The following is a 57,671-nucleotide window of genomic DNA, read 5'->3' as shown; positions in this document are numbered from 1 at the left end:
AGGACGCGCATTTAGCATTGGATGATTAATTCCTTTACTTCCTTGCGCAACGCTCGCTACTACTTCTTGAATCTTTTCCATATACGGAACGAAAGATTTAGCATTTTGCTCTGCACGGTTTAACTTAGATGCAGATACCATCTCCATCGCCTTCGTAATTTGACTCGTTTTCTTTGTCGAGGTAATCTTCGCTTTTATATCGCGTAAAGATGCCACAGGTTTTCACCACCTTTTTTCCGGAAGTTGGCACGATTAGTAAGAATCCTCTTCCTAATCTACGTTGCAAGATATTCTTGCTCATGATTGAAGGAAAAGAATAGGTGCACCTACTCTTTTCCTTTACATAACCGTCAGCAATCTCAGAGTCTGAGATGCCTTATATATTATCTAGCGTCGGCGGCTTGTACGAGCCGCTTCCGCTTTTATTAATCTAGTTCCGCCTCTTAGCCGATGAGGCTGAACAGTCGGCTTCACTTTTATTATTATTCAGAAGCTACGAATACTTTTTTAAATCCGTTAATTGCTGCTGCAAATTTGTCGTCATCCGCAAGTTTCTTAGTTGTGCGGATTTCTTCTAATAAGTCAGTCGCATTAGAATCTAACCAAGCATGGAATTCTTCTTCGAAACGAGTGATATCTACTACTGGGATATCATCTAGGAATCCACGTGTTAAAGCGTAAAGAATGATAACTTGTTTCTCTACACGTAACGGTTTGTGTAATCCTTGTTTTAATACCTCAACAGTACGAGCACCACGGTTTAATTTCGCTTGAGTTGCTTTATCAAGGTCAGAACCGAACTGAGCGAACGCTTCTAACTCACGGTAAGATGCAAGGTCAAGACGAAGTGTACCTGATACTTTACTCATTGCTTTAATCTGAGCAGATCCACCTACACGAGATACAGAAGTACCCGCATCGATCGCTGGACGTACGCCAGAGAAGAATAGGTCAGATTGTAAGAAGATTTGTCCATCCGTAATAGAAATTACGTTTGTTGGGATGTATGCTGATACGTCCCCTGCTTGTGTTTCGATGAAAGGTAGTGCAGTTAAAGAACCGCCGCCTCTTGCATCACTTAATTTTGCTGCACGCTCTAATAAGCGAGAATGTAAGTAGAATACATCCCCTGGATAAGCTTCACGACCTGGAGGACGACGTAATAGTAATGACAGCTCACGGTAAGCCGCTGCTTGTTTTGATAAGTCATCATATACTACTAATACGTGTTTACCATTGTACATGAACTCTTCACCCATTGTTACACCAGCATAAGGAGCTAAGTATAATAATGGAGCTGGTTGAGAAGCAGATGCAGTTACAACGATTGTGTACTCTAATGCACCGTGCTTACGTAGTGTTTCTACTACGTTACGTACAGTTGATTCTTTTTGTCCGATAGCTACATAGATACAAATCATATCTTCATCTTTTTGGTTAATGATTGTATCAAGTGCAACTGCTGTTTTACCAGTTTGACGGTCACCGATGATTAACTCACGTTGACCACGGCCAATTGGTACAAGAGCGTCGATCGCTTTAATACCTGTTTGAAGTGGCTCATGAACAGATTTACGATCCATTACACCTGGTGCTGGACTTTCGATTGGACGAGTGTTTGTTGTATTGATTGGGCCTAAACCATCAACTGGTTGACCTAATGGGTTTACAACACGACCAATTAGTTCTTTTCCTACTGGTACTTGCATGATGCGACCAGTACGACGAACTTCGTCACCTTCACGGATTTCTGTGTAAGGTCCTAAAATGATAATACCTACGTTGTTTTCCTCTAAGTTTTGTGCTAGTCCCATAACGCCGTTAGAGAACTCTACAAGTTCACCAGCCATAACGTTATCAAGACCATGAGCACGCGCGATACCGTCACCAACTTGGATAACTGTACCAACATCACTAACTTCGATTTCAGACTGATAGTTCTCGATTTGTTGCTTTATCAGTGCGCTAATTTCTTCAGCTCTGATGCTCATGTGCTTCACCCCTATCTATTCTTCATTAATTCACGCTGAATACGTGCTAATTTTCCTTGTAAACTTCCGTCATAAATGCGGTTTCCAATGCGTACTTTAATTCCGCCTAGTAAATCTTCATCTACAACATTTTTCACGCGAATTGCATCTTTTCCCGTTCTCTTTGCAAATGCTTCTGCAATGTTAAGCTTCTCTTCTTCAGATAGAAGACGAATAGAATATACAGTTGCATCCGCTACGTTACGTTCTTCATTAGCAAGAACAACATATTCATCTGCAATTTCAGGTAAGATATCAATGCGTTTGCTATCAATTAAAATATATAACGTATTTAAAATAGATTCAGAAACAGATCCGAATACGTTTGCAAGAAACGTTTTCTTTTGTTCCTTTGAAATGTTCGGTTGCGTTAAAAAGCTATGTAGTTCTCCGTTCTTTACATAAACGTTTTGTACAAGGCGTAATTCCTCTTCAAACATTTCTAATACGTGTTTTTCTTTAGCAATTTTAAAAAGAGCGACAGCATAACGTTTTGCTACAATCCCATTGCTCATCGCGCTTCTCCTACTTCTTTAATATAATCGCGAATTAACTTCACTTGATCTTCTTCTTTTAATTCTTTTTCAATTACTTTAGAAGCAATTTGAACAGATAAAGAAGCAACTTGTTCTTGTAAAGCAGCAATTGCTTGCTCTTTTTCGCGTTGAATTTCTTGTACAGCAGATGCTTTAATTGATTCTGCTTCTTCTTTCGCAGCAGCAACAATAACATCTTTTTGATCTACAGCTTGCTTTTTCGCTCTTTCGATTAACTCTTGTGCTTCAACACGTGATTGTTTTAACATTTCACGTTGTTCTTCTACTAACTTCTTCGCCTCAGCATTACTTCTTTCTGCAGCGTCGATTTCATTAGTAACATGCTCTTCACGTTCTTTCATAATTCCCATTAAAGGACCCCACGCAAATTTGCGTAGCATTACTAATAGAAGTAAGAAAATGAACAATGTATAAGCAATCGTTCCAAATGGAATGGCAGCACCTAATAATAAAGTTGGCACAAGGATTCACTCCCTTCAAAATATCTAAATTGATCATATGAAAAAAAAAGACATACGTTTCATTCATAAAGCAATGGCGAAGAAAGTTCGGAAAAACACTCTTCGCCATCTATGTAAGGGGAGTCTCCCTTATTTGTTCATTACGATGAATGCAATAACTACACCGATGATTGGAAGTGCCTCAACTAAAGCAACCCCGATGAACATAATTGTTTGAAGTGCGCCTTTTAATTCTGGTTGACGAGCAACACCTTCGATTGTACGTGATACGATAAGACCGTTACCAATACCTGCACCTAATGCTGATAAACCAATTGCAATTGCAGCTGCGATTACACCTAAACTCATTTAATTTGTCCTCCTTTGTATTATAAAAAAATAAATTTTTTCTTACTTAAATTATATTAATGGTCATGGCTTACTTTATGAGCCATATAAACCATCGTTAACATAACGAAAATAAATGCTTGGATTGATCCAACGAATACACTGAATCCCATCCATGCTAACATTGGTACAAGCGCACCTAATGCCCCAAGGACTGATGCTCCGCCCAACTTAGCAAGTAATCCTAATAAGATCTCACCTGCATAAATGTTACCAAATAAACGAAGACCTAACGTTAATGTGTTAGCAAACTCCTCAATAACCTTTAATGGGAATAAGAATTTCATAGGTTGGAAATAACCTTTTACGTACTCTTTCGTACCCTTCATCTTAATTCCATAATAATGGGTGAGGGTAACTACCATCACGGCTAATGTTAATGTAACTGCTGGATCAGACGTTGGTGATCTCCACCATGCAATATGTTCGCCAGCTTCAGTTGCTGAATACATGAATGGTAAACCAAGGAAGTTCGATACGATGATAAACATGATAAGCGTAACGCCAAGCGTTAAGAAACGTCCACCTGTTTTCCAGTCCATCGTACTATTGATAATCCCTTTCACGAAGTCAAACACCCATTCCATGAAGTTTTGCATCCCGGTTGGGCGAAGAGCTAAGCTGCGAGTTCCGATAACAGCGATTAAGAAAACAATAACTGCTGCTACAGTAACCATCATAACTGATGACAAATCGAACGTTAAACCTAGAAATTCAACTAATTTACCGTGTTCCACTAGTAATTCACCTCTCTTCCCTGCTCTTATACTCTAAATAAAGAAAATCTATGATCATGACAAGGTATCCTGTCAGCAATCCTACACCTAGGCCCCACATCGCGATTAACTCTTGATATTTGGCTGCAAATAAAATTAATAACCCAATCGTGGCGAATCTTGAATATGTACTTACCGCTGTTGCCTTGAACTTCACGTTTTCTCCATTTGTTACGCGATCTAGCAGCTTGTCTGTTCTACGTGCAATGATGCGCAAACTAAGAAAACTGAAAATCGTCCCGATAATCAGTCCAAGAAATACATCCTTGTAAGAGGTAAATCCCCATCCTAGCACTAGAAGCGCAAGCAAGTAGTACATATATTTCTTTTGTCTTTGGACAAGTCCATGTACGTCTATCATCATTGCTCTCCCGAATAGTAATGTCGAATGAGTCGAATCATTGCGTATACCCCTGTTCCTAGTCCGAGTAATAACCCTATAATAAGAAACAACGGAAACGTTCCAACCTTATTATCAATCCACTGCCCACCAAAGATTCCAACAAGAATAGAACCGACTAATTGAGCAAGAATACCTGACATTAAAGCATAAGCTTTTATATGGCTGCGATCGTTTTTTTGCAAGGATTCATCCCTCCAATATGTAACCCTCATTCACGATGTGTTAATAATAACTCATTTTTTTGCATAAATCCTATACAAAACAAAAAGTTTACATTTTCGTCACGGAATAGATGTAATTTTGTCACTGAAAGCCCTACCATCTATCCCCGTTGTTAGCATACAATAGGGTATTAACAGTGTCAACGAGAAATCGTAAAAAATCTAAAAATTTGAGTATTAGGCATTTCCTCCCAAAAATGAAAACGTTCCCCTTCTAAATACTGGTTACATATATGCAATTTCTAACAGTTTTCTCTTTATAATAGAAGGAAATGTTCACAAGTTTGTCACTATTATATTTTCGAGATATAACGCTTTCCTTCCATAATATAGTGTTCCTCAGACGTAAGACTTCTATATTATATGTGAGGTGTATGCAACTTATGTTGTATATACGATGTATATTTATCCTCTCCCCCTCCCCTACTTGCTTACAACAAAAAAGACGAGCTGGGGAATCTCCCCTGCTCGTCAGTTGTCTTACTTCGTTCCGAATAAACGGTCACCAGCATCACCAAGACCTGGCACTACATATCCGTGGTCATTTAATTTCTCATCTAATGCTGCTACATAAATATCAACATCAGGATGTTCTTCTTGTACTACTTTTACCCCTTCTGGAGCTGCAACGATACACATTAATTTAATTTGTTTCGCACCGCGCTTTTTCAGAGAGTTAATTGCTTCAGCCGCAGAACCACCTGTTGCTAGCATCGGATCTAGTACGATAAAGTCGCGCTCTTCTACATCCGTTGGAAGTTTCACATAGTATTCTACCGGTTGCAATGTTTTAGGGTCACGGTATAAACCAACGTGTCCCACTTTTGCTGCTGGAATTAATTTCAGAATTCCATCAACCATTCCTAAACCTGCACGTAAAATCGGAATTAAACCAAGTTTTTTACCAGCGATCACTTTTGTTGTCGCTTTGCTTACAGGCGTTTCAATTTCGATGTCCTTAAGCGGAAGGTCGCGAGTAATTTCGAAAGCCATTAAGCTTGCTACTTCGTCCACTAATTCACGAAAATCTTTCGTACCTGTATTCTTATCGCGAATATATGTAATCTTATGTTGAATTAACGGGTGATCAAATACATACAGTTTTCCCATGTGAATCTCTCCTTTAGATGATATTCATGCGTTTGCACGCTTTTTTACACTATTTACGATTGTAAAGAAAACGCTACTAATATTCAAGGGCAAATTTGGAAAAATCATGATTTTACGATGAATCTATCTAGTATCTTTACCAATTATGGGAGCTGTATCCTTCATTATATCGCCAAAATTTATTCATCATTTGTATACATACTTTAAAAATAATATATGTCCACAAAAAAGACCGCCAAAACAATTAAGTCTCGGCAGTCTTCTTCAATCTATTATAGATTTGGATACATTGGGAATTTGCTAGTTAACGCTTCTACACGCTTACGTACTTCTTCTAATGCAGCTTCATTTTCATGATTTTTTAATGTATAAGCAATAAGTGACGCAATTTCATCCATTTCTTCTAAACCGAAACCACGAGATGTTACAGCTGCTGTACCGATACGTACACCACTTGTTACAAATGGGCTTGCTGTTTCAAATGGAATTGTGTTTTTGTTCACTGTAATACCAACTTCATCTAATACGTGCTCTGCTACTTTACCTGTGATTTCTAAGTTACGAACATCAATCAAGATTAAGTGATTGTCTGTTCCGCCAGAAACAAGTGTAAGTCCTTCTTTTTGAAGACCTTCAGCTAAGCGGTTCGCATTGTTAATGATATTTTGTGCATATGTTTTGAAATCATCTTGAAGTGCTTCACCAAACGCAACAGCTTTTGCAGCGATTACGTGCATAAGTGGACCACCTTGAATACCAGGGAAGATTGATTTATCAATTTGTTTTGCAAATTGCTCTTCACATAAAATCATACCACCACGCGGGCCACGTAACGTTTTATGTGTTGTCGTTGTAACGAAATGTGCATGTGGTACTGGATTTGGATGTAAACCAGCAGCTACTAAACCAGCGATATGTGCCATATCAACCATTAAATAAGCGCCCACTTCATCTGCAATCTCACGGAATCGCTTGAAATCGATAACACGAGGGTATGCACTTGCACCTGCAACGATTAATTTTGGTTTATGTTCTTTCGCTTTTGCTAATACATCATCGTAATTAATACGGTGAGAGTCAGCATCCACGCCATATTCTACGAAATTATATTGTACTCCACTGAAGTTAACAGGGCTTCCGTGTGTTAAGTGACCACCATGAGATAAATTCATACCAAGTACTGTATCGCCTTGCTCTAAAATCGTGAAGTATACTGCCATGTTCGCTTGTGCACCAGAGTGTGGTTGAACATTTACGTGCTCTGCGCCGAAAATTTCTTTCACGCGATCACGTGCGATATCTTCTACTACGTCTACGTGTTCACAGCCACCATAATAACGTTTTCCAGGATATCCTTCAGCATACTTATTCGTTAAAACAGAACCTTGCGCCTCCATTACTGCTTCACTTACGAAGTTTTCCGAAGCAATTAACTCAATCTTCGAACGCTGTCTTCCTAGTTCTGCCTCAATTGCAGCAAATACCTTTTCATCTTGACGTTTTAAATGATCCACCAAAATCCCCCTTTTCTGAACGAATTACATCAATTCCCAACAGTTTTTTCTTATTTATTCAGAAAAAACGAAAATTCAGGTTGTAATTCTTTCGAACCTTCATGTTTTCAACTACATTCTAACATGACTTTCTATATCATAAAAGAAAAAAAAGACCGAAAATCGGTCTTTTCTTTCTTCTACTATAAAGTCAGACAACATACCTTTTATCTTATGATAAACAGCTACTATATGACTTCCTAATTTCTCATATTTAACTGCAAGTGGTAGTCTCTTCCGCCACCGCGTAAACAGCACGTGCTCCACCTATTAGTTTTCCACGTGTTTTGGCCATCGTTACATGTGCACTTCCAATTGCCTTCACACTTGTACGAACCGGAACAGCTACATGTTTTAAATGCATACCAATAAACGTATCACCAATATCCATTCCTGCATCTGCTTTAATAAACTCAACTACTACCGGATCTTTCAAATTGTGATACGCATATGTCCCCAATGCACCACCTGCTGATCTAACAGGCGTAACTGTTACAATTTCAAATTGATATTTTATCGCTACTTCTCTCTCAACCACTAAAGCACGGTTTAAATGCTCACAACATTGAAACGCTAATTCAATACCTGTTTGCTCTTGAAATTGTTTTAACTCAGAAAAAATCGCCTCTGCTACTTCCATCGTTCCTGATGTTCCAATTCTTTCGCCTAGCACTTCACTCGTGCTACAACCCACTACAAAAATTTGACCGCTTTGTAATGAAGCTTGTTCTTGGAAATCAGAAAGCGACATTTGTAGCTGTTCTCTTACCTTTACGATTTCTGTCATTACGCCTCTTCCTTTCACAGGTTGGTTCACCAAATTATATTTCACACTACTGATAGTTAGAATGTATTACTTTGTTTCGTATGTTTTAATTTTTCCTACGCGGTTTTCGTGACGACCACCTTCATAGTCAGTTGTTAACCAGATTTTCGCGATATCACGCGCTAGACCAGCACCAATTACACGCTCGCCCATTGCTAGCATGTTAGTGTCATTATGCTCTCTCGTTGCTTTCGCGCTGAAAGTATCATGAACTAACGCACAACGGATACCATTTACTTTGTTTGCTGCGATTGACATACCAATGCCTGTCCCACAAACTAAAATACCACGATCCACTTCACCATTCGCTACCATTTCAGCTGCTGGAAACGCAAAGTCAGGGTAATCAACAGAACCAGCTTCACATTCACAACCTAAATCAACATATTCAATATTTAACTCTTCTAATAAATTTACAAGTTCTTTGCGGATATTCATACCGCCGTGATCAGATGCTATTACTACTTTCATTTTTACCCCTCCAAAGTTTCAATCAATTATCTTCATTTCACACTCGCTACCTCAATAGGACGAAGTGATCTTCAATATCGTATTATACACGAAACATCAACCTACCGAATGTTTTTTCAGTAAAGTTTGTACAAGTTTTTCCATCTCATCTAACGTTTCTTTATAAATAGAAAGCGAGCCTCCAAATGGATCTGAAATGTCCTTGCCTATACCTTCAGTTAATCCATATAACGTATTCAATTTCTTTTCAACACTCGGATAATGCCCAAGTACAATTTGTTTATGATTTTCTGTCATCGTTACGACAATATCAGCCCAATCAAGCAAAGTTTCGTTTACTTGCTGCGCGGTATGGTCAATTGAAATCCCTTTTTCAGCTAAAGCTTCCTTCGCATGTACCGATGCATCGCTCCCAGGATAGGCGAAAACACCGGCAGATTGTACTTCAAACCTATCTCCTCCGTGATGACGAAGCAACGCCTCAGCCATTGGACTACGACATGTATTGCCAGTACAAACAAATAATACTCGTTTCATCCAAACCCACCCCTATATTCGATTTCTTACCACTCATCATAACTTACATTAGAATAGAACAAAAGAAATGTGAATATACAAAAGGCGCATTTCTCTTATATTTTTTCTAAGAAAAATGCGCCTTATCCACATATATGTGAAACCCTATTTCCAAGTGCCCAGAGTATTTTAACATACCTACTGAATATGCAACAAAAATAAGGAATCCATTTCATACGAAACGGATTCCTCTTATACAGCAATTATTTCATTGTAACTTTCATTACTTCTGTTGAACCTTTTGTAGCTGTTACGCCTACAGTTGTCTTAATAGACTCAGCTGCATCTGTGTTTGTAATAACGATTGGAGTAATTGTGCTTTTCGCTTTTTCACGGATTAATTCTAAGTCGAATGAGATTAATTTATCTCCAGCTTTTACAGCTTGGCCTTCAGAAACGTGAGCTTCGAAACCTTCGCCTTCCATTTTTACAGTTTCTAATCCAACGTGGATTAAAATTTCTGTGCCATTTTTCGCTTTAATTCCGATAGCATGTTTTGTGTGGAATAATTGTACGATTTCACCATCAACTGGAGATACAACTACACCTTCAGTAGGATCGATTGCAACACCGTCACCCATCATACGACCAGCGAATACTGGATCTGGTACTTCTTCAATATTTTTCACTGCTCCAGTTAATGGAGCTACGATTGTTTCTTCATTTGTTTTTGAACCAAGACCGAATAATTTTTTAAACATAGGATAGTCCTCCTTATAATTTACCTAAAAGTTTATAGGGCAATCCCTAGTAAAGCTCGGGATACATGTAAGACTTCATACTTCGAATATTATACTGTAAAAACGCTTTCGAAATAAATTACGTCATTACTAATAGACTCTTATTGTAGCGCTTCACAAAATTCCAGTCAATTCTGATTGTCTGAATAACAATAAGAAGTTAACTTCTATTTATATTTTCTCTTTTTTTGCCCAACTTGTCTAGAGGTCTTTACTACATTTTATTTTTTGTTGTTAATTTGTAAAATTTAATTCAAACTTTTTTCAAAATCCACTTGACTAAAGTAAGTAACTATTTTATTATTACTTACGTAAGGTAAGTTAATAACTTTTAGGAGGTTTTTAAAAATGATGGATTTCGGTCTACTTATTATTCGTCTTATTATAGGAATTACATTCATGGGTCATGGCGCTCAAAAATTATTTGGTTGGTTCGGCGGTTACGGTTTAAAAGGAACAGGTGGCTGGATGGAGTCAATCGGTTTACGCCCTGGTGTATTTATGGCATTTATGGCTGGCGCAACTGAATTACTAGGTGGTTTCTTATTCGCATCAGGTATTTTCATTGTAGTTGGTTCATTATTTATCGTTGGAACAATGTTAATGGCTATCTTCACTGTTCACGGAAAAAATGGTTACTGGGTAACACAAAATGGATATGAATATAACTTAATGTTAATCGCTGTTGCTGTTGGTGTAGCTTTAATCGGACCTGGCGCATACGTTTTACTTTAATTTTTATCTCAGATTTGAGATTCTTGAAAAAGAACTTACTTCATTACAATTGAAGTAAGTTCTTTTTATGAAACAAAATATTATTTCCAGCAGGATTTTCTCATCGTTATCTTGTAAACAAACAATAAGTATTCATATTTAGAAAGGGGATTACAAGCATGTTATCCATTAATCCAAATGAACAAACTGAAAAAGATAATTACAAATTACTTACTGGAAGTATCATCCCTCGCCCTGTCGCATTCGTTACTTCTTTAACAAAAGACGGTGTATTAAACGGCGCACCATATAGTTATTTTAATATTGTCGCTGCTAATCCACCACTTATCTCAGTATCTGTACAACGAAAAGCCGGAGAAAGAAAGGACACTTCCCGAAACGCAATTGAAAAAGGTGAATTTGTCGTACATATTTCTGACGAATCATATGTAGCAGCAATTAATGAAACAGCAGCTAATCTCCCGCCAAATGAAAGTGAAATTGAACTAGCAAAACTAACACCAATTGAAAGTGAAGTCATCTCCGTTCCAGGTGTAAAAGAAGCAAATATTCGAATGGAATGCGTATTAGAACGTGCAATTCCACTTGGTGGAACAGAAGACTCACCAGCTTGTGATCTACTAATTGGACGCGTCGTTCGTTTCCACGTTGCCGAACATCTATATGAAAAAGGGCGCATTCACGCAGAAGGACTCAAACCAATAAGCCGCCTAGCAGGACACAACTATGCAAAATTAGGAGAACAATTTGAATTAGTTAGGCCAATCTAAAAGTGGAAGCGGCTCGCTCAGAATCGATTCCTGCCATCACTCAAACATAAAAATCCCCTGCTTTTTAGCAGGGGATTTTTATCATTGTAATTCTTCCTTCTTTTCCTCTAAAGTAGGCAGTTTTTCTTTTTTCGGTTTCCCTAGCTTCATTACGAAGAAGTATAGGGAAAGCAGTGTAATAAGAAAAACAATTAAAAACGGGTACGGAGAGTAAAAGGTACGCGCCGCCTCAGTCTTTCCTGCAACAAATTTCAATGACTCAATATCTAAAAACTCAGCAAACATTTGTACACCGAGCATACTAAACCAAAAAACAAAAAAACTAATAATAATACCGAAAACTTGCTTCAATCTCGTCATTCATCTCATCCTTTCTATATCTGTAATTTTTAGTGCAATAAATATAGTACCAACAAAATATTCACAGAAAGGAACCATCTCACCATTCACGAATTAACTTAATCCAACCTAACATCGAAATTTGCAAAATAATACCCCAAATTATAAGTATTCTTAGCCATCGAGGAAAGAAGGTTAAAAACTTAACATACCATTCCAATAGCTTGTTCATAATTCCCTCCTACATAAAATTATATAGGAAAAAGGATATATAATCCAAATCCAACCAAAATGATGCCACCTACTATCTCGCCATATGTACCGAGCATATCTTTCGCATGTCTACCAATTAATAGACCAATCCATGCTAATAACATGCTAACAAATCCAAAAAGTAATATCGTAATGATTGTTTGTGCCCCATAAATGCCAAGACTAAGCCCTACTGAGAAACTATCTATACTAACGCCAAATGCAAATACGAATAAGCTAATTCCAATAGGGGCAGTTCTAGTCTCTTCATTTTGTAAAATGGTCGAATATACGATATAAAAACCTAGTCCGATTAATAAAATAGCACCCGCAAAATGTGCAATCTCTCCATACTTCTCTGATAAAAAACGACCTAGTACCATCCCTATAAACGGCATAATAATATGAAATATCCCTATCGTCATACCAATATACAGGATTTGTCTTAACTTTAGGGGCATCATCCCCATACCAAGACTCACCGAGAACGCATCCATCCCTAAGGCGAATGCCATAATTATTAAAGGTATTAGCTGTTCAAACGTCATTCATGCCCCTCCTTGGACGTGCTACTTCACAATATGCTTATCCAAGGAGAAATATTCTGTTTGCTAATCGTACCTTATCATTCAATAATAATATGATGTCCTGCCGCTTTTGTTAAACGATTCATAATAGCATTTCCTATTCCTTCATTAGGGAACGACTCACTAAAAATAACATCCACTTCACTTGCATCAAATGTTCTAAGTACATCATATAGTTTAGTCGCAACGCTAGCTAAGTCACTTCGAACACCACAAGACAATATAACATCTGCGTTATATACATGCTGATACTCTTCCGTCGTTAATACACCTACTTTAAATCCTTCTTCCTTTTTCTCATCCACAAGATGCTGAATAAACTCACGTGAGCCCTCAACAATACTAAGTGGTGCTTTCGGCGCATAATGTGTATATTTCATTCCAGGTGATTTCGGTTTTTCCTTCTCATCCTTTAAAGCTGGATCTAAAGAAACGATACCTATCACCGCTTCTAATTGTTCTTTCGTAATCCCACCTGGACGTAATATTGTTGGAACCGTGCTTGTACAATCAATTACTGTTGATTCAACACCTACTCCAGTTGCACCACCATCAACAATACCTGCAATCTTCCCATTCAAATCTTCATATACGTGAGAAGCTAGTGTTGGACTTGGACGCCCTGAACGATTCGCACTTGGTGCCGCAACAGGTACATTCGCCTCTTCAATAAGAGCAAGTGCAACTGGATGATCAGGCATTCTTACCCCAACCGTATTAAGTCCCGCCGTCACCCTCTCTGAAATCCCTTCTTTTCTCGGCAAAATAATTGTTAATGGTCCTGGCCAAAAATGCGCCATTAACTTCTCTGCAACTGGTGGAATTTCTTTCACAATCCCATCTAACTGAGATTTTGTACCTATGTGGACAATAAGTGGATTATCACTCGGTCTTCCTTTCGCTTCGAAAATTTTCGCGATTGCTTCATCATCCATCGCGTTTGCACCTAACCCATATACTGTTTCCGTAGGGAAAGCAACCGCCTCATTTTCTCTTAATAATTTTGCTGCTTCTTGTAACTGTGGATAATATTTTTTTCTTTCCACAACATTATCCACAACCCACATATTTGTATGCATTTTTTTCCACGTCCTTTTCTACCCTTAAATACTTGTCTATTTTTAGTTTACTATGAGATTTATCCAAAAGACAAACAAGGTTTATCCACAAAATGTGGATAAACCTAATTAATCCGTGGATAACTTTGTGAATAGCTGACAATTTAGTATTATTGCATTCTGCTCTTTTATATTTTTACAAAAATGTTCTAGCTGTTGAATTCCCTCTGGAACCTCATCCTTTTCTATAGTAAAAAAGTCAAAAAACTGAAAGATCGGTACAGATTGTGGATGATTTGTTAGTAAGTACAATTGTTGAACACTTTTTTCTTTCATATACTGCAAAAACGTTTCAAAAAAATATAAGAAAGTCTGTTTATCCACATGAGGTGTGAATAAACAAGAACGAATAAGTACATCTTCCCCACTTTGTTCATAACCAATTACAGCTCTTATTTCTTCCGCCTCTTCCAAAATCATAAATTGTGCGTACAACTCATTTATTTTATCATCTTTTTTATTAGCTTGTCCGAAAAAAGAATGTAATCTTTCCACATCTGCTTTCGTAGCAAAATACACTTTCTTCATAATAAATCCCTCCTCATTTTTATATATGAGGAGGGATTTATCAATAGTACTATTTAGAGAATAAAGATGTAAAAGCTTCTACAATAAACAATTTAACTTCTGGTTTTTCTTCTTCCTCTTCTACTTTTACATACTCATTTTGCTTTTCTTGTTTTTTCTCCACAGGTTTCTCCACTTTTTCCACAGTTTTTGTTTCTTCTTTACTTACAGGCTGCTCTTCAACTTTTGTTTCATTTTTTACTACTTTCTTTTCAGAAGATGTTACTTTTTTTACCACTTCCTGTTTTATAACTTTCGTTTCTTTTACCTTATCCACTTTCTTCTCTTCTGTATTTACTACTTCCTCATCTAGTTGTTTCACCTGCTCCTCTTCAGGAGATTCCGCCTTCACAACGTGCTCTTCTTTTCTTACAGCTGTCCCACTCGAAAAATCTAAGAAACACATTGGTGGAAATAATACACACCACCAGTTCGCCCCTTCACCTTCTCCAATTGTAATCAATACCGCTTCATATTCTCCTGCTGGATAAATAAAATTCCCATATACCTTTGTAGGAAACTTTACATTCTTACTAAATTTCACTTGAAATGATTCTTTACTTCCTTCTCTTTTTAACGTATTTTCCACCGTTTTCTCGATTTCTGGAATATGACTTTGAATTACTTTGCGCGCCTCTTCAAATGAAGTTAAATCCGCTACCCATCCATCAATTTGTGCTTTTACTTCATCACGCACTTTACGCTTTAATGCCTGGTCTTTATCTGAATCACTATTTGCTAAAATTCGTAATCGAACGGCCTCTTTCGGAATAACTGAAGGCCCTTTTGCATCAGCTTTCATATATCCAAACTGCACAAGTAACTGTGCACCAATTAATAATATAAGAAGATAAGCAATAACTTGTTTTTTCATTTCCTCCACCGTCCCCTCTACAAACAGTGTGGACAGACTTTCATATTTCTAAACTATTAAATTCAAAATCTATATGAATTTTCCCACAAAAAAATGGAGTAAGGTGTGAACCTTACTCCATCTCTGCAAATACCATACGGTCTTTTCCGTTAATATCGAAAACAACCTCAACATGGGCATGTGGAAAAGCTTGTTGTAACAATCTTTTTACATCCTCACCTTGTCCTACTCCAATTTCAAACGCTACAATTGCTTTCTCCTGCAACACATTCGGCAATTCTTCCATAAAACGGCGATAAAAATCTAATCCGTCTTCTCCACCAACAAGCGCTCTCTTCGGCTCATGCTCTTTCACAACAGGAGAAAGACCACGCCAATCCTCTTCCGGTATATATGGAGGATTTGAAACAACAACATCTAGCTTTTGACCCGTTTTATGAAATGGTGACAATAAATCACCGTGATAGAACGTTACTTCTGCACCTAAAGCTTTTGCATTTTCTTTTGCAACTTCAATCGACTCTTGTGCAATATCTACTGTATACACGTGGAGATTTTTATTTTCTAAAGCAAGCGTAATAGAAATCGCTCCACTACCTGTGCCTATATCTGCTACATGTAGTTCCTTGTCGCCAAAATGGCGCTCAATTCTTTCTAATACTCCTACTATAAGCTCTTCTGTTTCCGGTCTTGGTATTAATACTTCTTCATTCACAAAGAACGACCGGCCATAAAACATTTCATAACCAATCATATATTGAATAGGAATACCTTCTACATGCTTGTGGATAAACTCCGTAAAGCTTGCCTCTTGTTCCTCATTTATTTCTTCACGCATATTCATAAGTAATCCTGTTCTGTTCATCTTTAATACATGACAAAGGACAATTTCTCCCGCATTTTCATCTCGTCCATTTTCCTGTAAAAAAGAAGAAGCCCATTTCAGGGCTTCATAGACACGCATTACTCAGCTGCCTCCATCCTTTGAGCCTGATCTTCCATCACTAAGGCATTGATGAAATCATCTAACTTACCTTGTAAGATTTGATCTAGCTTTTGAATCGTTAAACCGATTCGATGGTCTGTAACACGGTTTTGCGGGAAGTTATACGTACGAATACGCTCTGAACGATCACCCGTACCAACAGCTTGTTTACGGTTTTGATCATATTCAGCTTGTGCTTCTTGTCTAAACTTATCATAAACACGTGCGCGTAATACTTTCATCGCTTTTTCTTTATTCTTAATTTGTGATTTCTCATCCTGACAAGATACAACTACACCAGTCGGTAAATGCGTTAAACGTACCGCTGACATCGTTGTATTAACACTTTGTCCACCAGGACCACTAGAAGCGAATGTATCAACACGAACATCTTTCTCGTGAATGTCGATTTCTACTTCCTCTGCCTCTGGTAATACAGCTACAGTTGCTGTAGATGTATGAATACGTCCACCAGATTCCGTTTCAGGAACACGTTGTACACGGTGAGCACCATTCTCGAATTTCAGCTTCGCGAAAGCACCTTTACCGTTAATCATAAAGATAATCTCTTTATATCCACCTAACTCTGTATAGCTAGCCTCGATAATCTCCGTTTTCCAGCCCTGTACCTCAGCGTAACGGCTATACATACGGTATAAGTCACCAGCAAATAAAGCGGCCTCGTCGCCACCAGCAGCCCCACGAACCTCAACGATAACGTTCTTATCATCATTAGGGTCCTTTGGAACTAGTAAAATTTTCAGACGTTCTGATAACGTTTTTTCTTGTGATTCTAACTCAGAAACCTCTTCTTTTACCATGTCACGCATTTCTGCGTCTAACTTCTCTTCTAACATTGCTTTCGCATCTTTTAATTGCTCACGAACATCCTTATACTCACGATACACCTCTACCGTTTCCTGTATATCAGACTGTTCCTTTGAATATTCACGAAGTTTATTTGTATCGCTAATAACCTCTGGGTCACTTAACAATTCATTTAACTTCTCATAACGATTTTCTACAGCTTGCAAACGATCTAACACATCATTCACCTCTACATCCTAGTATCTAATACAAATAGTATATGGTACTTACTCAAAAAAACGCAAATTATATTTAAAAGCGTAAGCGGCTCACACCACCCACACTCTCTATTCTGAAAAAAACCCGCCTTGCGCAGCGAGTTTTACTTATCTTTGTTTGTAGGAACTGCATGACAATGACGACAGCGTGGCTCATACGATTCTGAAGCCCCAACTAAAATAATCGGATCATCAAATGCCGCTGGTTCTCCATCAATTAATCGTTGTGTACGACTTGCCGGAGATCCACATGCAGAACATACTGCTTGTAGCTTTGTTACATGTTCAGCAATCGCCATCAGCTGAGGAACTTGTCCAAATGGTAGACCACGGAAATCTTGGTCTAAACCAGCTACAATGACACGATAGCCACGATTTGCCAATACTTGCACCACTTCCACAATGTCCCCATCAAAGAATTGTACCTCATCGATTGCAATTACATCCATATCTTCAGTGATATGTTCAAATATATCTTTTGAAGCTGAAACAGGAACTGCTTTTACCTTTAATCCGTTATGTGATACAACGTCTTCTTCACTATAGCGATTATCAATACATGGTTTAAATACAATTGCATGTTGTTTCGCAAATTGCGTACGGCGCACACGGCGGATTAACTCTTCTGATTTACCAGAAAACATACTACCGCAAATCACTTCAATCCAGCCATTTTGATTTATTAAGTACATGAAGCTCTCCTTTCATCTACTTTTTAGTTAAAAGTAGGGTAAAGGTATAATATTTTCACAAAAAAAACAGACAAGCGAATACATACACTTGCCTGTTTTATGTTTTTATTACTTGATACCGTATTTCTTATTGAAGCGATCAACGCGTCCGTCTGCAGTAGCAAACTTCTGACGTCCAGTGTAGAATGGGTGAGAATCAGAACTGATCTCAACTTTTAGTAATGGATAAGTGTTACCATCTTCCCACTCAACAGTTTCGCTAGAGCCTTTAGTAGACCCGCTTAAGAATTTGAAGCCTGTGTTTGTGTCCATGAATACAACTTTCTTGTAATCTGGGTGAATTCCTGCTTTCATTCTTTTCATCTCCTTCCGCCCTGAATCATTTTCGAAACAGAGTTTTTCATCTTCAGCTGCATACACAACTATATTGATGAAACACATATGATGAAATTATAACAAGGCTAACTTCATTTTGCAACTACCTGTTTTTGTCTTTTGAAATTTAAAGTGTAGACGGCTCGTTTAGCTCTGACTGGCTAAGGTTCTCTCGCACAAAAGGTGCTTTTTTACCTTTAGTGCGGGAGGTTCTTAGACACGAAGAGCTAGCCGTCGGAACTAGATACAATTTAAAAGCAGAAGCGGCTCGTTCAGAATGGGAGGGGGATGGAGCTTCTGACGTAGAGGTGCTTTTTACCTCGTAGGAAGACGCGAAGCCACCTACCATTCTAGCCGCTGGAGCTAGATATCACCTTAAAGTGGAGGCGGTTCGTTCTGCTCTGACCAGCTAAGGTTCTCCCACTTATTTCTCTCCTTAATATCACCTAAAAGGCATAAAAAACTCGCTTACTATAAAATAAGCGAGTCCCAATCTTTTCCCTTTACTTAGTTGTTACATATCTTTTCGAGTCTGCAACAATGTTTTGTAAAAATTCTTCGTTTGTCTTCGTTTGACGAAGCTTACGTAAGAAACTTTCAACAAAGTCTGGTGTATCACGCATTGTTTTACGAATGCCCCATAACTTGTCTAAATGCTCTTTTGGAATTAATAGATCTTCTTTACGTGTACCAGAACGACGAATATCAATCGCTGGGAAGATACGACGTTCAGCTAACGAACGATCTAAGTGAAGTTCCATATTTCCAGTTCCTTTAAATTCCTCGTAAATAACATCGTCCATACGAGATCCTGTATCAACAAGGGCTGTTGCTAAAATCGTTAAGCTACCGCCTTCTTCAATATTACGTGCAGCTCCAAAGAAACGCTTCGGTCTATGGAAAGCCGCTGGGTCGATACCACCCGATAATGTTCTACCACTTGGCGGAATAACGAGGTTGTAAGCTCGCGCTAAACGGGTAATACTATCCATTAAAATGATAACATCTTTTTTGTGCTCTACAAGACGCATTGCACGTTCTAACACAAGTTCAGCTACTTTAATATGATTTTCTGGTACTTCATCAAAAGTAGAACTTACAACGTCGCCCTTAACAGAACGTTCAATGTCTGTTACTTCCTCTGGACGCTCATCAATTAAAAGCACAATTAATTCTGCTTCTGGATGATTTGTTGTAACACTGTGTGCAATTTCTTTTAATAGACTTGTTTTACCAGCCTTTGGAGGCGCAACAATTAAACCACGTTGTCCAAATCCAACTGGTGCGATTAAATCCATGATACGTGTCGGTAACTTTTTCGGTTCCGTTTCCAATTTCATTTGGCGATCTGGGTATAATGGTGTTAATGCAGGGAAATGCACACGCTCTTTTGCTGAATCTGGATCATCTCCGTTTACAGCTTCAACTTGTAATAACCCAAAATAGCGTTCATTTTCTTTCGGAGGTCGTACTTTACCAGAAACTTTGTCTCCATTACGTAAATCGAAACGACGAATTTGCGAAGCTGAGATATAAATATCTTCTGAGCTTGGAGAATAGTTGATAGGACGTAGGAATCCAAATCCTTCTGATTGAATAATTTCTAATACGCCTTCCATGAAAAAGAAACCTTCTTTTTCTGCTCGAGCTTTCAAAATAGAAAAGATTAACTCTTTTTTCGTTAACTTGCTATAATACGAAATCTTAAATTCTTTCGCAAGCTCGTATAACTCTTTTAATTTCATGTTTTCTAATGCTGCAATTGACAAATTCATTCAGACACCACACTTTAACGTTATTCTCTTTTTTCATGGGTAAAGGGAAAAAATACGGAAGGCAAATAATTAATAATGAAAGGCAATAAGTTCAAGTAGGGTAATATTCACTATTGTAACCCTTTTATCTAGTTTTAATCAATACGTTGGAACACAAATACAAGAAGCGAAGACAAGAAAATTTGTCTTCGCTTCTTATTTAATTTAGTTCCGGCTCCGATAGTTAAAAAGATCGACCATTTTAACCTTTCTGAACGAGCCGCTTACGCTTTTTACTTAATCCAGCTTCAGCAGCTAGAATGGTCGGTGGCTTCACTTCTTTCTGCGAGGCAAAAAGCGCCTCTACGTCAGAAGCTCCATCCCCCTCCCATTCTGAACAAGCTGCTTACGCTTTTTACTTAAATCCAGTTCCAGCGGCTAGAATCTCCGGTCATTTCACTCTCTCACTCGAAGCAAAGAGCGCTTCAAGGTCGAGAGTTCCAATGTCCTGCGATTCTGAGCGAGCCGCTTCCACCTTTTACTTAATAACCAAGTTCGGTTTTTTATTTAAGCTATGACGACCATCTACAAAGCGAACTGTACCTGATTTTGCACGCATAACAAGAGATTGTGTTGTTCCTACGCTACCTTTAAATTGAACACCACGTAATAGTTCACCATCTGTTACACCTGTTGCTGCAAAGATTGCATCGTCACCTTTTACTAAGTCCTCCATACGAAGGATACGATTAATGTCTTCTATGCCCATTTTTTTACAACGTGCTAATTCAGCTTCGTTTTGTGGCAATAGTTTTCCGTGAATTTCTCCACCTAAACATTTTAAAGCAACTGCTGCTAATACACCTTCAGGTGCTCCACCAGATCCAAATAAAATATCTACACCTGTACGGTCAAACGCTGTATTAATTGCTCCAGCTACATCTCCATCGTTAATTAATTTAATACGAGCACCAGCTTTACGAATTTCTTCGATAATTGCTTGGTGACGTGGACGGTTTAAAACTGTTGCTACAACATCTTCAATGTCTTTATTTTTCGCTTTCGCAACTGCACGTAAGTTATCAATAATAGGCGCATCAATGTCGACTGCCCCAACTGCTTCTGGGCCAACCGCGATTTTATCCATGTACATGTCAGGAGCATGTAACAAATTACCGTGGTCTGCAATTGCAATAACAGCAAGAGCATTCCAGCCACCAGCTGCTACGATGTTTGTCCCTTCTAAAGGATCAACCGCAACGTCTACACGTGGTCCATATCCTGTACCTAATTTCTCTCCGATATATAGCATTGGTGCTTCATCCATCTCACCTTCACCAATTACGACTGTACCTTTCATCGGAATTGTATCAAATACATCACGCATAGCTGATGTTGCTGCACCGTCTGCCTCATCCTTTTTCCCGCGCCCCATCCAACGCGCTGATGATAATGCTGCAGCCTCTGTTACACGTACTAACTCCATAGATAAACTTCTTTCCACAATAATCCCTCTCCTTTAAGTCTTTATATTTCTGCCGTATTTTGTGAACCGTGTTTTTCTATAAAGTGTACTTCCGCAAGTAGTGATGCTTCGCTTCCCCCTTACGGAAGTATCACTTATGCGTTCTTCATCTCTTCAATTTCTTGTTTTGTCATTTGTTCTCGCCAAATGTTTGCTCCAAGCCCTTTAAGCTTGTCCACTATATTCTCATAACCTCGATCAATATGCTCAAGTCCTGTTACTTCTGTAATTCCATCTGCCATTAACCCTGCAATAACAAGTGCTGCTCCCGCTCGTAAATCACTCGCCTTCACTTTTGCACCTTGCAGTAACACAGGACCAGTTACAATTGCCGAACGACCTTCTACTTTAATTTGAGCATTCATACGACGTAATTCATCAATGTGTTTGAAACGGGCACCGTAAATTGTATCTGTTACAACTCCCGTCCCGTGCGCCTTTGTTAAAAGCGTCGTAAACGGCTGTTGTAAATCTGTTGGAAAACCTGGATATACAAGCGTTTTGATATCAACTACTTTTAACTTTCTATTACCGTTCACTGTAATTTGATCATCATTCGTTTCAACTTGAACACCAGCTTCTCTTAGCTTAGCAGTAACTGATTCTAAATGCTGAGGAATAACGTTATCAACCGTTACTTCTCCTCCTGATGCAGCTCCTAGAATCATATACGTACCAGCTTCAATACGATCTGGGATGATAGTATGGTGACAACCATGTAAAGAGTCCACACCATCTATTCGGATTACATCTGTACCAGCACCTTTAATACGCGCTCCCATGCTTGTTAACAATGTAGCTACATCAATAATCTCGGGCTCTTTCGCTGCATTTTCAATAACAGTTCTACCTTTTGCTCGTACAGCTGCTAGCATAATATTAATCGTAGCCCCCACACTAACAACATCTAAATAAATACGTGCTCCATGTAGTTCATCTGCTCTTAAATAGATGGCACCTTGTTCATTTGTAACATGTGCACCTAGCGCTTCAAACCCTTTAATATGCTGATCAATCGGCCTCGGTCCTAAGTGACATCCACCCGGAAGCCCAATAACAGCTTTTTTAAAACGGCCAAGCATCGCACCCATTAAATAATAAGAAGCGCGCAATTTTTTCACTTTTCCATTTGGCAAAGGCATTGCAACCATGTTAGAAGGATCGACTACCATCTCTTCCTCCTGTCCATAAGTTACTTTCCCTCCAATTTCCTCTAGTAAGTCGCCTAACATTTTCACGTCCGAAATATTAGGGACACCACCAATAGTTACTGGAGTATCTGCTAAAATTGTCGCTGGAATTAATGCAACAGCACTGTTCTTTGCACCGCTTACTCGAATTGTTCCATTTAAAGCTCTTCCGCCTTCAATTAGCAATTTTTCCATATTGAGCTCCCTTCTTGTGAATGTATTTACTTTCTATCTTTTTATAGAAAGCTCCCCTTAAGAATCTCAATTACTCTTTCCATCCCAAAACTCAATAAATAGGAAACCATTATCTTCATTTCTCCTGTAGCACGAATAGATAAAGATCAACTATTCATCGAATTCACTTTATCAATTTAGATACGTTATCACATTTATTAATAGGACTATGCACATTATTTTCTATTTAAACACCAAAAATGATAAAATCTTTCGACTTGTTCACGCTTTCATTATACAACGAAAGGAAACCGTCTAAAAGACTAGACGGTTTCCAAAACGGAATTTTATTCTTACGCTTTACCGTTAGAACCGAACTCACGCATTTTACCAGCAACAGTTGCTTTAATAGCGTCGCGGCCAGGTCCAATAAATTTACGAGGATCGTAAACTTCTTGGTCTTTGTTTAATACTTCACGAACAGCTTTTGTAAACTCGATTTGGTTCTCAGTGTTTACGTTGATTTTTGAAGTACCTAAAGAGATAGCTTTTACGATATCAGCAGTTGGGATACCAGTACCACCGTGTAATACTAAAGGTACGCCAGTGAAGTCACGAACTTGTTCCATTTCAGCGAATCCTAAGTTAGGCTCACCTTTGTAAGGACCGTGTACAGAACCTAAAGCTGGAGCTAGGCAATCGATACCTGTTGCTTCAACAAGGTGTTTACACTCTGCAGGATCAGCGTAAATTACGCCTTCAGCGATTACGTCGTCTTCTTGTCCGCCAACTGTCCCAAGCTCAGCTTCAACAGATACGTTACGAGCGTGTGCGTATTCTACTACTTTTTTAGTAGTTTCAACGTTTTCTTCGAATGGGTGGTGAGAAGCGTCGATCATTACAGATGTGAAACCTGCATCGATTGCTTCTTTACATTTTTCAAAGCTTGAACCATGGTCAAGGTGAATCGCTACAGGAACAGTGATGTTCATTTCTTCGATTAAAGCTTTAACCATAGCTACAACTGTTTTGAAACCAGTCATATGACGAGCTGCACCCTCAGATACACCTAGGATTACAGGAGATTTTTCTTCTTCCGCAGCAGCTAAGATAGCTTGAGTCCACTCTAAGTTGTTCATGTTGAATTGACCAACTGCGTATTTTCCTTCTAGTGCTTTGTTTAGCATTTCTTTCATAGAAACTAAAGGCATGGTGAATCCTCCTAAAAAACGTTTTTTGTATCCGATAAATTCTTATCGCTGGTAGTATGACCAGGATAAGGTAAATTATGTATATTTACCTACCGGACTTTTTTCTACACTCAATAGGATAACAACTTGTACTCAAAAACTCAACTGTATTCACCTGCTCAATAGTCCATGTAAACGCTTTTTTCCATATTTTTTATAAAAAATTCATTTTTTACGCCTCTACAGCAAGTTGCTCTCTCACAGCTTGACGAATTTCATCAATATCAAATGGTTTAGCAAAATGCATTAAAGCACCTAAATCTTTTGCTTCTTGAATCATATCAAGCTCTCCATAAGCAGTCATTAAAATGACTTTAATACTCTCATCAATTTCTTTTACATGCTTTAAAATCTCTATACCATCCATGCCTGGAATTTTCATATCTAACACTACTAAATCTGGATTATCTTTTTTCACGATATCTAAAGCTTGAAATCCATTCGCTGCTTGGAATGTCTGATAACCTTCTTTTTGGAACACTTCATGTAATAACACACGAATCCCATATTGATCATCAACGATTAAAATTTTACCTTCCATAATTCCCAACCTTTCTGTGTAAGTACAAGATTTAAAGCTTCTTATATCTTAACGATTTATTTTCGCTATTCTTTGGCAAATTCCTTCCTATTCTTTCTTATTTTACCGTTTCCTATTTTGTTATGCTACCCTACGATTTCACCTTTCTAAAAAAATAAACTATAATGAAAGCCGGCAAACACGTACGAAGGGAGTAACATTATGTTAAAAATTTTTTCAACTCAATTAAGTGGTTATTTCTCCAGAGTTTCTCAAAAAGAGGAAATGAATATAGAAGATAGTGCTCGTTTACTTGCTCAAGCACTAGTTGGCGATGGTTTCATTTATTTATATGGTACAAATGAAATGGAGGGCGTTGTTGCCGAAGCACTATTCGGTGCTGAACCAATGAAGCAAGCAAAACGCTTATTTGAAAATGGTAAAGAAGCAGAAGTAACCTCTGCGGATCGTGTACTTCTTATTAGCCGTTTTTCAACAGATGAAGCGGTTGTAGAAATTGCAAAAAAACTACAAGAAGAGGGACACTCTATTGTCGGCATTTCTGCTCTTCAAAAAGGTACGGAATCACTGGAACAATATACAGACGTACATATTGATACAAAATTGTTAAAAGGTCTTATTCCAGACGATGAAGGTAATCGCTACGGATTCCCAAGCTTAATAGTAGCTTTATTTGCTTATCACGGAATCAAATTTACAATCGATGAAATGTTAAATGAATATTAAAAAAAGCGCCTTATTTCAGGCGCTTTTTTTATTACTTGCTCTCTTTATTCGTAATAGAAGCTCTTACGAAGTCATGGAACAATGGTTGTGGACGGTTTGGACGAGAAACAAGTTCTGGGTGGAACTGTGCTGCCACGAACCAAGGGTGGTCTTTTAATTCAATGATTTCAACTAGACGGCCGTCTGGGCTTGTACCAGAGAATACGAATCCTTCTTTTTCCATATCCGGACGGAACTGGTTGTTGAACTCATAACGATGACGATGACGCTCATATACAACCGGCTCATTATAAGCATTGTAAGCATTTGTTTCTTCAGCAAGCTTACATGGGTATAGACCAAGACGAAGTGTACCACCTAAGTCCTCTACATCTTTTTGTTCTGGTAATAAGTCAATGATTGCATATGGCGTATCAGGATTGATTTCAGAAGAGTTAGCACCTTCTAAACCTAATACATTACGTGCGAATTCAATTGATGCAAGTTGCATACCTAAGCAAATTCCTAAGAATGGAACTTTGTTTTCACGAGCATATTGAATCGCAACGATTTTACCTTCTACACCACGATCGCCGAAGCCACCTGGTACAAGGATACCATCTGTGTCTCCTACTAATTCTTGTACATTTTCTGCTGTCACGTGCTCAGCATTTACCCATTTCACTTCTACATCTGTGTCGAATGAGTAACCAGCATGACGGAGTGCTTCTACAACAGAAATATACGCATCTTGAAGTTCTACATATTTACCAACAAGAGCGATTTTTGTTTTCTTAGAAAGGTTACGTACTTTATCAACTAGCGCAGTCCACTCTGTCATATCTGCAGCTGGATTGTCTAATTTTAAGTGGTCACAAACGATTTGGTCCATGTTTTGTTCTTGAAGAGATAATGGAACCGCATATAAAGTATCTGCATCGCGAGCTTCGATAACTGCTTTTGTATCGATGTCACAGAATAATGCAAGCTTGTCTTTCATATCTTGAGAAACAGGAAGTTCTGTACGAACAACGATAATGTTTGGTTGAATACCTAAGCTACGAAGTTCTTTAACGCTATGTTGCGTTGGTTTTGTTTTCATTTCACCCGCTGCTTTTAAGTACGGGATTAACGTACAGTGAATGTACATTACATTGTCACGACCGATGTCGCTCTTAATTTGACGGATTGCTTCTAAGAATGGTAGAGACTCGATATCACCAACAGTTCCACCGATTTCTGTAATAACAACATCCGCATTTGTTTCACGGCCAGAACGATATACGCGCTCTTTAATTTCGTTAGTAATGTGAGGAATAACTTGAACTGTTCCTCCTAAATATTCACCGCGACGCTCTTTTTGAAGAACTGAAGAGTAAATTTTACCTGTTGTTACGTTGCTGTATTTGTTTAAGTTAATGTCGATAAAACGCTCATAGTGACCAAGGTCTAAGTCAGTTTCTGCGCCATCATCTGTTACGAATACCTCACCGTGTTGGTATGGGCTCATAGTCCCTGGGTCTACGTTAATGTATGGATCAAACTTTTGAATCGTTACATTTAAACCACGATTTTTTAAAAGTCTTCCAAGAGATGCTGCTGTAATACCTTTCCCTAAAGACGATACTACACCGCCTGTTACAAAAATATACTTAGTCATGAAAAAGCTCCCTTCTATTTTGCTGTTATATAATCACCGTTGCAAAGCGCAACGTATGTAGATAACACTGTATCCATCTTATTGTTAGACTCTTTTTATTTTCTAAACAAAAAACAAAAAAGAAAATTGCTCCCCTCATCACATAAAGTAATAAGTAGGGAGCAATTTTCTTTTATATTTACACTTTAAAAGTATTATCGTCCTTTTTTAAAGAGCCCAAAAATGATTCTACATGGACGATAATGAAAAGTCAAGAACTACAGTTCTTCCTCTTCTTCTTCTTCAGTTTCATCATACTCAAGTTCTTCTTCAGCGAAGTCGTCGTCTTCATCCTCTTCTAAATCATCAAGATCGTCGTCATCTCCGTCTTCATCTTCAAGAACCTTGTCCAAATCTTCTACATCATCTTCTTCGTCTGCATTTCCGTCTGCATCGTCAAAGTCATCTTCATCTTCTTCAATGTAGTCGTCAAAACCGTCTTCTTCAACTTTACGTTTCTTCTTCGGTTTTGGCTGCGGTAAGATTTCTTCATCAATTTGCTCATATGGGTACCAGCTGCGTAGTCCCCAACGATTTTCTCCTAAATTAATGAAACGTCCATCGATGTTTAAGTCTGTATAAAATTGTGCGAGTTTCGCATTAACTTGCTCTTGAGATAGTCCCAGCACTTGAGCGATTTCTTGAACCAACTCGTTGAATGTCGTTGCTTGTCTTTTATCCCCTAAAACGCTATGTACAACTTCAATCATTGAACATTCTTTTAGCTCTTCTGGTGAATATTGCTTAAAATTCACTTATGCGGCACTTCCTTTCATCAAATATAACCTTATATATAACGGTCTGCCTAAAAAAATCCATACTATTCATTATAAACAAAAGTCGCACAAATATGCTACAAAAAAAACGTGAAACTTTTATATGGTAATAAAATTAATAATTTGTCTGTTCCTTATTTCGGAAGCATATGGGCACCTTGCAACACATACCTAATTTGCATTTCTGTATATTCTTCGAGCGTATACAGTTTTTGCAGTGCCCAACGTCTAAACCCCCACATTTGTCCTTGTATAAAAATATTATGTGCAAGAAGCTGTATTTCTTTTTTATTTAATATAAATGTTCCATTTTCCGTACACTGTTCTAAAATATCCTCAAACATCCCTACCATTTGAAACTCTTTTTCTAATACATATGGGAGAGATTCTTTCGGTAAAAAACGTACTTCTTGATACATAATTAATACTTCTTCTTGTAATTCGTCCATCACTTTAAAGTAATTCTTTATCGCTATCTTTAAACTTTCTATACTCCCTTTTTCTGTACACACTACTTCCTCTAATCGTTCTTTTACATGTTCATATATACTATCACAAACTAAATACAAAACATCATCTTTTGTACGAATGTACTCATAAAGTGTCCCTATACTAAATCCAGCCGCTTTTGCAATCTCTCTCGTTGTTGTACGCGGAAATCCTTTTTGTTTAAACAGTTGCACCGCACCTTTAATCATTTGTTCACGTCTTAACGCAACTAATTTTTCATCTTTCACCGATGCATGTACATTATGTTTAACCATTCCCTTCACCTCTCTCTATTATTTTTTGGAAGGAAAAAGCGTAGGAGAATACCTACGCTTTCGTTCCTACTTCGTTAACATACGAGAAATTACAAGCCTCTGAATCTCTTGTGTTCCTTCATATATTTGTGTAATCTTTGCATCTCGCATATAACGCTCTACTGGATAATCTTTCGTATAACCGTAACCACCAAATACTTGCACCGCTTCAGTCGTCACCTTCATCGCTGTATCCCCTGCAAATACTTTTGACATCGCTGATTCTTTTCCATACGGAAGCCCTTCTGATTCAAGCCAAGCCGCTTGATATGTTAAAAGGCGTGCCGCTTCTACATCTGTTGCCATATCCGCAAGTTTAAAGCCAATCCCTTGCTGCGCCGCAATTGGTTTTCCAAATTGATGGCGCTCCCTTGCATATTCTACAGAAGCATCTAAAGCCCCTTGTGCAATACCAACAGCTTGCGCCGCAATACCGTTACGACCTCCATCTAATGTTTGCATCGCAACTTTAAATCCTTGCCCCTCTTCTCCAAGTAGATTCTCTACTGGAATACGGCAATCTTCAAACATAATTTCAGTCGTTGGTGAAGAGCGAATCCCTAGCTTGCTCTCCTTCTTCCCAACTGAAAATCCCGGTGTATCACTTTCTACAATAAATGCACTCGTACCACGCTGCTTCGATTCAGGATCAGTTAGCGCAAAAACAACATAAATATCAGCAATACCGCCATTTGTAATGAAAATTTTTGATCCATTTAAAATATAATGGTCGCCATCTCTCTTTGCGATTGTCTTCATTCCACCAGCATCCGATCCAGATCCTGGCTCCGTTAAGCCGTATGCACCAATTTTCTTCCCTTCAGCCATCGGTCGTAAAAACTTTTGCTTTTGTTCTTCTGTCCCAAATTTAAAAATTGGCCATCCCGCAAGTGAAGTATGCGCAGATAGTGTTACACCTGTTGAAGCACAAACTCGAGATAATTCTTCAATCGCAATTACGTAAGCTAAGTAATCGCTTCCAATTCCGCCGTACTCTTCAGGCCATGGAATACCGGTTAAACCAAGCTCTGCCATTTGATCAAATAACTCTCGATCAAATCGCTCTTCCTCATCACGCTCAGCTGCTGTTGGTGCTACTTCATTTTTAGCAAAATCTCGAACCATTTTTCTTATCATTTCATGTTCTTCTGATAGTTTAAAATGCATCTCCGTCTCCCCCTCGCCCTTTTATAAAGCACGGCTAATAACAAGTTTCTGTATTTCACTTGTTCCTTCATATATTTGCGTGATCTTCGCATCACGGAAAAATCGTTCTACTGGATATTCTTTCGTATAACCGTAACCACCAAATACTTGCACCGCCTCAATCGCGACTTCAACCGCTGTCTTAGAAGCAAATAATTTCGCAATAGATGCTTCTTTACCGCATGGTAATCCTTGTGCCCTAAGAGACGCCGCTCTATATACGAGTAACCTTGCTGCTTCGACACTTGTTGCCATATCTGCAAGCTTGAAGCCAATCCCTTGCTGCGCCGCAATTGGTTTCCCAAATTGTTCTCGTTCTTTTGCATAATCAATCGCACATGCAAGCGCCGCTTCAGCAATTCCTAACGCCTGTGCACCGATTCCAATTCGCCCAACATCTAAATTCGCCATCGCCACCTTGAATCCTTGTCCTTCTTCCCCAAGTAAATTCTCCGCTGGTACTTTCATATCTTCAAAAGTAAGTTGTACTGTACGAGAACCAAGGAGCCCCATCTTATGTTCATCTTTTCCGATGATTAAACCAGGTGTATCTTTCTCTACTATAAATGCAGAAATACCACTTTTTCCTGCCTCTGGATTTGTAGAAGCGAATACAATGTATGTACTTGCTTCACCACCATTTGTAATAAACACTTTCGATCCATTAATAATATAATGATCGCCTTTTTTGACAGCTCTTGATTTCAAACTCCCTGCATCTGATCCTGCATTTGGCTCTGTTAAAGCAAATGCGCCTAAATATTCCCCGGTTGCAAGTTTAGAAACATATTTTTTCTTCTGTTCTTCTGTTCCGAAATATAAAATCGGATTCATTCCAACTGACGTATGTACAGCTAAAATTACACCAACTGTTGCACTTACCTTTGAGATTTCCTCAATGGCTAGAATATAAGAAATAAAATCCATTTCTGCCCCGCCGTATTTTGCAGGCGCTGGAATACCCATTAATCCAAGCTCACCCATCTTTTGCAAAATCTCTTTCGGGAACACCCCTTGTTCCATACTAGGAACAAAGGGAGCAATTTCCTTCTGTGCAAAATCCCGAACCATTTTCCTCATCATTTGCTGCTCTTCATTAAAACGAAAGTTCATATATTCCGCCTCCATTTGCTATATATCCTTTAAATAATTTGGTAAGACCACTATTTTGTAACAAAAGGGGCATTTATTCGTAAACGTAGAATCCACGACCTGTTTTACGCCCTAACCATCCTGCATTTACATACTTACGTAATAACGGACATGGGCGATATTTACTATCTCCTAATCCTTCATGCAACACTTCCATAATGTATAAACACGTATCTAAACCGATAAAATCAGCGAGTGTCAAAGGCCCCATCGGATGGTTCATACCAAGCTTCATGACCTCATCAATTGCTTCTTTCGTCGCTACACCTTCGTATAACGTATAAATTGCTTCGTTAATCATCGGTAGCAAAATGCGGTTTGATACAAAACCTGGGAAATCATTTACTTCAACTGGCACTTTCCCAATTTTTTTCGTAATATCTTCAATTGCTTCATATACTGCATCATCTGTAGCCAAACCACGAATAATCTCAACAAGCTTCATAACTGGAACTGGATTCATAAAGTGCATGCCGATTACTTTTTCCGGACGCTTCGTTACCGCTGCAATTTCTGTAATTGGCAGAGATGACGTATTCGTCGCTAAAATTGCGTGTTCTGGAGCAATTTCATCTAGATTCGCAAAGATTTTCTTTTTAATATCCATTTTCTCAACAGCTGCTTCAATAATAAGATCCGCTTCTTTCACACAATCTAAATCAAGCGTTACTGTAAGACGATTTAATGTCGCTTCCTTCTCTTCTTCCTTCATGCGTCCTTTTTCTACTTGGCGCGCTAAGTTTTTCGTAATGATAGCCAATCCTCTATCTAATTGCTCTTGTTTTAAATCTTGTACCTTCACGTCATATCCTGCCATTGCACATACTTGTGCAATTCCTGATCCCATTTGCCCTGCACCAATTACAACAATGTTTTGTACACCCATTTTTTCTTCCCCCTTAATTGTTAATAAATTTTATACCCTCGAACTTTAATTAGTGAACTTCAATCATCACTGCGTCCCCTTGACCGCCACCGCTACAAATCGATGCAATTCCAATTCCGCCGCCGCGCTGCTTAAGTGCATGGATTAGCGTAACGATAATGCGCGCTCCGCTAGCTCCAATTGGATGGCCCATCGCTACCGCGCCGCCATTTACATTCAATTTTTCTGGATCAATTCCTGCGATTTCTGTACTTGCAATTGCTACCGCTGCAAATGCTTCATTAATCTCGAATAAATCGATGTCTTCAATTGTCTTGCCTGTTTTTTCAAGCAATGCGTTAATTGCATAACCTGGCGTTCTTGGGAAATCTTTAGATTCCACTGCAATTGCTGTATGCGCCAAAATTGTCGCTAATGGCTTTCTTCCTTCTTGCTTCGCTCTGTCTTCGCTCATTAACACAAGTGCGGCACCACCATCGTTTAGTCCTGGCGCATTACCAGCTGTCACTGCCGCTGTCTTATCAAATACAGGTTTTAACTTTGCTAACTTTTCAATCGTTGTATCTTCACGTGGCGCCTCATCCTTTGCAACAACAATAGGATCGCCTTTTCTTTGCGGGATCGTTACTGGCACGATCTCCTCTTCAAAACGTCCTTCTTTATGCGCTGAAACCGCACGCTGATGGCTACGATATGCCCATTCATCTTGCGCTTCGCGAGAAATTTCATCTTCCTTCGCAACTTCTCCGCCATAAACACCCATGTGTGTACCTGAAAATGCGCATGTTAAACCGTCAGCAACGTTTAAATCAATAACTTCGTTGTTGCCCATTCTGTATCCCCATCTTGCTCCGCGTAAAATGTAAGGACTGTTACTCATCGACTCCATACCGCCAGCTACAATCAGTGATTGATCGCCAGTACGAATAATTTGATCCGCTAACGTAACCGCACGAAGTCCTGATGCACAAACTTTATTCACTGTTTCCGTCTGCACTTCCCAAGGGATTCCAGCAGCCCTTGCAGCTTGACGCGATGGAATTTGCCCCTGTCCCCCCTGAATAACCGTTCCAAATATAACTTCTTCAACATCACTAGCCGCAACATTTGCTCTTTCAAGCGCTGCTTTAATTGCAATTCCTCCAAGTTCCGTCGCTTTTACATCTTTTAAAGATCCTCCAAATTTTCCAACTGGTGTTCTTGCAGCACTTAAAATAACTGTTTTACTCATGTTTCTTTCCCCCATTTCTTTTTTTAACACTGAGCGCTCGCTCGGTATCCCTACGTTGAGAAGAGGTGCAATCATTGCACCTCTTTCTAAAGTTGTATACATTCTTATAAACTACATCGCTTCTTTTTTCTGTCCGATAACAGATCGTTCTAAAATCTCTGTCACATCAAGAGTTTGAACTTTCTCTTCTACCTCTTTCGCTTTCGTTCCATCACTGATCATCGTTAAGCAATATGGACAACCTGTACCGATAATGGATGGCTGTACAGCTAATGCTTGTTCTGTACGAGCAACGTTAATACGAGAACCTGTTGTTTCTTCCATCCACATTAAGCCACCACCTGCGCCACAGCACATTCCAGTTTCACGGTTACGTGCCATTTCTACAAGATTCACTCCAGGAATCGCTTTCAAAATATCACGTGGCGCTTCGTACACTTCGTTGTATCTTCCTAAATAACAGGAATCATGGTACGTAACTGTTTCTTCAATAGCGTGAACAGGCTTTAAGCGTCCTTCTTTCACCCACTGAGCTAACAATTCTGTATGATGATAGACTTCTGCTTGCAAGCCAAAGTCCGGATACTCATTTTTAAATGTGTTATAAGCATGAGGATCAATCGTAACGATTTTCTTCACTCCTGCCTTTTCAAATTCTTCGATATTCTTTGTCGCCATCTCTTGGAATACAAATTCATTTCCAAGGCGGCGTGGTGTATCTCCAGAATTCTTTTCTTTATTACCGAGAATTGCGAATGAAATGCCTGCTTCGTTCATTAACTTCGCAAACGATATCGCAATCTTCTGACTACGATTGTCGTATGATCCCATTGAACCAACCCAGAATAAATACTCGAATTCCTCCCCAGCTTTTGATTTTTCTTTTACAGTTGGAACTGTTACTTCGTCATCACCTTGGCGCCATGTTTCACGCTCTTTACGGTTCAGACCCCACGGATTCCCTTGACGCTCGATATTTGTCATCGCGCGTTGTGCTTCCGCGTCCATTTTTCCTTCTGTTAAAACGAGATATCGACGTAAATCAATAATTTTGTCAACATGCTCATTCATAACTGGACATTGATCTTCACAGTTACGACACGTTGTACATGCCCAAATTTCTTCTTCTGTAATAACATCTCCGATTAAACTCGGATCGTAAGCGAGAGTTGTAGCCGCTGATTCTTGTTGTCCTTTTCCAGCCGCCATCATCGCTAACTGATTTCCTTGTGTATTATTGAAGGCAACTACTGGAACCCACGGTGCTTTTGATGTTACCGCAGCTCCTTTATCAGTTAAATGATCACGAAGTTTTAAAATTAAGTCCATCGGCGATAACATTTTTCCTGTTCCTGTTGCCGGACACATATTTGTACAACGACCACACTCTACACAAGCGTATAAGTCAATAAGTTGATTTTGTCTAAAGTCTTCAATTTTACCAACACCAAATGTTTCTTGCGTTTCATCTTCAAAATCAATCTTTTCAAGCTTCCCTGGGTTTGAAAGACGACCGAAGAATACATTAGCTGGTCCCGCAATTAAATGCGCATGTTTTGATTGTGGAACATAGACTAAAAACGTTAACAAAATTAGTAAATGCACCCACCAAGAAAAATAGAACACTGAAATTGCTACGGTTTCATTTATCCCGCTAAAAACGTAAGCGATTGCAGAAGCGATTGGTTCACTCCATGAAAGCTCCTCGCCATGCCATATAAGTCCCATACCGTTACCAAGTAGCACAGAAATCATTAAGCCACCGATAAAGATAAGAACAAGACCTGATTTGAAGTTACGTTTTAAACGAACAAGCTTTTCTACATAACGTCTATGAAAAGCCCAAAATACTGCAATTAAAATAACAAGTGTGACAATTTCCTGGAAGAATGTAAATGCAGGGTATAGTGGTCCAAGTGGAAGATGTGATCCTGGTGCGAGTCCTTTCCAAACGAAGTCAATTGCTCCAAATTGGACAAGAATAAATCCGTAAAAGAACATAACGTGAATGATGCCGCTTTTCTTATCTTTCAGCAGCTTTTTCTGACCGAAAACATTGACCTTAAGGAGATCCCAACGCTCTTTAAAACGACGGTCAAATTCAATTTTTTTTCCTAATTGTATGTAGGCCATTCTCGTCCGTATAAGATATACAAACAAATATCCTGCATAAGCAATAACAGCAATGGCAGCCAGCCAATTAATGATCAGTAAGCTATTCATTTTTATGCTACCCCTCTCTTTGTAAGCCCTCTTTCTTTTTTGAATCTTCAAAAATATATAATTTTCTGAATTATATCCCCTATCCCCATTATATAATGAGTGAGCATTCAGTCAACAGTTTTTTGTTATAGAACAACACATTTTTTCATAAAGCTGTTTATTTCGGTGAAACTATAAAGTGAAACTTTAATCAGTAGGGCTTTTACGGGCAGTTGATTTCCAAACTAACTTCTACTTATCCACCAGTTTTTGAGGTGAGAGGCTTACTGCCCGTTAAAGCGGGATAAAGTGAAACTTTAATCAGTGCAACATACTATCATCTGATGAAATTTATAATAACAGCCGTGCTACCCGTATCATTTGTAACACACTGAAGGTGAAAAGAATGCGAAGGAGGGAATTCACTGATGCTCTACTTATCTCTTTTGTTAATATCCGTTGCTCTTTGGATTACAATTGATCTTTCATACGGAAGATTTCTTCATTTAAAACGGGTAAGCTCTCGCACTTTCCCTTTACGTCAAAGTGATTTTCACCTTTATACATACGGGAAAGATTTGTATGACGCTTTATTTACTGATATAAAACAAGCACAGCACCACATTCATATTTTATTCTTCATTGTAAAAAACGATAAAATCAGTCGCGAATTTTTAAAGTTGTTGATTGATAAGGCTCAGGAAGGAATTGAAGTACGACTTTTACTTGATCGATTTGGCAGCCATTCTTTATCAAACGAAGCTATTCGCTCCCTCCGAAAACATGGTGTATCTTTTTCATTTTGTCATAAGGTAAAATTTCCTCTGCTTTTCTTTTCTGCCAATCAAAGAAACCATAGAAAAATTACAGTGATTGATGGGAAAACTGGCTATATCGGGGGATTTAATATCGGCGAAGAGTATCTGGGGCATAATGAATATTTAGGATTATGGCGAGACTATCATTTACGTCTTACAGGAGAAGGGGTTCAAGATTTACAAAAGCAATTTTTGCATGACTGGTTTGATGATACGAAACAGGATTTATTGGATGCTTCTCTTTATTTTCCAAAACAAAACCCAGGTACCATACTGCATCAATTTATTCCGACTGATGGTGCTTATTTACAGCATACTTTTTTACATTTAATTAACGGAGCAAAAAAAGAAATCTGTATCGGTACACCATATTTCATTCCTGGAAAAAAAATTATGAATGCCTTATTAAAAGCAAGAGAAAGAGGGGTTCAAATCACAATTCTTGTTCCAGAAAAAGCTGATCACCCTCTCGTTCGAGAAGCAAAATTCCCGTACTGCCGAAAATTAATACAGGCTGGTTGCAATATTTATGCATTTCAACAAGGTTTTTTTCACGCCAAAATTATTATAGTGGATAATGATATTTGTGATATCGGAACAGCAAACTTTGATATGAGAAGTTTATATATTAACCATGAAATAAACTGCCTGTTATATAATAAACATTTCATTCAAACAGTAAAAAATAAATTCCATGAAGACCTAAAGAATGCATCCATACTTTCCTATAGCGATGTAAACCCAACTTCTCTTATCGATAGAGGAAAGGAATGGATTGGAACAATGCTTGCTTTCTTTTTATAGGAAAGACAATGAATAAAAGAGGTGTATCTTATATGATTATGCGGTTTGGATATGTCTCACATGCAATGGCACTCTGGGACTGTTCTCCTGCCAAAACAATGACGTTTACAAGCTTTAAGAAACTTAGCAAGCAAGAGCGAGAAGACAAACTGTATCATGTTATAAGGCAAAATTTAGAGCACACAATACGTATCCTTCATTACAATATAGCACATGAAATCCCACTATATCGCCTATCGTCTTCCATCGTCCCACTTGCAACACATCCCGAAGTCGAGTTTGACTATATTGGGGTATTCACACCACTTTGGCATAAAATAGGGGCTTTAATTAAAGAACACAATTTACGAATAAGTTTTCATCCGAATCAATTTACGCTATTTACAAGCGACAAACCACATATTACTACTAACGCTATTACGGATATGACTTATCATTATAAAATATTGGATGCTATAGGCATTGCAGATTCTTCTTACATTAATATTCATGTAGGTGGAGCCTATGGAAATAAAGAAAAGGCAATTGAGCGCTTCCATGAAAACATAAAAAAACTTCCTACACATATAAAAAAACAAATGACTCTTGAAAATGATGATAAAACCTATACAACCGCTGAAACTTTATCCATTTGCCAAAAAGAAAATATTCCATTTGTATTTGATTATCATCATCATATGGCCAATCTTTGCGAGGAACCACTAGAAGAGTTGCTTCCTGCAATTTTTGAAACTTGGTCACATACAAATATCTCTCCTAAAGTTCACATTTCCTCCCCGAGATCGGAAAAAGAATTTAGGGCTCACGCTGAATATATCGATTTAGAGTTTATTAAGCCTTTCTTACACATTGCAAAAAAACACAATCATAATTTCGATATTATGATTGAAAGTAAACAAAAAGACTTAGCACTATTCCAATTAATAGATGAACTTTCTGCTATAAGAGGAATTAAAAGAATAAGTGGTGCAATGTTACAGTGGTAAATTGTAACTTTGCACCATTTTTTCAAAAAAGTAATTTTTATAGTAAAAAACATTCTGTTTTATATGCTATTATTTAAATTAGCATTTTCTCCCCGAGATTCAACTTTATTGAAACGGAGTCATAATATGATTAATCAAAAAAAGTATATACAATCTGTCATAATATACATATTTATATTTGCTCTTTGGATATTCCTTATACCAAATGAGTCGAATATAAAAGAAATCGGGATTCTTTTCTTATTCTGTTTCGCTGCACTTTTTTCTTGCTATTGCTTATGTAAAGCGATTAGAAAAATGACGCATGGTGATAAATTATTTTGGATTTTATTATTATGTACTTGTCTATGCGGGTTAGCTATGGAAATAACTTTATTTCTTCCTTCACTTTCTATTCATAAGCAAGTTATATTCTCATATAAAGCATTACCTTTTTTTATCATACAATATGTTTTACTCTTTGTTGGATTTGCTATAAAGTTTATAAAAATTTACTCTATTAAGGGTCTTGCTCAATTTTCATTCGATAGCATCTTTATTGTTATTATGAACATTTATTTCACTTTAACTTTTATCTTGGACCTTTCAAGCTTCCGTATGTTAACAAAGGAAACTTGGATTTTAATTGGCTATTTTATTGCACAATCATTAGTAATTTACGCCGTTATTAGTCTTTATAGAAGAGAACAATATTCTTCTAGTAGAATCGCATTAATTATCGGTTTCACTATTATACTCGTATACGGTTACATTCATCTGTTTCAATTAAATTTTGGGATGAAAACTTCTCCTGAATTTAATTATTTAATACACACTGCTTCTATTTTATTAATTGGACTTTCTTCCATACTATATATCTTGGATAAACCAATGCAACATGAAACGAAAGCAAAATATTATCGATTCGATTATGTACGTTTTATACTACCTTATTTTAGTATAATTATTACTTTTTCCTTTATTATCATTCAACCTTGGGATGATAAATTTATGTTAATTGGTCTCGTATTATCACTTATTTTGTTATTCTTGCGGCAACTTTACATGTGGAAAGATAATCAAGTACTAATCCTTACATATGAACAGTTGACTACACAACTAGAGGACGAAGTTGAAGAAGGTGCATTTGCATTATCAAAAAGTGAACAACGCTATAAGTCTTTATTCGAAGATCATCCCGATGCCGTTTTCTCTTTAAATATGAATGGCATTTTTCAACAATCTAATAAGGCATGCGAAAGCTTATTTACTGCCTATTATTGTGAAGTAGCAAGCTATTCTCTGGTACACTTCATTGATTCAAAAGACCACGAACTACTAAAGAAGGCTTTACAAATTACAAAGGAAGGTAGGCCACAAACGTTAGAAGTTCGTACAAAAGAACAAGAAGGCTATTATTATTATCTTCATATTACACTTATCCCTACTTTTATAAACAAAGAAGTGGTCGGAATGTTTGGGATAGCGCGTGATATTACAACTTTATATGAAAAACAAAAACAAGTAGAGCATTTAGCCTTTCACGATGCACTTACTGGATTACCAAATCGCCGAAAGTTCGAAAAAGATTTAAAAGCCATTTTAAATACAGCCCAAACTAACGCAAATGATGTTGCCGTCATATTCCTTGATTTAGATCGATTTAAAAAAATTAACGATAGACTTGGTCATGACGTAGGAGATTTATTATTAATTGAAGTAGCAAAAAGATTACGCGGTTGCTTGCGTTCAAAAGATATCGTCGCTCGCCAAGGTGGAGATGAGTTTACAATTCTATTACCAGAAATGTACTCAGAAAAAAGTGCAATTTTTATAGCTGAACAGATTTTAACTATTTTAAACAAACCATTCTTCATTCAAGGCGAAGAACTCTCTATTACACCAAGTATCGGAATTGCGATGTACCCTGATTATGGAACTAATGTAAATGAGTTAATGAAAAATGCTGATATGGCTATGTACCGTGCGAAAGCAAATGGAAAAAACAGATTTGTTTTCTTCTCAAAAGAAATGAGTATCGCTCAAAATGAAATTCAATTCTTAGAAGGTGAACTTTCAAAAGCATTACAACAAAATGAATTTTTCCTTGAATACCAGCCACAAGTAAGCACAAAAACAAAACAAATTATCGGTTTTGAAGCATTAATACGTTGGAAGCATCCAAAACTCGGTATCGTATCTCCTGCCCAATTTATCCCTCTAGCAGAGGAAACTGGTTTTATTATTGAACTTGGCAATTGGATTTTACGTACTGCCTGCTTAGAGGCAAAAAGATGGCATAATCAAGGTTTTTCTCACTTAAAAGTTGGTGTAAATTTATCTGTTGTTCAATTTAACCATGCAGATTTAATCCCAACTATTTCAAAGGTGTTGGAAGAAACAGAACTGAAACCAGAAGCACTAGATATTGAAATTACGGAAAGCATCGCAATTAATCAAAATCAATCTGTAGTTGCAAAACTAGAACAACTTCAAAATCTCGGTATTCAAATTTCAATCGACGACTTTGGAACTGGTTATAGTTCTTTAGCTTATTTAACAAAATACCCAATCAACACATTAAAAATCGCTCGAGAGTTTATTTGTGGAATTACAACTAGTCCTTTAGAAGAAGCAATTGTCTCTTCCATTATTACACTATCAAAAGAACTAAATTTAAAAGTGATTGCAGAAGGTGTAGAAACAGCAGAAGAATGGGAATTTTTACATAAACAAAATTGTGATCACATTCAAGGATTCTTTATTAGCAAACCTGTTTCTAGTAAAGACGTTTGGATGTTACTCCATAAAAAAACAACCGCCTAAGTAAGACGGTTGTTTTTTAATATTCAAAAGGTAAATCTTTAGCTAATTGTACCTCTTGATCGTTATGAGAAATTATATGGCTTTTCTCTAATGCCGTATCGCCTAATGAAATACCCCATGCCATCGCTAACGTTAATAAACTACCAATAAGTAATTTCTTCATATTCCATCACCCACATTTTTTATTTTAATATATCATGAAAATTTATCCCTATTATATGCAATTATGCATACCCATTTTTTAGGATATTTATCTACTGATTTTATTTACGAGCGCTTCTTTATATGCATGCATTTCTAATATATCAAAAAAGAAACTTGCCTTTTTATATGCATCTTCAACCTCTGCCTCATCGTACTCCAACTTCCCTAGGCATTCACCTCTTTGATAATATAGCTGTCCAATTAATGCCATACTATTAATTCGGCATGATATTTCAATCGCTTTATTTACTTGATAAAGTGACTCTTCATATTGATTATCTAAATATAATGCTTTTGCATGATTATATCTTACCTTCACTTCAAATTCTTCATTATCATGCAATACATCTAATTGTTTTAATATATCTTCAAATAACTCAATACTCTTCTTAAAATAGCTATTTTCAGCATAAATATTTGCAATCGCATTTTCTATATAAAGATTTTGGTATACGTCTATTCCAGCTAACTGTTGATTTAACAATTTTTTCAATTCTAAAATACAATATTCGTAATCGATTTTCTTTAATATGTAAGCTGCTACATGATATTGCCATTGAAGAAACTGCTGAAATTCAGGATGATATTCTTCCTTTTTCAGCTCATTCCATACTTTATTATAAATTTCTTTATATCTTTTTTGCTTACAAAGCATAATGATTTGATCTTTAAACTGTTTTTTTCTTTCAATATCAGAATAAATGAGTACCTCATAAAAATGAATAATGGGAACTTGTAATTTTGCTGCGATACCTTGCAATATATCCATACTTGGGTATACCGCGCCCGATTCAATCCTGCTCACTTCCGATTGATGACATATGTTCTCGGATAACTGTTTCTGTGTTAATCCTCTCATCACCCTAATTTTCTTAATTTCACTTCCTAATTTTTCTGCGTGCATACTTACTCACCATCCCATTAGAACAATCTAATTTTTTGAGTTGTCATACCACTACAATAATGTGAATTCGACAATTTTTGATATGAAATAATGCATAATATATATAAAATTCGGCAAATTTTTCATACAATTCATCTCACATACAATAATAGATTAGGAGTGTTATAGATGAATTATAGAAAACTTGCTAGTGCTTTCGTTACATTCGGTCTTCTTTGCCCTTTATCAACAGAAGCTATTCATGCTCAAGAATTAGACAAAGGTGCAGTCAAAGTTGAAATTGCTCAGCCTGGTTTAACAATCGGTAAATTAACACAACCTCAAAATGATACGAAAGAAAATATTGCTAAAAAGTATTTAAAAGGTGAGGTAAATGGGGCGAAAGCTCAACAAGAACAAGTCACTACTGAAAAAAATGTAGATTTCCAACCTACAAATAAAGAAACCAAAGAAAATCAAACCGAAGTTCGCCTTGCACAAACATATAAGAACTATAAAGTATATGGCCAAGATCTCATTGTAAAAGTAGATAAAAATGGAGTAATCACAACTGTTAGTGGTAAAGTTGTTCAAAATTTAAATCAACAACCTAATCTTACTATAACAAATTTTTTGTCGAAAAATGAAGTAAAATCTAAATTACGCGATATAGTTCAAATTCCAAGTGATGCAGTTGAGACAGAATTCTCTAGCGAAACCGTTGTTTATAAGAAAAAAGATGGCTATTATACATTCGCAACTGTTATTACATTTACTTATGAAAACAATGAACAAATTATAAACGGCAATGCTATAGTTGATTTAAAAACTGGCGAAGTACTTTTCCAAGAAAAATTCATTAAAAACAAAGAGAATAAGACTATAAATCAAGTAACATCACCTAGATTATCCCCCGCAAGTGAGCAAGGAACTGGGAAAAATGCACTTCAAGAAAACATCTCTTTCAATATTGCCAAAGGAACTGATGGAAAATTTTATTTAGCGGATTTATCACGCGGAAATGGTATTTATATTTATAATGCAAACTACGCCGATTCCCTCGGGGGATATAGTCAAGCTGGTTATCCAGGGACACTAATTTCAAGTAGTACTCCTAATTTTGCAGATAAAGAAGCCGCGGGCGCTATGAAGAACATGAGTGATATTTACGATTACTTTAAGAAAGAACATAATCTAAAAAGTTACGACAATAAAGATTCAAAAGTTGTCGCTAGTGTACACGGTTTTGATTCTACTGAAGTTAGTGATGGTGTAAAAGAAGACTATGTAAATGCATTTTGGCATCCCGCTTGGAACCAAATGGTATTTGGTGATGGTTTAGACGGAAAACTAACATCCGCTCTTGATGTAACAGCTCATGAATTTGGACATGCTGTATTTAGTGGCACGACGAAAAATAAAGTCGTGAGATATCCAAGCGCTGAAACATCTGCACTAAACGAGGGATTAGCGGATTTCTGGGGTACACAAATCGAATATTACGTAAAGAAAGATAAAGGAAACTGGATTATGGGCGATACATTAGGTGGCCTAACAATTCGTGATATCCCAAGGGAAATTGGTGACGGCGGTCATAAATTATATACAAATTTACAAGATTTCTATAACGATGGTAATAATCAAGAATCACACGTGAATTCTGGTATTATCAGTCACGTATTATATCAATTAGCTGAAGGTAAAACATATAACGGTGTTGCTGTTCAAAAGCAAGGAAATGAAAAAGTAAGTAAAGTTGTTATGCGTACATTGCAAAATTATGCAACTTCCGCTGAAGACTTTGAATCACTTCAATCTCATATTGTACAAGCTGCAAAAGATTTATATGGCACTGCCGTATCAAATGAATTTGCAAAGGCATTTGAAGCACACGGTTACAAACCGTTACAAAAAATAAATAAAGTAATAGCGGTACAATAATAAAAAAAGAAGTTTACCAATCATAGGTAAACTTCTTTTCATATCCAACCCTTTTCTTCCGCAATTGTAATTGCCTCAATTCTATTTTTCGCATCGAGCTTCGTTAATACTTCAGAAATATAATTACGCACTGTACCCGGTGAAAGATAAAGTGCCTTCGCAATTTCGTTTGCCGTCTTTCCTTCTTTCGCAAGCAACAATACTTCCTTTTCGCGATCTGACAACGGATTTTGCTCCTGCCATAGGCCGAACATTAAATCTTGGGAGACCTCTCGTTTCCCCTTCATTACATTACGAATTGCTGCTGCTAAATCTTCACTTGGGCTATCCTTTAACAAATAGCCGTGCACACCAGCTTTCATTGCTCTTTCAAAATATCCCGGCCGTGCAAATGTTGTTAAAATTATTACTTTACATAATGATTTTTCTTTCTTTAACGCTTCAGCAACATCTAATCCACTTTGAATCGGCATTTCAATATCCATAATACTTATATCCGGTTTTAACGATTCAATTAATTTTAGTGCCTCTTCCCCGTTTGCCGCTTGCCCAATTACTTCGATATCATCTTCTAGATCAAGTAGGGCCCCTAATGCACCACGAAGCATCCGTTGATCTTCTGCAATAATAATTCGAATCATGCCCTCACCTCATCTTTTCCTGTTCTAATAACAACTGGAACTTTTACTGTTAACAACGTCCCTGGATTGATTGTACCTAGTTCAACAAATCCATCAATAAGAGCAATTCGTTCTTTCATGCCGCGGATACCATTTCCATCATGATTTTGATCTGTTAAACCGATTCCGTTATCTTCTACTTTCAAAATCAGCTCACCTTGTGATTCTAATACAGAAACTGCGCATCGCGTTGCCTTACTATGTTTTACAACATTTGTAACGGCCTCACGTAAACACATCCCGACAATATTTTGTTCAATTGGTGATAACGAGCTCGATCTTGCTTCTTGCCTCACTTCTAATTCAATATTAGCTGCTTGTAAGATCGCTTTTATTTGCTCTAGCTCTTCTTCTACCGTAATCATACGCATATCAGAAATTAATTCTCTCAGCTGTTTTAAGGCTGTACGAGACGTTTGTGTAATTTCCTTCGCTTCCACACTTGCACGCTCCGGATTTTTCACAATTAACTTCTCTACAAGCTGGCTTTTCAAAGTAATAAGAGATAACGTATGTCCTAATGTGTCATGAAGATCTCTTGCAATCCGCTGCCGTTCTTCACGTTTTACTAAGTCTTTAATTTGCTCGTTTGCTTCATTCAGTTGGTTCTTTAACATCTTTTTCTGATTAAAATTGCGCATACCAAATGGCGTAAGAAGCATTAAAATAAACATCGGAACGATATTTACTAAACTTGTAGTTGTTAGTTGATTCATATTTACAAATAAAAATGCTCCAAGCATGATAACTAACGAACATAACAGCACTCGAAATACTTTCTTATTTGGCGCAAATCCCATCGCACTTGCTGTGAAAAAGCCAAAAAATATCATAAAAGGATTATAAAATAAAGCAAATAAAAAGATGAGTACCATTTGAATACACGCCCAAAAAACAAACGTCCTCTGAACAAAATAAAGCTGACGGTATGTGACGATAAAAATTATCAACATACCGCTTCCTATTACAAGCTTCCATCCTGATGCCTGCGCTAAGTGATAAATTGGAAATAATAGATAAACAAACCACATATACGGGAAGAATCCCATATGTTTCGGAAAAATCTCAATCCTCTTCTTCTCTATCATTTATACCGCTTCCTGTCTTTTTCTTATATATATTGATACTACAACAAATATAAGGAAATAACCTCCTAATACCGCGATATTTTCCCATCCAATTGATTTTCCAGCTACAATATCCCACGCACCGCTTCCGAAGTGGTATGTTGGTGTCCATTCACCAATTGTTCTTAATATTTTTGGGAATACTTCAATCGGCATCCATAACCCACCAACTATAGCTAAACTCATATTTAAGATATTTGCTAAGCCAGCAGCTGCGTCCGCCTTCTTAATGGAACCTATTACTGTTCCTAATGCTAAAAATGGTGTTACCCCTAACAATAACCATAACCCCGCACCAATCCATTGCCCTACCGTTAACTCAACATGATTAATCAATATCCCTGCTATAAAAATAACTAAGATTGAAAAAGCATTCACCACTGTTTGGGCAATAATTTTAGCAGTTATATACGCACCCTCTGGAAGTGGTGTGATTTTCAAAAGATGTGTCCATCCTTGCCCTCTTTCCTGAGAAAGTCTCACACCGAAACTAAAGAGTGCAGTCCCTACAATACTGAAAGTTGCCATCGAAATTAAATAGTGTGCTTTCCACGCATCTCCGTTTTGTGGTACTTGAACAACATTTGTAAAAATGTAGTAAAACATAACAGGCATTAATAATGAGAAAAAGATAAATAATTTATTGCGGAATGTACGTAAAATTTCTATTTTGCATTGCATCCATAATGCTCTCATGCGATTTCCTCCTTCTGATTTGCGACAAACTGTTCAAATGCTTCATCAAGGCTTCCACGTTCAACTGAAACATCTATTACAGGTAAATTCCTTTGATAAATGGCTTTTAAAGTTGCATCCGTATCCTCCGTTGTTAAAATGAAGCGTCCTTCGTTTGACTTTACTTCTGTTACATTTGGTAATTCCTTTAGTAACTTTGTAGGAATGCTTTCCTTCGAGTAAAATGTGATTGTTTTTCGCGAAATCGTTGCTTTCATTTCGTCTGGTGTACCATCTGCGATAATCTTTCCGTTCGCAAATAATAAGATACGATTTGCTAAAGCATCTGCTTCTTCTAAATAATGCGTCGTTAAAATAATCGTTTTCCCTTCACTTGCTAACTTTCGAATCGTTTCCCAAAACGTTCTTCGAGACGTAATATCCATTCCGACTGTCGGCTCATCTAAAAATAACAAATCTGGATTTCCCGCAAGTGCAAGCGCAAAGTTTAACCTTCTTTTTTGCCCACCTGATAACTTCTCACATCTTTGCTTTCGCTCTGATTCTAAATTTGATAACTGCAGTAACGTTTCTTTCGCTATAGGATTCGTATAATAACTACGGAATAACTCAATTGCCTCTTCCACCGTAATACTATCAATGACACTTACTTCTTGCAGCATCGCACCGAGGCTATTACGAACATCTCTATGCTTTGGACTCTTTCCAAATATAAAGACCTTACCTTCTGTTGGGTCCTTTAATCCAAGCATCATCGACATCGTCGTTGTTTTCCCCGCACCATTCGGACCAAGTAACGCTACTATTTCCCCTTTATTTACATGAAATGAAACATTATTTACTGCGTTTTTATGTTTAAATGTTTTAGAAACACCATTTACTTCAATAATCTTTTCCATCTCTCCACCCCCGCTGTTTCTTATATTTACATTGTATTACTTGGAAAACTTAGGAAACAGTATGATGCGTCATGACATCGATATGACAATTGTCATGTATTCTTTATGAGAGGAATCAACCCGCATACCGCAAGCGAGTAGCAGGACGAAAATAAACATGATACAATCGGATAAGATATATATTCGAGGAAGGACAGTGGTTTTCATGATTATTCGTAATGAACAAGATTTAGAAGGCTTACGAAAAATCGGCCGCATCGTTGCGCTTGCACGTGAAGAAATGAAAAAACAAGCGAAGCCAGGTATGACAACGAAAGAGCTTGATTTGATCGGTAAAAAAGTATTAGATGAGCATGGTGCTATTTCTGCACCTGAAAAAGAATATGATTTCCCAGGTGTAACTTGCATTAGTGTAAATGAGGAAGTTGCTCATGGTATTCCAGGAGATCGCGTATTAAAAGAAGGCGACTTAGTAAACGTCGATGTATCTGCTGCACTTGATGGCTATTATGCAGATACAGGTATCTCATTTGTTCTTGGAGAAGACGAAGCAAAAGAAAAGCTTTGCCAAGCAGCAGTTGATGCATTTTGGGCAGCAATGAAAAAGGTTAGAGCTGGCTCAAAACAAAATCAAATTGGTCGTGCTGTTTCAAACTTCGCACATAAAAGTGGATACAATGTTATTCAAAACTTAACTGGTCACGGCATTGGTCTTAGCTTACATGAAGCACCAAATCACATTTTAAGTTACTATGATCCAATGGATAATGCGCTTCTAAAAGACGGTCTTGTTATCGCTGTAGAACCGTTCATCTCTATGAAAGCTGATCATATTATTGAACGTGGTGACGACGGCTGGACATTCGTTACACCTGATAAAAGTCTTGTTGCACAATGTGAACATACCGTTGTCGTAACGCGCGGCGAACCAATAATTTTAACAGAAATCTAATACCAAAAACGGCTGTTTTGTAGATTTATTCCACATAAAACAGCCGTTTTTATTTTTGGGAAAATATGTGAACTACTGTTGTACTCTTTATCATTTAAGTATATAATCTTTAGCGGAGGTTACTTAAGCTTATCTTTACTAAAAAGATATTGTAACTAAGGAGTAAAACACCTTCTTTCTTATTGTTTAAACAGTCTCAAAAATGACCGTAGTAACGTGTTAGTCGAATATTCTGTAATTCTTATATTCCTCTAACAATGTAAGAAACTATCATCTTTCAACTTCGGTCCACTAATCGCACAACTCTCTTTAGACAAAATAAATGACTATTTTCAAAGTACATATTGTCTTCATTCTGACCAAAACCAACCCTATCTAGCTTTTTATCTCCACATAACTTTAAGGCAAAAATAAGCCTTCACAAAGGGATACACTACATTGGTTAGTATGTATCGTAAAACTTACCTTTATAACCATTCTTTTTTACTAGATATACATGAAAACTATCTCACATATAAAGGTCTGATATCATTCTTTAATATCAGTATTTTTTTCGACATTTTTTGTCGAATTGTGTATATTTCCACAGAACTGTGTAAATATACATTTTGTTTTACGTTAAATAATATTACTTTGAACATAATCCTACTTGTCTGAGAACGCGTATAGAAACGGAGGGATAGCAAAAAGTAAATAGCTTATAAAAAATACTTTTTATATTCCATTTGTTCATGTGGAATAAGTCCCCAATGGACAAATGAATGTTCAGAGGAGGAAAAATGAAAAAACTTTTCAATGTATGTTTAATTGTATTCGTACTATTTTCGCAACTTGCTAGTTTTCCATACAATCAAGTAAAAGCGGAAACCTTAACAGGAGATTCCTTATTTGACACTGTTGAAATGAAAGATGCAACGAATCATATTATTGACGAAGCATTAAATCCTAAAAACTTAATAAATGCAGGATCAATCATTCACCTAGAATATGCTTGGTCAATAAAAGATCATCAAATTGCACAAGAAAAAGATGCAACAGTTCTTCAAATACCTAACGCATTAAAAGTAAAAAATGACCAACAAGGAAACTTGATGGCAGATCAACAAATTATTGGTCAATATTTTGTTACGGCAAACGATAACAAAATGAAAATAGTCTTTAACGATTCAGTAAAAGATTCAAAAGGTGTTAAGGGAAAAATTAAATTTGACACTGTATTCAATCCAGATTTAAAACCTGGCATAAAAGCCGTCCCACTCACTTTCCCTCTAGGTACAGTAGCTAAGACTATCTCAGTTCCTGTTCAAGTAGATAACCCTACTTCACCTACTATTAATAGTGATGATGCTAAGCAGACTACCGAAGAGCAAAAGAACGGTGACGCACAGCAACCTACTGAACAGCCAAAAGATGGTGAAACACAGCAGAAACCTGCGGAACAACCAAAAGACGGGAATCCTCAGCAGCCTGCGAAACAGCCGAAAAACGGGAATCCTCAGCAGCCTACGGAACAGCCAAAAGATGGCGGGACACAGCAACCTACTGAGAACCCTGGTGATAACACAACAGGGCAACCTATTGAAAATCCAGACCCATCACCTAAGCAAATTAAAGAAAATATTTTAACAAGCGTAAAATTAACAGATAAAGACGGAAAACCATTTAATGATACAGATAATCGTCCAAATCCTGATTCTGCTGCCAATATCGATTTTACATGGGAAGTTTTAGAATCATTAAAAGTAAAAAAGGGAGATTACTATATTTTCCAACTACCGGAATATTTTATCGTCCACAACACCATTACACAGCCTTTAGTTGATGGAACTGGACATGAAATTGGGACGTTCGTTGTTGACTTAAACGGAAAAGTAACTATGACTTTTAACGAGTACGTTGAAGACAATCCTAATATAGATGGTCATTTAAAAGTTGGTACGGAATTCAATAAAACAAAAATTAAAGGGACTACGGAACAAAAAATTCCTTTCCCAATTAAAGAACAAGACGTTATTATCGAGCTTGATTTCAAACCTAATGTAAAGAAATCTATGAATAAAAAAGGTATACCTGATAGACCGATTAATACGAATCAAATCAATTGGACAGTCGAAATGAACAAAACAAAAGACATTCTTACAAACGCTGTCTTCCAAGACAATATTCCAAATGGAGCCAATCTCAATGAAGATTCTATTAAGGTTTATGAGTTAGAAGTAGATATTAACGGGAAAACGACTCGTGGAGCCGAAGTTAGTAAAGAAGAATATACACTCACTTCATCCTCCGATAAATTAAATATCGCTTTTAAAAATGAAACGAAAAAAGCATATCAAATTGAATATGCGACAAAAATTACTGACGAAAGTGTTACTAGTTTCAAAAATGAAGCAAAAGTATCCAGCAAGAATCAAGAAGATGTATCCGCAAATGCAACTGTAACTGTTTCACGCGGTACACATCTAGAGAAAACTAGTAAATATAATCCAAAAACACAAACAATTGAATGGACAATTACTTTCAACGGTGACCAGAGAGATATTAAACAATCTGATGCGCTTTTAAAAGACATCTTGGACAAATCTCATAAAGTTGATGCAAGTTCTATCGTGGTTAAAAATGCTTCTTATGATAATAACGGAAAACTTGTTACAGGTGACAACGCCACAAACTTTACTGTAAAAGAAACCGATGAGGGATTTGATTTACAATTTAATGAAGATATTAATAGTGCCTATGTGATTACTTATACATCGAAAGCCAAGAATGATGTTATACAAGATGGCGAAATCGAAAATACAATTATTGCAGATGGAAAATGGAGTAAAACAAACAAAGTTACATTACAACAACAAAACATCATAAAGAAACATAATAAAAATGCAAACGATACAGATTACAATAAGAAAACAACGAAATGGACAATTATTGTAAATGATAACAATTACGTGTTAAATGATGCTGTTATCACTGATACGTTTGACTATAGTGGACTTACATTACAAAAAGATAGTTTCAAAATTACTGATGGATCAACTGAACTGAAATTAGACTCTGATTACACACTTGATGTAACAGCTGACGGATTCAAAGTAACACTAGCTGGTATTTATAAGTCTAATATGGATAAAACTTTAACCATCACGTACACAACAGACTTTAATTACGAGACTCTATCTAAAAAGGATGATAATAAATCATTCAAAAATACAGCTGAGTTATCTTGGAAAGATATAAATGGGAACGATAAAAATAGTAAATCTCATGATAGATTCAATCCTGACGGCTATACAAAAGGAAACGGATTTAAATACGGTTCTTACAATGCCCAAACGAAAGAAATCAAATGGGACATAGGGTTTAACTATAATAACAGGACTATTAAAGACCCTTCTATCGTTGACGTACTAGAAAACAATCAAAAACTTATACCAGACTCCATTGAGATTCATCATATGGAATTAACTGGTGGTGCAGACGGTTATAAATTAGGGGCACTTGTTTCCCCTGACGAATATACGGTAGAAAATGCAACGAAAGATAATAAAAATACATTAACGATTCATTTTAAAAATGAAATTAAAACAGCGTACCATATCAGCTTTAAAACTTCACTTGCAGGTGAAGAAATTAATAAGCGCTATGATAATTACGCCAAATTAAAAGATGGATCGGAAACTATCGCCAATATTCATGGTGCATTCGAGATCAAAAATGGTGGTAGCGGCGTTACGAAAAAAGCAAAACAAAATGACAAGTACATTGATTGGAGCGTTTCTATTAATGCAAGTCAATCAACGATTGAAAATGCTGTCGTAACAGACGATCCGACAGACAATCAAATTCTCGATGAAAAGTCATTCCACCTATATGGGACAACAGTAGCCGTGGATGGCACTTTAACGAAAGATACAACAAACGAATTAAAAGAAGGAAAAGACTATAAACTCAAAATAACAACAGACAACAATACGGGGAAACAACAATTTACAATTGAATTTCTTCATACTATTGATCGAGCTTATATTTTAGAATACCGTTCACTCATTAATGCAGACAATAATGAAAAGGTAAGCAATAAAGCGAAGATTACTGGTAATAGTTTGAAATTAACAGAAACTGAAAAAATTGAAGAAATAGTAGTTAAAGTATCTTCTGGATCTGGAGGCGGTTCTGCTACTAAGGGACGCGGAAACCTTCAAATTAAAAAAGTAGATAATGCAGATCCAAATAAAATTTTATCTGGCGTAGTATTTACTTTATTCGATCGCACAGGTACAACTGCTATTCGAACAATTACAACAGATGACAATGGTATCGCTCAGTTTAACAACTTAAAACGCGATGAATATCTGCTTAGAGAAATGAAAACTCTTGATGGCTATGTCATTAGTAAAGAATTAAAAGCAGGTAAACTTGTTAAGCTTGGTGCAGAAGAAACTACAACATATACTCTTAAAAACGAGAAATTTGTTGGAAAAGTAGTACTTACAAAGACCGATGCTCATAACAAAGAAAAGCTTAAAAATGCAGTTTTCTCTCTGCTTGATCAAAACCATAATGTCATTCCTGAACATAAAGAATTAATAACAAATGATAAAGGACAAATTACTGTAGATAATTTAAAACCAGGAACTTACTACTTAAAAGAAATAAAGGCTCCTGAGCATTATCAATTAGATGATCGACTTATTGAATTTAAAATCGAGGAAGATCAAACAACAGTAATTAATAAAGAGGCCCAAAACAGCTTAATTAGAGGCTCAGCTATCCTAAAGAAAGTTGATAAAGAGGGTAATACTTTAGAAGGTGCAGTATTTAGTGTACGGGACCGAAATAACAAAAAAATCCCTGGTTATACCAAATTAACGACAAATGGTAACGGACAAATCGAAGCGAAAAATTTACTTCCTGGAGAGTACCAATTTGTTGAAGAAAAAGCACCTGAACATTATGAAATAGATAAAAAACCGCTTAAATTTACAGTTGAAAAGAGCCAACAGAAAGCACTTACTGTTACAGCGACAAATCACCTCATTAAAGGTGGTGTCACTTTAACGAAAGTCGATGATGTCGATGGCACTGCCCTTGAAGGTGCTGTATTTAAAATTGTCGATGCGAATGACGAGAAACAAGTAATTCGTGAAAATATAAAAACAGGTTCAGATGGAAAAGTTACCGTTAAAGATCTAGAGCCTGGTGCTTATAAATTTATCGAAACAGAAGCTCCTAAGGATTATACGTTAAGTACAAACCCTATCGAGTTTACAATTGATAAAAGCCAACAAACTCTTGCTACTGTTACGGCAAATAACAGCTTAAAAACGGGCGAGGTTGAATTATTAAAAGTTGATGAGTTTGGTGAGAAAAAACCACTAGAAGGTGCTGTATTCAAACTTGTCGATACAAATAATAATGACGTTTCCCCTCACACTAACTTAACTACTGATAAACACGGTAAAGTTAAAGTTAGTAACCTACGTCCTGGTACGTATAAATTTATTGAAATAGCTGCTCCTGAACATTACGTTTTACGAGCAGAACCTATTGAATTTACAATCGATAGAAGTCAGAAAGAAACTCTACTTGTGAAAGCTGAAAATGCTTTAAAACCAGGAGATGTTGAATTAACAAAAGTTGATGATATCGATGGTACAGCTCTTGAAGGTGCTGTATTTAAAATTGTTGATGCAAATGATGAAAAGAAAGTTATTCGCGAAAATGTAAAAACTGGTGCGGATGGTAAAGCTATCGCTACTGGCTTACGCCCTGGCGATTATAAATTTATCGAAGTAACAGCACCGAAGTATTACGACAAAAATACAAAACCAATTAAATTTACGATTACAGAAAGTCAAACAACTCAGGCTACTGTTACCGCTAAAAACAGCTTAACAAAAGGCGGTATTGAGTTAACAAAAGTGAATGCTGCAGATGAAAAGGAAACACTTGAAGGTGCAGTATTTAAAATCGTTAATAGAGATACTAATGAAGATGTTCGTACGGACCTTGTTACGAATAGTAAAGGAATGCTAGTTGTAGATGACTTACGTCCTGGTAACTATAAGCTTATCGAAACAAAGGCTCCAACTTATTACGATGTAAATGTAGAACCAATTGAATTTACAATCGAAAAAGGACAACAAAAACTCCTTCCACTTACATTTAAAAATAGTTTAACGAAAGGAAAAGTTAAACTTATTAAAGAAGATGATGTGGAAAGTAGTAAAGCTCTTGCCGGCGCTGTATTCACATTGCAAGATGCAACTGGCAAAGAAATTATGAAAGATTTAACAACAGATGATTACGGAGTATTAGTTATTCCTGATTTAGCACCAGGGGATTATCAATTTATCGAAACAAAAGCCCCTGAACATTATAAATTAGACAAAACACCTATTAAGTTCACAATTAAAAAAGGTAGTAAGGAAGATCTTCCTATCCCTGTTACTGTAAAAAATAGTTTACTTACAGGTGGCGTCACTTTAACAAAAGTTGATGATGTTGATGGCACTACTCTTGAAGGTGCAGAATTTATAATCGTTGACGCTCATGATACTAAAAAGGTAATTCGCAAAGGTTTAACAACTGATAAAAACGGTAAAATTTCTGCTTCTGATTTACGTCCTGGAGACTATCAATTTATTGAAGTAAAAGCTCCAAAAGACTATACCTTAAGCAAAGACCCTATTCCATTCACTATCGAAAAAAGTCAAAAAGAGAATATTACTGTTACTGCTACTAACAGTTTAAAGAAAGGTGCAGTAACATTAACAAAAATTGATGACATCGATCGTACGATGCTCGAAGGTGCAATCTTTAAGATTGTGGATATGAATGGTAAGGAAGTTCATACGAATCTTGTTACAGATAAAAACGGTAAAATTTCTGTTTCTGATTTACGCCCTGGAGACTATCAGTTCATTGAAACAAAAGCTCCTGAGCACTATGTATTAGATGAAACAACGATTCCATTTACAATTGAAAGAAGTCAAACGAAAGAGATCAATGTTACAGGCAAAAATGCTTTGAAAAACGGTAGCGTTGAACTAACAAAGATTGACGATATTGATATAACTACAAAACTTGCTAACGCCGTATTTAATTTATTAGATGCAGACGGAGAGCTAGTTAAAGAAGGCTTAAAAACAAATGATGAAGGTAAAATTGTTGTTGAAAACCTACGTCCTAGTACGTATCAATTCGTTGAAACAATTGCTCCTGAACATTACGATTTAGATAAAAAACCTATCGTATTTACAATTAAAAAGAGCCAAACTGAAACTCTTCATATCACTGCTACAAATGCTTTAACAAAGGGTGCAGTTAAACTTTCTAAAGTAGACGATGTTGATGGCACTGTTCTTAAAGATGCAGTATTTAAAATTGTTAATATGAACGGTGATGTAGTTCATAAAGACCTTGTTACAAATGAACAAGGAATAATCGAAATTAATGACCTACGTCCTGGTGATTACCAATTTATCGAAACGAAAGCTCCTAAGCATTACGTTTTAGATGAAACACCAATCAAATTCACTATTGAAAAAGGACAGAAGAGAGCTATTTCTTTAACTGCTACAAATAGCTTAAAACAAGGTAGTATCGAATTACTTAAAGTTGATGATTTAAACACTCAAACAAAACTTGCCGATGCGGTATTTAATTTACTGGATCAAGATGGCAAAGTACTTAAAACAGATTTAAAAACAAACAGTGAAGGTAAAATCGTTATCGAAAACTTACGTCCTGGTACGTATCAATTCGTTGAAATAACGGCTCCTGAACACTATGATTTAGACAAAAAACCAATTATATTTACAATTGAAAAAAGCCAAAAAGATATTGCTACCGTTACTATGAAAAATAGTTTAACAAAAGGCGGCGTGGAACTTTCTAAAGTGGATGACGTCGATGGCACTACTCTTGAAGGCGCAGTATTTAAAATTGTGGATATGAATGGTACTGTAATTCGCAAAAATCTTGTTACGAATCAACAAGGTAAAATTAGCGTTTCTGACCTACGTCCTGGTGATTATCAATTCATCGAGACAACGGCTCCGAAACACTACGATTTAAACAAAGAGCCAATTCCATTCACAATTACAAAGAGCCAAGCTGATCCTATCTCCGTTACAGCTACAAATAGCTTAACGAAAGGCGCTGTGGAACTTTCTAAAGTGGATGATGTAGATGGTACTGCTCTTAAAGATGCGGTATTTAAAATTACTGATCTGAATGGTAACGAGATTCGTACTGAGCTTACAACAGATGTACATGGAAAAATTTCTGTTTCTGATTTACGTCCTGGGGACTATCAGTTTGTTGAAACGAAAGCTCCTGAACACTATAAATTAGATAGTACACCTATTAAGTTTACAATTAAGAAAAGCCAAAAAGAAAAGCTCCAAGTTACTACTACAAATAGCTTAACTGAGGGTGCTGTAGAATTAATAAAAGTGGATGATATAAATCCAGATACAAAACTTTCTGATGCAGTGTTTAACATCATCGATGCGAAAGGTAAAATTGTTCGCACTGATTTAACTACTGATAAAGATGGTAAGATTACTGCTACGAACTTACGCCCAGGAGACTATCAATTCATTGAAACGAAAGCTCCTAAGCATTACGATTTAAATAAAACACCTATTAGCTTCACTATCGAAAGAAGTCAACTAACTCACGCTTCTGTTACTGCTAAGAATGGCCTAACAAAAGGTGGCGTGGAATTAACGAAAGTTGACTCTATAGATAAGAAAGAAATGCTAGAAGGTGCGGTATTTAAAATTACTGATCTGAACGGTAACGACATTCGTACGAATTTAGTTACCAATAAAGACGGAAAAATCATCGCTAAAGACTTACAACCAGGAGACTATCAATTTATTGAAACAAAAGCTCCTAAACATTACGACTTAAATGAAAAACCAATTAAGTTCACAATCGAAAGAAGTCAAACAAAGCATGTCTTCGTTACAGCTATTAATAGCTTAACGAAAGGTAGTGTTGAGTTAATTAAAGTTGATGATGCCAAGCAAAACACAACACTTGAAGGTGCAGTATTTAAAATTGTTAATAAGGATGGACACGATGTTCGTACCGATTTAACTACTGATAAAAACGGCCGTTTAGTTGTGGATGAATTACCGCCAGGAGACTATGAGTTTATCGAAACAAAAGCTCCTGAACACTATGACTTAAACAAAACACCTATTAAGTTCACAGTTAAAAAAGGCCAAGAAAAAATCGCCTCTGTTACTGCTACGAATAGCTTAACTAAAGGCGCAGT

The 57,671-nt window shown here is 37.0% G+C and carries 53 protein-coding genes (1 of these 53 running past the window's edge); 9 read left to right on the top strand and 44 right to left on the bottom strand.

Annotated features, from left to right (window positions below; all coding sequences use genetic code 11):
* The 15 genes from atpG to DN400_RS19180 all read right to left on the bottom strand — a co-directional run.
* A protein-coding gene (gene atpG, locus DN400_RS19255) for a F0F1 ATP synthase subunit gamma (protein ID WP_147801868.1) crosses the window boundary here: on the bottom strand, positions 1-216 show its 5' end (the start). The gene continues 645 nt to the left of window position 1, outside the view; only the first 216 of its 861 coding nucleotides appear in the window; its start codon is at positions 214-216; its stop codon lies beyond the left edge, outside the window.
* A 266-nt stretch (positions 217-482) separates the two neighbouring features.
* Entirely contained in the window at positions 483-1,991 is a 1,509-nt protein-coding gene (gene atpA, locus DN400_RS19250) for a F0F1 ATP synthase subunit alpha (protein ID WP_000027521.1), read from the bottom strand.
* A gap of 11 nt (positions 1,992-2,002) precedes the next feature.
* Positions 2,003-2,545, bottom strand: coding sequence for a F0F1 ATP synthase subunit delta (gene atpH / locus DN400_RS19245; RefSeq protein WP_147801867.1), 543 nt, complete (start codon positions 2,543-2,545; stop codon positions 2,003-2,005).
* The gene (atpF, locus tag DN400_RS19240; RefSeq protein WP_001142618.1) at positions 2,542-3,048 is read right to left on the bottom strand and encodes a F0F1 ATP synthase subunit B; all 507 of its coding nucleotides are present in this window, start codon (positions 3,046-3,048) and stop codon (positions 2,542-2,544) included. Before atpF ends, atpH begins: the two co-directional genes overlap by 4 nt.
* Positions 3,049-3,177: 129 nt before the next feature.
* The gene (gene atpE / locus DN400_RS19235) at positions 3,178-3,396 is read right to left on the bottom strand and encodes a F0F1 ATP synthase subunit C (protein WP_000052064.1); all 219 of its coding nucleotides are present in this window, start codon (positions 3,394-3,396) and stop codon (positions 3,178-3,180) included.
* A gap of 56 nt (positions 3,397-3,452) precedes the next feature.
* The gene (gene atpB, locus DN400_RS19230; protein WP_000399871.1) at positions 3,453-4,172 is read right to left on the bottom strand and encodes a F0F1 ATP synthase subunit A; all 720 of its coding nucleotides are present in this window, start codon (positions 4,170-4,172) and stop codon (positions 3,453-3,455) included.
* Positions 4,173-4,179: 7 nt separating this feature from the next.
* The gene (locus tag DN400_RS19225) at positions 4,180-4,572 is read right to left on the bottom strand and encodes an ATP synthase subunit I (protein WP_000567600.1); all 393 of its coding nucleotides are present in this window, start codon (positions 4,570-4,572) and stop codon (positions 4,180-4,182) included.
* Positions 4,572-4,796, bottom strand: coding sequence for an AtpZ/AtpI family protein (locus DN400_RS19220; RefSeq protein ID WP_001171223.1), 225 nt, complete (start codon positions 4,794-4,796; stop codon positions 4,572-4,574). The genes DN400_RS19225 and DN400_RS19220 overlap by 1 nt, the downstream gene beginning before the upstream one ends.
* Positions 4,797-4,822: 26 nt before the next feature.
* Positions 4,823-4,936 carry a DUF4024 domain-containing protein gene (locus DN400_RS19215; protein ID WP_000232962.1) on the bottom strand — a complete coding sequence of 38 codons (114 nt, stop codon included), beginning with the start codon at positions 4,934-4,936 and terminating at the stop codon, positions 4,823-4,825.
* A 379-nt stretch (positions 4,937-5,315) separates the two neighbouring features.
* Positions 5,316-5,945: a uracil phosphoribosyltransferase gene (upp, locus tag DN400_RS19210; RefSeq protein WP_000517539.1), complete on the bottom strand. Its 630-nt coding sequence runs from the start codon at positions 5,943-5,945 to the stop codon at positions 5,316-5,318.
* Positions 5,946-6,217: 272 nt separating this feature from the next.
* Complete coding sequence (gene glyA, locus DN400_RS19205) at positions 6,218-7,459, bottom strand: serine hydroxymethyltransferase (RefSeq protein ID WP_000349806.1); 1,242 nt, start codon at positions 7,457-7,459, stop codon at positions 6,218-6,220.
* Between the two features lie 253 nt (positions 7,460-7,712).
* Entirely contained in the window at positions 7,713-8,285 is a 573-nt protein-coding gene (locus DN400_RS19195) for a TIGR01440 family protein (protein WP_000136377.1), read from the bottom strand.
* Positions 8,286-8,351: 66 nt separating this feature from the next.
* Complete coding sequence (rpiB, locus tag DN400_RS19190; RefSeq protein WP_000869539.1) at positions 8,352-8,795, bottom strand: ribose 5-phosphate isomerase B; 444 nt, start codon at positions 8,793-8,795, stop codon at positions 8,352-8,354.
* A 96-nt stretch (positions 8,796-8,891) separates the two neighbouring features.
* Entirely contained in the window at positions 8,892-9,332 is a 441-nt protein-coding gene (locus tag DN400_RS19185; protein ID WP_000832375.1) for a low molecular weight protein arginine phosphatase, read from the bottom strand.
* A gap of 242 nt (positions 9,333-9,574) precedes the next feature.
* A complete protein-coding gene (locus DN400_RS19180) occupies positions 9,575-10,072 on the bottom strand; it encodes a PTS sugar transporter subunit IIA (RefSeq protein WP_000473666.1) in 498 nt (165 codons plus the stop codon).
* 387 nt (positions 10,073-10,459) lie between these two features.
* Here DN400_RS19180 and DN400_RS19175 point away from each other — a divergent pair, with 387 nt between their 5' ends.
* Together DN400_RS19175 and DN400_RS19170 are read left to right on the top strand one after the other, a co-directional pair.
* Complete coding sequence (locus tag DN400_RS19175; protein ID WP_000968616.1) at positions 10,460-10,846, top strand: DoxX family protein; 387 nt, start codon at positions 10,460-10,462, stop codon at positions 10,844-10,846.
* 158 nt (positions 10,847-11,004) lie between these two features.
* Positions 11,005-11,616, top strand: a complete 612-nt coding sequence (locus DN400_RS19170; RefSeq protein WP_000949045.1) for a flavin reductase family protein — start codon at positions 11,005-11,007, stop codon at positions 11,614-11,616.
* An 81-nt stretch (positions 11,617-11,697) separates the two neighbouring features.
* On the opposite strand, the gene DN400_RS19165 is transcribed toward DN400_RS19170, so the two are convergent.
* The 15 genes from DN400_RS19165 to spo0F all read right to left on the bottom strand — a co-directional run bounded on the left by DN400_RS19165 (position 11,698) and on the right by spo0F (position 24,924).
* Positions 11,698-11,976, bottom strand: coding sequence for a DUF3935 domain-containing protein (locus tag DN400_RS19165; protein WP_147801866.1), 279 nt, complete (start codon positions 11,974-11,976; stop codon positions 11,698-11,700).
* Positions 11,977-12,055: 79 nt separating this feature from the next.
* On the bottom strand, positions 12,056-12,187 hold the full coding sequence (locus DN400_RS29955; RefSeq protein WP_023523564.1) for a hypothetical protein: 132 nt from the start codon (positions 12,185-12,187) through the stop codon (positions 12,056-12,058).
* Positions 12,188-12,206: 19 nt separating this feature from the next.
* A complete protein-coding gene (locus DN400_RS19160) occupies positions 12,207-12,755 on the bottom strand; it encodes a manganese efflux pump MntP (RefSeq protein WP_000142477.1) in 549 nt (182 codons plus the stop codon).
* Between the two features lie 77 nt (positions 12,756-12,832).
* Positions 12,833-13,873, bottom strand: coding sequence for an L-threonylcarbamoyladenylate synthase (locus DN400_RS19155; protein ID WP_147801865.1), 1,041 nt, complete (start codon positions 13,871-13,873; stop codon positions 12,833-12,835).
* Between the two features lie 108 nt (positions 13,874-13,981).
* The gene (locus DN400_RS19150) at positions 13,982-14,440 is read right to left on the bottom strand and encodes a GNAT family N-acetyltransferase (RefSeq protein ID WP_097877280.1); all 459 of its coding nucleotides are present in this window, start codon (positions 14,438-14,440) and stop codon (positions 13,982-13,984) included.
* Between the two features lie 49 nt (positions 14,441-14,489).
* A complete protein-coding gene (gene spoIIR / locus DN400_RS19145) occupies positions 14,490-15,353 on the bottom strand; it encodes a stage II sporulation protein R (RefSeq protein ID WP_043924870.1) in 864 nt (287 codons plus the stop codon).
* 112 nt (positions 15,354-15,465) lie between these two features.
* Entirely contained in the window at positions 15,466-16,317 is an 852-nt protein-coding gene (gene prmC, locus DN400_RS19140) for a peptide chain release factor N(5)-glutamine methyltransferase (protein ID WP_001267024.1), read from the bottom strand.
* A complete protein-coding gene (gene prfA, locus DN400_RS19135) occupies positions 16,317-17,384 on the bottom strand; it encodes a peptide chain release factor 1 (protein ID WP_000887066.1) in 1,068 nt (355 codons plus the stop codon). Before prfA ends, prmC begins: the two co-directional genes overlap by 1 nt.
* Positions 17,385-17,527: 143 nt before the next feature.
* A complete protein-coding gene (locus DN400_RS19130) occupies positions 17,528-18,115 on the bottom strand; it encodes a thymidine kinase (RefSeq protein WP_000280851.1) in 588 nt (195 codons plus the stop codon).
* 108 nt (positions 18,116-18,223) lie between these two features.
* Positions 18,224-18,469: a type B 50S ribosomal protein L31 gene (locus tag DN400_RS19125; RefSeq protein WP_000643435.1), complete on the bottom strand. Its 246-nt coding sequence runs from the start codon at positions 18,467-18,469 to the stop codon at positions 18,224-18,226.
* Between the two features lie 524 nt (positions 18,470-18,993).
* On the bottom strand, positions 18,994-20,265 hold the full coding sequence (rho, locus tag DN400_RS19120) for a transcription termination factor Rho (RefSeq protein WP_001053903.1): 1,272 nt from the start codon (positions 20,263-20,265) through the stop codon (positions 18,994-18,996).
* A 517-nt stretch (positions 20,266-20,782) separates the two neighbouring features.
* Positions 20,783-21,748: a class II fructose-bisphosphatase gene (glpX, locus tag DN400_RS19110; protein ID WP_000442336.1), complete on the bottom strand. Its 966-nt coding sequence runs from the start codon at positions 21,746-21,748 to the stop codon at positions 20,783-20,785.
* A gap of 116 nt (positions 21,749-21,864) precedes the next feature.
* The gene (gene murA, locus DN400_RS19105; protein WP_000413248.1) at positions 21,865-23,154 is read right to left on the bottom strand and encodes a UDP-N-acetylglucosamine 1-carboxyvinyltransferase; all 1,290 of its coding nucleotides are present in this window, start codon (positions 23,152-23,154) and stop codon (positions 21,865-21,867) included.
* A 332-nt stretch (positions 23,155-23,486) separates the two neighbouring features.
* Complete coding sequence (locus DN400_RS19100) at positions 23,487-24,344, bottom strand: class II fructose-bisphosphate aldolase (RefSeq protein WP_001131852.1); 858 nt, start codon at positions 24,342-24,344, stop codon at positions 23,487-23,489.
* A 211-nt stretch (positions 24,345-24,555) separates the two neighbouring features.
* Complete coding sequence (spo0F, locus tag DN400_RS19095; protein WP_000398593.1) at positions 24,556-24,924, bottom strand: sporulation initiation phosphotransferase Spo0F; 369 nt, start codon at positions 24,922-24,924, stop codon at positions 24,556-24,558.
* A gap of 201 nt (positions 24,925-25,125) precedes the next feature.
* Here spo0F and DN400_RS19090 point away from each other — a divergent pair, with 201 nt between their 5' ends.
* The gene (locus DN400_RS19090) at positions 25,126-25,650 is read left to right on the top strand and encodes a DUF2529 domain-containing protein (RefSeq protein WP_016079640.1); all 525 of its coding nucleotides are present in this window, start codon (positions 25,126-25,128) and stop codon (positions 25,648-25,650) included.
* 31 nt (positions 25,651-25,681) lie between these two features.
* Here DN400_RS19090 and pyrG read toward each other — a convergent pair whose 3' ends face one another.
* The 8 genes from pyrG to DN400_RS19050 form a co-directional block, all read right to left on the bottom strand.
* Positions 25,682-27,289, bottom strand: a complete 1,608-nt coding sequence (pyrG, locus tag DN400_RS19085) for a CTP synthase (protein WP_060632967.1) — start codon at positions 27,287-27,289, stop codon at positions 25,682-25,684.
* Between the two features lie 257 nt (positions 27,290-27,546).
* Positions 27,547-28,083: a DNA-directed RNA polymerase subunit delta gene (rpoE, locus tag DN400_RS19080; protein WP_001009771.1), complete on the bottom strand. Its 537-nt coding sequence runs from the start codon at positions 28,081-28,083 to the stop codon at positions 27,547-27,549.
* 155 nt (positions 28,084-28,238) lie between these two features.
* Positions 28,239-28,868 (bottom strand): TetR/AcrR family transcriptional regulator, encoded by a 630-nt coding sequence (locus tag DN400_RS19075; protein WP_098236370.1) that lies wholly within the window; start codon positions 28,866-28,868, stop codon positions 28,239-28,241.
* Positions 28,869-28,934: 66 nt separating this feature from the next.
* Positions 28,935-30,074, bottom strand: a complete 1,140-nt coding sequence (acdA, locus tag DN400_RS19070) for an acyl-CoA dehydrogenase AcdA (protein WP_000545543.1) — start codon at positions 30,072-30,074, stop codon at positions 28,935-28,937.
* A 21-nt stretch (positions 30,075-30,095) separates the two neighbouring features.
* Positions 30,096-31,226: an acyl-CoA dehydrogenase gene (locus DN400_RS19065; RefSeq protein ID WP_001011175.1), complete on the bottom strand. Its 1,131-nt coding sequence runs from the start codon at positions 31,224-31,226 to the stop codon at positions 30,096-30,098.
* A 73-nt stretch (positions 31,227-31,299) separates the two neighbouring features.
* Positions 31,300-32,151, bottom strand: a complete 852-nt coding sequence (locus tag DN400_RS19060; RefSeq protein WP_000538874.1) for a 3-hydroxybutyryl-CoA dehydrogenase — start codon at positions 32,149-32,151, stop codon at positions 31,300-31,302.
* Positions 32,152-32,200: 49 nt separating this feature from the next.
* Entirely contained in the window at positions 32,201-33,484 is a 1,284-nt protein-coding gene (locus tag DN400_RS19055; RefSeq protein ID WP_147801864.1) for an acetyl-CoA C-acetyltransferase, read from the bottom strand.
* Positions 33,485-33,493: 9 nt separating this feature from the next.
* The gene (locus tag DN400_RS19050) at positions 33,494-35,605 is read right to left on the bottom strand and encodes a (Fe-S)-binding protein (protein WP_001086772.1); all 2,112 of its coding nucleotides are present in this window, start codon (positions 35,603-35,605) and stop codon (positions 33,494-33,496) included.
* Between the two features lie 407 nt (positions 35,606-36,012).
* Here DN400_RS19050 and cls point away from each other — a divergent pair, with 407 nt between their 5' ends.
* The 3 genes from cls (at position 36,013) to DN400_RS19035 (ending at position 40,997) form a co-directional block, all read left to right on the top strand.
* Complete coding sequence (cls, locus tag DN400_RS19045; RefSeq protein ID WP_065229604.1) at positions 36,013-37,206, top strand: cardiolipin synthase; 1,194 nt, start codon at positions 36,013-36,015, stop codon at positions 37,204-37,206.
* Positions 37,207-37,238: 32 nt separating this feature from the next.
* On the top strand, positions 37,239-38,192 hold the full coding sequence (gene uvsE / locus DN400_RS19040; RefSeq protein ID WP_065229632.1) for a UV DNA damage repair endonuclease UvsE: 954 nt from the start codon (positions 37,239-37,241) through the stop codon (positions 38,190-38,192).
* Between the two features lie 126 nt (positions 38,193-38,318).
* Positions 38,319-40,997: a DUF4084 domain-containing protein gene (locus DN400_RS19035; protein ID WP_065229605.1), complete on the top strand. Its 2,679-nt coding sequence runs from the start codon at positions 38,319-38,321 to the stop codon at positions 40,995-40,997.
* Positions 40,998-41,013: 16 nt separating this feature from the next.
* Here the strand turns inward: DN400_RS19035 and DN400_RS19030 are convergent, their stop codons facing one another.
* Positions 41,014-41,160 (bottom strand): quorum-sensing peptide PapR, encoded by a 147-nt coding sequence (locus DN400_RS19030; RefSeq protein ID WP_000734730.1) that lies wholly within the window; start codon positions 41,158-41,160, stop codon positions 41,014-41,016.
* An 87-nt stretch (positions 41,161-41,247) separates the two neighbouring features.
* Positions 41,248-42,105, bottom strand: a complete 858-nt coding sequence (gene plcR, locus DN400_RS19025) for a transcriptional regulator PlcR (protein WP_000542919.1) — start codon at positions 42,103-42,105, stop codon at positions 41,248-41,250.
* Between the two features lie 168 nt (positions 42,106-42,273).
* Between plcR and DN400_RS19020 the strand changes: the two genes are divergently transcribed.
* On the top strand, positions 42,274-44,025 hold the full coding sequence (locus DN400_RS19020; protein ID WP_001109501.1) for a M4 family metallopeptidase: 1,752 nt from the start codon (positions 42,274-42,276) through the stop codon (positions 44,023-44,025).
* A 38-nt stretch (positions 44,026-44,063) separates the two neighbouring features.
* Here the strand turns inward: DN400_RS19020 and DN400_RS19015 are convergent, their stop codons facing one another.
* Genes DN400_RS19015 through DN400_RS19000 form a run of 4 tightly spaced genes read right to left on the bottom strand, consistent with a single transcriptional unit; the run spans position 44,064 to position 47,427 of the window.
* Positions 44,064-44,666, bottom strand: a complete 603-nt coding sequence (locus DN400_RS19015) for a response regulator transcription factor (protein ID WP_063549173.1) — start codon at positions 44,664-44,666, stop codon at positions 44,064-44,066.
* Entirely contained in the window at positions 44,663-45,793 is a 1,131-nt protein-coding gene (locus DN400_RS19010; RefSeq protein ID WP_061661111.1) for a sensor histidine kinase, read from the bottom strand. The genes DN400_RS19015 and DN400_RS19010 overlap by 4 nt, the downstream gene beginning before the upstream one ends.
* The gene (locus DN400_RS19005) at positions 45,794-46,528 is read right to left on the bottom strand and encodes an ABC transporter permease (protein WP_001202428.1); all 735 of its coding nucleotides are present in this window, start codon (positions 46,526-46,528) and stop codon (positions 45,794-45,796) included.
* Positions 46,525-47,427, bottom strand: coding sequence for an ABC transporter ATP-binding protein (locus tag DN400_RS19000; RefSeq protein WP_016513273.1), 903 nt, complete (start codon positions 47,425-47,427; stop codon positions 46,525-46,527). The genes DN400_RS19005 and DN400_RS19000 overlap by 4 nt, the downstream gene beginning before the upstream one ends.
* A gap of 157 nt (positions 47,428-47,584) precedes the next feature.
* Here DN400_RS19000 and map point away from each other — a divergent pair, with 157 nt between their 5' ends.
* Both map and DN400_RS18990 read left to right on the top strand, forming a co-directional pair.
* A complete protein-coding gene (gene map / locus DN400_RS18995) occupies positions 47,585-48,379 on the top strand; it encodes a type I methionyl aminopeptidase (protein ID WP_003313889.1) in 795 nt (264 codons plus the stop codon).
* A gap of 779 nt (positions 48,380-49,158) precedes the next feature.
* A partial coding sequence (locus DN400_RS18990; protein ID WP_147801863.1) for a SpaA isopeptide-forming pilin-related protein occupies positions 49,159-57,671 on the top strand: 8,513 nt, incomplete at its 3' end.

Source organism: Bacillus sp. AR8-1 (genome assembly GCF_008042345.1).
In the GTDB taxonomy this organism is placed as follows: domain Bacteria; phylum Bacillota; class Bacilli; order Bacillales; family Bacillaceae_G; genus Bacillus_A; species Bacillus_A cereus.
The sequence above is the reverse complement of the archived record's forward strand: the minus strand, read 5'-3'. Positions and strand labels throughout refer to the sequence as shown.

Excerpts from the sequence above, each read along its gene's own strand:
- rho (WP_001053903.1), bottom strand. The coding sequence starts at position 20,265 with ATGAATTTGTCAATTGCAGCATTAGAAAACATGAAATTAAAAGAGTTA.
- DN400_RS19170 (WP_000949045.1), top strand. The coding sequence starts at position 11,005 with ATGTTATCCATTAATCCAAATGAACAAACTGAAAAAGATAATTACAAA.
- DN400_RS19020 (WP_001109501.1), top strand. The coding sequence starts at position 42,274 with ATGAATTATAGAAAACTTGCTAGTGCTTTCGTTACATTCGGTCTTCTT.
- atpA (WP_000027521.1), bottom strand. The coding sequence starts at position 1,991 with ATGAGCATCAGAGCTGAAGAAATTAGCGCACTGATAAAGCAACAAATC.
- DN400_RS19010 (WP_061661111.1), bottom strand. The coding sequence starts at position 45,793 with ATGATAGAGAAGAAGAGGATTGAGATTTTTCCGAAACATATGGGATTC.
- DN400_RS19075 (WP_098236370.1), bottom strand. The coding sequence starts at position 28,868 with ATGGTTAAACATAATGTACATGCATCGGTGAAAGATGAAAAATTAGTT.
- DN400_RS19155 (WP_147801865.1), bottom strand. The coding sequence starts at position 13,873 with ATGCATACAAATATGTGGGTTGTGGATAATGTTGTGGAAAGAAAAAAA.
- upp (WP_000517539.1), bottom strand. The coding sequence starts at position 5,945 with ATGGGAAAACTGTATGTATTTGATCACCCGTTAATTCAACATAAGATT.
- DN400_RS19215 (WP_000232962.1), bottom strand. The coding sequence starts at position 4,936 with ATGGTAGGGCTTTCAGTGACAAAATTACATCTATTCCGTGACGAAAAT.
- DN400_RS19035 (WP_065229605.1), top strand. The coding sequence starts at position 38,319 with ATGATTAATCAAAAAAAGTATATACAATCTGTCATAATATACATATTT.
- uvsE (WP_065229632.1), top strand. The coding sequence starts at position 37,239 with ATGATTATGCGGTTTGGATATGTCTCACATGCAATGGCACTCTGGGAC.
- rpiB (WP_000869539.1), bottom strand. The coding sequence starts at position 8,795 with ATGAAAGTAGTAATAGCATCTGATCACGGCGGTATGAATATCCGCAAA.
- murA (WP_000413248.1), bottom strand. The coding sequence starts at position 23,154 with ATGGAAAAATTGCTAATTGAAGGCGGAAGAGCTTTAAATGGAACAATT.
- DN400_RS19100 (WP_001131852.1), bottom strand. The coding sequence starts at position 24,344 with ATGCCTTTAGTTTCTATGAAAGAAATGCTAAACAAAGCACTAGAAGGA.
- DN400_RS19055 (WP_147801864.1), bottom strand. The coding sequence starts at position 33,484 with ATGTATACAACTTTAGAAAGAGGTGCAATGATTGCACCTCTTCTCAAC.
- DN400_RS19160 (WP_000142477.1), bottom strand. The coding sequence starts at position 12,755 with ATGACGTTTGAACAGCTAATACCTTTAATAATTATGGCATTCGCCTTA.
- DN400_RS19125 (WP_000643435.1), bottom strand. The coding sequence starts at position 18,469 with ATGAAAGCAGGAATTCACCCAGATTACAAGAAAGTTGTATTCATGGAC.
- atpH (WP_147801867.1), bottom strand. The coding sequence starts at position 2,545 with ATGAGCAATGGGATTGTAGCAAAACGTTATGCTGTCGCTCTTTTTAAA.
- plcR (WP_000542919.1), bottom strand. The coding sequence starts at position 42,105 with ATGCACGCAGAAAAATTAGGAAGTGAAATTAAGAAAATTAGGGTGATG.
- DN400_RS19225 (WP_000567600.1), bottom strand. The coding sequence starts at position 4,572 with ATGATAGACGTACATGGACTTGTCCAAAGACAAAAGAAATATATGTAC.
- DN400_RS19005 (WP_001202428.1), bottom strand. The coding sequence starts at position 46,528 with ATGAGAGCATTATGGATGCAATGCAAAATAGAAATTTTACGTACATTC.
- DN400_RS19150 (WP_097877280.1), bottom strand. The coding sequence starts at position 14,440 with ATGAAGAAAGTGTATTTTGCTACGAAAGCAGATGTGGAAAGATTACAT.
- pyrG (WP_060632967.1), bottom strand. The coding sequence starts at position 27,289 with ATGACTAAGTATATTTTTGTAACAGGCGGTGTAGTATCGTCTTTAGGG.
- spo0F (WP_000398593.1), bottom strand. The coding sequence starts at position 24,924 with ATGGAAGGTAAAATTTTAATCGTTGATGATCAATATGGGATTCGTGTG.
- DN400_RS19165 (WP_147801866.1), bottom strand. The coding sequence starts at position 11,976 with ATGACGAGATTGAAGCAAGTTTTCGGTATTATTATTAGTTTTTTTGTT.
- DN400_RS19000 (WP_016513273.1), bottom strand. The coding sequence starts at position 47,427 with ATGGAAAAGATTATTGAAGTAAATGGTGTTTCTAAAACATTTAAACAT.
- acdA (WP_000545543.1), bottom strand. The coding sequence starts at position 30,074 with ATGCATTTTAAACTATCAGAAGAACATGAAATGATAAGAAAAATGGTT.
- cls (WP_065229604.1), top strand. The coding sequence starts at position 36,013 with ATGCTCTACTTATCTCTTTTGTTAATATCCGTTGCTCTTTGGATTACA.
- map (WP_003313889.1), top strand. The coding sequence starts at position 47,585 with ATGATACAATCGGATAAGATATATATTCGAGGAAGGACAGTGGTTTTC.
- DN400_RS19015 (WP_063549173.1), bottom strand. The coding sequence starts at position 44,666 with ATGATTCGAATTATTATTGCAGAAGATCAACGGATGCTTCGTGGTGCA.
- DN400_RS19050 (WP_001086772.1), bottom strand. The coding sequence starts at position 35,605 with ATGAATAGCTTACTGATCATTAATTGGCTGGCTGCCATTGCTGTTATT.
- prmC (WP_001267024.1), bottom strand. The coding sequence starts at position 16,317 with ATGCGTGTCTATGAAGCCCTGAAATGGGCTTCTTCTTTTTTACAGGAA.
- DN400_RS19195 (WP_000136377.1), bottom strand. The coding sequence starts at position 8,285 with ATGACAGAAATCGTAAAGGTAAGAGAACAGCTACAAATGTCGCTTTCT.
- DN400_RS19175 (WP_000968616.1), top strand. The coding sequence starts at position 10,460 with ATGATGGATTTCGGTCTACTTATTATTCGTCTTATTATAGGAATTACA.
- DN400_RS19065 (WP_001011175.1), bottom strand. The coding sequence starts at position 31,226 with ATGAACTTTCGTTTTAATGAAGAGCAGCAAATGATGAGGAAAATGGTT.
- DN400_RS19030 (WP_000734730.1), bottom strand. The coding sequence starts at position 41,160 with ATGAAGAAATTACTTATTGGTAGTTTATTAACGTTAGCGATGGCATGG.
- DN400_RS19130 (WP_000280851.1), bottom strand. The coding sequence starts at position 18,115 with ATGTACTTAATAAATCAAAATGGCTGGATTGAAGTGATTTGCGGTAGT.
- DN400_RS19180 (WP_000473666.1), bottom strand. The coding sequence starts at position 10,072 with ATGTTTAAAAAATTATTCGGTCTTGGTTCAAAAACAAATGAAGAAACA.
- spoIIR (WP_043924870.1), bottom strand. The coding sequence starts at position 15,353 with ATGAAAAAACAAGTTATTGCTTATCTTCTTATATTATTAATTGGTGCA.
- DN400_RS19060 (WP_000538874.1), bottom strand. The coding sequence starts at position 32,151 with ATGGGTGTACAAAACATTGTTGTAATTGGTGCAGGGCAAATGGGATCA.
- DN400_RS19185 (WP_000832375.1), bottom strand. The coding sequence starts at position 9,332 with ATGAAACGAGTATTATTTGTTTGTACTGGCAATACATGTCGTAGTCCA.
- DN400_RS29955 (WP_023523564.1), bottom strand. The coding sequence starts at position 12,187 with ATGAACAAGCTATTGGAATGGTATGTTAAGTTTTTAACCTTCTTTCCT.
- DN400_RS19090 (WP_016079640.1), top strand. The coding sequence starts at position 25,126 with ATGTTAAAAATTTTTTCAACTCAATTAAGTGGTTATTTCTCCAGAGTT.
- atpE (WP_000052064.1), bottom strand. The coding sequence starts at position 3,396 with ATGAGTTTAGGTGTAATCGCAGCTGCAATTGCAATTGGTTTATCAGCA.